Genomic DNA, 56,355 nt, shown 5'->3' on the forward strand with positions numbered 1-56,355 from the left:
CGCCGTTGACGGCGTCCGCAAAGGCCTGCGCCTTGACCACGAATTCGGAATACTCGATCTCGTTGAGCGCGCCGGTGCGGTTGGCCAGTTGCACGCCGACCTGGAACGCGCTGTAGCGCTGGCCGGGCACGGGCGGCTCCCACTGGCCGGTGTGCTCGTTCAGGCCTTCGATGGCCACGGGCTTGCTGCCCGCGCGGCGCGTGGAGGGCATGGCCGCAATCGCCGCGTCGCCCGAGGCAAGCCCGTCCAGCGACACCGGTGCGATCACGTCGATGAGCGGATCGAGCCCGCCACGCCGCTCGGCGGTTGGAACCGGAGTGGCGCCAGGCGCGGGCAGATCGGGATCGAACAGCGGTTCGTGGCGCTCATGGCCCGGCACCTGATGCGGATCGACGTGCAGCATCGGCTCCACGCCGCCGGCCGATGAAGAAGTCCGCTCGGCGTCGGGCGACAGGTCGAGGTCCATCGCATCGGGCTGCCGCGGCGCGTTGCGGCGCGAGGTCACTGTGTTGAAGGCAACGACGGCCGCGAGAACGAGACCGCCGAGGATGGCCAGGGCGAGAGTGAGATTGCTCATGCGTGCTGCTCGGCTTAAGCAGCTTCGACCATCGATGCGGCCGCTTCCATGTCGACCGCGACGATGCGCGAGACGCCCTGCTCCTGCATGGTGACGCCGATCAGCTGTTCGGCCATTTCCATGGCAATCTTGTTGTGACTGATGAAGAGGAACTGAGTTTCGCGGCTCATGGCGGTCACGAGTTTGGCATAGCGTTCGGTGTTCGCGTCATCCAGCGGCGCGTCCACTTCGTCGAGCAGGCAGAAAGGCGCCGGGTTGAGTTGGAAAATCGCGAACACCAGCGCGATGGCCGTGAGTGCTTTTTCCCCGCCCGAAAGCAAGTGAATGGTCTGGTTCTTCTTGCCCGGCGGCTGCGCCAGCACCTGCACGCCGGCATCCAGGATTTCATCGCCTGTCATCACCAGCCGCGCATTGCCGCCTCCGAAAAGCTCAGGGAACATGCGGCTGAAGTGCTCGTTGACGATCTTGAAGGTGCCGCCGAGCAGTTCGCGCGTTTCGCCGTCGATCTTGCGGATGGCGTCTTCGAGCGTGCCAATGGCTTCGTTCAGGTCGGCCGACTGCGCATCGAGAAAAGTCTTGCGCTCGCTCGCCACGGCAAGCTCGTCGAGCGCCGCCAGGTTCACCGCACCGAGTGCGACCACTTCGCGGTTCAAGCGGTCGATTTCGCCCTGCAGGCCCGCGAGGCGCACCTTGTCGGTTTCGATCGACAGCGCAACCGCTTCGAGGTCGGCACCGGCATCGTCGAGCAGCTGCTGGTACTGCTCGACGCCCAGCCGCGCAGCCTGTTCCTTGAGCTGGAATTCGGTGATGCGCTGTCGTAGCGGATCGAGTTCGCGCTCGAGCTGCAGCCGGCGTTCGTCGCTGGCGCGCAGCTTCATCGTGAGGTCGTCGTACTGGCTGCGCGCGGCACCCAGAGCGGCTTCGCGCTCGAGCTTCAGGGCCAACGCATCCTGCAGGCCGGCCTGGGCCGCCGCATCCGACAGGCGGCCGAGTTCGGCCCGAGCACGCTCGTCTTCGTCGGTGAGGGCGACCACCTGCTGCGATGCGGTCTCGATCGCGCGGTTCAGTTCGCCGCGGCGCGCTTCGAGCGTGCGCTGCGAGAAGGTGGCTTCCTGCGCCTGCCGTTCGAGGCTGCGGTGCTGCTCGCGGCTCGCGGTCAGTGCGCGGCCGGCTTCGATCACGCGTTCGTCGAGTTCCGCATGGCGCTCCTGGCTGTCGGCAAGCTGCATGTCAAGCTCTTCGAAGCGGCCTTCGGCGGCCATGCGCTTTTCCTGCAGCTCTTCCAACTGCGCGTCGACTTCGGCAAGGTCTGTGGCCAGTTGCTCGCTGCGCGCGCGGGTCTGTTCGGCCAGCTGCGTCATGCGCAGCGTTTCCACCTGCAGCTCGTGCGCGCGGGACTGCGTTTCTGCCGCTTCACGGCGCGCAGCGACAAGGCGCTGCGCGGCTTCGGCATAGGCGGCTTCTGCGCGGATCAAAGCGGTGCGCGCTTCTTCGCTGATGAGGGTCTGCGCGCGCAATTGGCGCTCCAGATTTTCCATTTCCTGCTGGCGCGCCAGCAGGCCGGCCTGTTCGGAATCGGGAGCGTAGAAGTTCACGCTGTGCGAGAACACGGCGTGGCCGCTCTGCACGTAAATGACTTCGCCCGGCTTCAGCGTGGCGCGCTGCGCAAGCGCCTCTTCGAAGTTCTGCGCCGTGTAGCAGCCATGGAGCCAGTCCGTCATCAGGGCCTGCAAGCCCGCGTCGTTCAGCCGCAGCAGGCTCGACAGGCGAGGCAGCGTGCCGCCGTCTTCCGATACGCCGGCAGCCGGCGGGCTGTAGAAGGCCAGCTTGGCAGGCGGCGCGTCGTTACCGAAGGCACGCACCATATCGAGCCGGCTGACTTCGAGCGCGCCCAGGCGCTCGCGCAGCGCCGCTTCAAGGGCGTTCTCCCAGCCTTGTTCGATGTGAATGCGGCTCCAGAGGCCCTGCATGCCTTCGAGCCCGTGTTTGGCCAGCCATGGGGCCAGCTTGCCATCGGTCTTGACCTTTTCCTGCAGGGCGCGCAGCGCTTCGAGCCGTGCCGAAAGCTCGGCATGGCGAGCGCTTTCGGTGTTGACGGCCTGCTGCTTCGTACGGCGGTCGTCGTCGAGCTGCGGCACCGATTCCTGCAGTTCATGCAGGCGGGCGTCGGCTTCGCTCGCAGCTTCTTGCGCGGCGGCATGCTCTTCCTGCATCGCCTGCAAGCGGGCTTCGTCGGGCGCGGCCAGCGCATTCTGGTCGGCACGCAGGCGTTCGCTGCGCTGCGTGAGCTGCCGGCTCTGGTCTTCGATGTTGCGCTGATCGGCGGCCAGCACCTGGATCTGCTGCTGGACCTGGCCGACGGCGGCGCGTTGCGTGTTGGCTTCGTTCTGGGCCCGCTGCACGGCTTCCTCGAGCTCGGGCATGCGCGCGTCGTGCTCTTCGAGCTGCGCGGCCAGCAGCACGGCCTGCTCCTCGGCGTCAACGCCTTGGCCGGCCAGGGTTTCGATTTCTGCCTCAGCCTCTTCGCGGCGACGGCCCCACTGGCCCATCTGCTCGCGCAGTTGGACGAGCCGTTGCTCCACGCGCTGGCGGCCTTCGACCACGAAGCGGATTTCGCCTTCGAGGCGTCCGACTTCGGCGCTGGCCTCGTAGAGCTTGCCCTGCGCCTGGTTGACCTGGTCGCCGGCCGCGTAGTGGGCCTGGCGCACGGTTTCGAGCTCGGCCTCGATGCGGCGCAGGTCGGCGGTGCGCGACTCGAGGTCGTTGATTGCCTTTTCGGACTCGGCCTTGATCTTGGCCTGGTCGGCATCGCTTTCGCTGCGTTTCAGGAACCACAGCTGATGCTGTTTCTTGGTGGCTTCGCCCTGCAGCGTGTTGTAGCGCGCGGCCACCTCCGCCTGCTTCTCGAGCTTTTCGAGATTGGCGTTCAGTTCACGAAGAATGTCTTCGACGCGCGTGAGGTTCTCGCGCGTGTCGCCCAGGCGGTTCTCGGTTTCACGCCGGCGCTCTTTGTACTTGGAGACGCCCGCCGCTTCTTCGAGGAACAGGCGCAGTTCCTCGGGCTTGGATTCGATGATCCGGCTGATCGTGCCCTGCCCGATGATGGCGTAGGCGCGCGGGCCGAGGCCGGTGCCCAGGAACACATCCTGCACGTCGCGGCGGCGCACCGGCTGGTTGTTGATGTAGTAGCTGCTGGTGCCGTCGCGCGTGAGCACGCGCCGCACCGCAATTTCGCCGAACTGGTTCCATTGGCCGCCGGCGCGATGGTCAGCGTTGTCGAACACCAGCTCCACGCTCGAACGGCTGGCCTGCTTGCGCGTGGTCGTGCCGTTGAAGATCACGTCCTGCATCGACTCGCCGCGCAGCTCCGACGCGCGCGACTCGCCCAGCACCCAGCGCACCGCATCCATGATGTTCGACTTGCCGCAACCATTGGGCCCGACGACGCCGACCAATTGGCCTGGCAGCAGGAAGTTGGTGGGTTCGGCGAACGACTTGAAGCCCGAAAGCTTGATGGAATTAAGACGCACGACTTGTCGGCCTGCCTTGGCGTAGCGCCAAGGTATTGATTTGTAAGGAAAATTGCACGGGCCCGCCGCTCGAAGCAGGCCGCCGCCCCAGCCGTGGATGATAACGTCAGGGCATGAGCGATTCTCTGGTTTCATCACCCTTCGCCGCGCGCCGCGGCTGCTTGCTGGCTGGCGCTGCCGCGCTGCTGGGCTTGGGCGGCTGCGCGGCGGTGCGTTCCACCGACCGCGCCGAGCCCTATGGCAATCAGGAATGGCTGCAATCCAGCGCCAACCGAATTGCCAACCTGTCCTTGCGCGACAACCTGCAATCGATCCGGCGCGTGCAGACCACGCTGTACCGGCGCAACCCGCGCGAATGGCGCAAATCTGCGGCCAGCGTCGAGGCCGCCACGCAGCGCGCGTGGGACGCGGTGCTTACAGGCCCCGCCCTGCCTGAGCTGCGCGGCGCCACCGGCATCGATGCCATCCGCATGGCTTTCGACACCGGGCCGCAGGGTTACCAAGGCGACCGGGTCGCGGCGCTGGTCGTCGGCTGGGCCACCATGCTCAAGCAGGCCAACGGGGACACCTGGGACCAGACCATGCTCGACGGCGTCAATGCCGAGAACAGCTACCGCGCGGCGCGCAACTTCGAAATATCGCTGTGGCTGATCTCGTCCAAGACCGGCCTCGACGGCCAGCCCCTGCTGCTGGCCACAGAGATCAGCGAGCGCGGCCGCAACCTCGTGGCCGACCGCGAGTTGTCCAAGGTGGTGGCTCGGCTCGACCTGCTGGCCGCCCAGGCTGATGAGAAATACCGGCGCGCCGCCCTTGATTTCGGGCAGAACTGGATCATGGGCGTGGTCATGCCGTTCTTGACGCTGGTCCCCAGATAGACCCAAAGTCCATCCAGGAAATATATTTCCGAAATTGTTCTTTGCGGTAATATCTTTCCGTGACCAAGCAGGAACTCATCACAGCCCTCGCCGCGCGGCGCGATGCCGCGGGCGTGACCCATGCGGAAATTGCCCAGCGCTCCGGCCTCACCGAGCGCTCGGTACGCAATGCGCTGAGCCTGAAGGGCAACCCGCAGCTGTCGTCGCTGCTGGCGCTCGTCGATGCCCTCGGACTTGAGCTGCAGCTGGCGCCCAAGGGCTTTGGCCAGAGTGCGAGCACCGATGCTGATTACCACCCGGTCGTCACCCGCGTGGGCCATGCCGTTGCTCAGGCGCCCTCCCCGCCGTATGTCACCAAGCGCCGCTCGCCGTGAACGTCAAGATCCTGGAGATATCGCTCGGCACACGGCGCTTTGGCAAGCTTTTTCAGTATGCCGACCTGTGCCGGTTCGTGGCGGAGCCGGACCTGGTCGCCGCACCTCCGGCAGAGGTGCTTTCGCTGTCGATGGTTGCAAGCGATGCCGCCACGCAGGCGGCGCTTTGGGCCGACGTGAAGAATCCGCTGTTCAACGCGCAAGGCGGCCAGCTGCCGCGCTTCTTCCAGAACCTTCTGCCCGAAGGCGTGCTGCGCAGCCATATCGCGCAATTGCGCGGCTGCCGCGAGAACGATCACTTCGAGCTCCTCGCGGCCTGCGGCGGCGACCTGCCCGGTGCGGTGAGCGCAAAGCCCGTTGCAGTTGACCGCCCGACGCTGCAGCGGCTCATCACGCAGGACCAGGACGCGCTCGAGATGTCGGTCGTCGAACTGCCCATGCCGCAAGGTATCTCGGTGTCGGGCGTGCAGCCCAAGCTTGGCCTGCGCCGCCAGGGCGGCCGCTACGTGGTGCGCACCCGGGCCGGTGCGAGCACGCGCGTGATCGCCAAGCTGCCCGTGGCCGGACGCCCCCACATGCCGCAGCTGGAAATGCTGTCGCTTCAATTGGCGGGCGCGGCCAGTGTCGAAGTCTGCCATGCCGAGCTGGCACCGCTCTCGGCCATTGCGGCCGAACACAGCTACGCATTGCCCGACGAGCCCGACTTTCTGGCCGTCACGCGTTTCGACCGGGAAGGTGCGCGCCGCATTCATTTCGAGGATTTTGCGCAGGTGCTCGCGGTCGACCCGATGCACAAGTACAGCGCCAGCTATCTCGACATGGCGCTTGCGATGCAGGCCTTCCCGTCGCTGGGCGAAGGTGCCGTGCTCGAACTAATGCGGCGCCTTGCGGTGAACGATCTGCTCGGCAACCCCGACGCACACTTGAAGAACTTTGGCGTGCTCTATCCAGATGGCATCGCGCCGCGGCTGGCGCCGGCCTACGACATCGTGGCGTATGCCGCGCTCCAGGGTGTCGACGGCCACGCGCTCCCTCTTCTGCCCGCAGCGCCCGCCGGTGCCGCCACCAAACGCACGGCCCTGTTCACGCCCGCCAACGTGCGCGCCTTCTGCTTCTCGGCGGGGCTGCACGAGCCGCTGGTCCGGCGCGTCATTGCCGACACGGCGCGTCTCGCGCGCAGCCAATGGCCGCCGATGATCGAGGCATCGACGCTGCCTGCCGCATGGAAAAAACGGCTGCAGCAGCGCTTGCAGGCACATCCCTTGCTGCAAGGCTTGGCAAGGCGCGGCAAATAGAAGAGAGAAAAAGCGCCCCCTAGAATGAATCAGCCCTTCACTCCTCAACCCCTTCGAAGCAGCAGCAACTCATGAGCTCCATCAATTTCATCGGCGGCGAAAAAGGCGGGGTCGGCAAGTCGGTCACCGCGCGCGTGCTGGCGCAGTACTTCATCGATCACAGCAAGCCTTTCATCGGCTTCGACACCGACCGTTCGCACAGCTCGTTCACGCGCTTCTACGAAGGCTTTGCGTCGCCCATCGTGGTCGACAGCTTCGAGGGACTCGACACCGTGGTGAACGGCTTCGAGACCAATCCGCAGCAAAGCGTGATCGTCGACCTTGCCGCCCAGACGCTGGCACCGTTGTCGCGCTGGATCAAGGAATCCGATCTGTTCGACGTGTTCGACGAACTCGGCGTGGCCGTCAATTTCTGGCATGTGTTGGACGACGGCAAGGACTCCACCGACCTGCTCGGCGCGCTGATCGACACCTTCGGCAATCGGCCCAACTACATCGTGGTGCAGAACTACGGCCGCGGCAGCGACTTCGGCATGCTGCTGGCGTCGCAGTCGCTCTCCAAAGCGACGGCGAACGGCGCCCGCGTGATCACACTGCCGCGCCTGCACGAGGCGAGCATGCGCAAGATCGACGCACAGAACACCAGTTTCTGGAAGGCCGTGAACGACCGCGAAGGGGCGCATGCGCTCGGCCTGCTGGAGCGCCAGCGCGTGAAGTCCTGGCTGGCGACCGCTTACGCGGCCTTTGACACCCTGCCTCTGTAGCCGGCGTGTTGGGGGCGCAGCGGCCCCCAAAGCTTCGCCGGCTTAGCGCGCCGGGCGACGGCGAAAAAGCAGCACCAGCAGCATCGTCGCAAGAACGGCGAAGGCAACGAACGACCAGTTCGCCAGCGTCAGGCCGAACAGCGACCAGTCGACCTTCGAGCAGTCGCCGCCGCCGCGAAAGATCATCGGCAGCGCCCGCTTGAGCGGGAAGGTCTCGATCATTCCGTACAGGTCGCGTCCGCACGAGACGACCTCGGGCGGATTCCACTGGAGCCAGCTTTGCGAGGCTGCCGTGTAGGCGCCGCCAATGGCAGCCAGCAGCGCCAGCCCACCGCCAGTGGCCTGCAGGCCACGGCTGCGGAACACGCCGGCCAGGCCGGTGAAGAGTGCCACCAGCACCAGTGCATAGCGCTGCACGATGCACATCGGGCAAGGCTCCAGGCCCACCACATGCTGCAGATAGAGCCCGAAGGCCAGCATCAGGACGCAGGCCAGGCAGATCAGCCCGTAGGCGCGGCGCGGCGCGCCGAAATACCAATCGATCAAGGGGAAACCCAATCTTCTTCGACGAACACCCTGGCCTTGCGCGGCGTGGCGACGACGGTGTCACCCTCTTGCAAACCCAGTTCCCGGAACTGTTGCGCAGGGAGTTGCGCCTCGATGATGGTTCCGGAGCCCGGATTATCTGGATTCGTTTCGGTGGGCTCAAGTTCCAGACGCGCGATCGGGCCGACCACGATGGCCCGCGACAAGGTAGCCACGATGCCGGTCGCCCCGGCGGTGTAGCGCTCCACGGTGAGGTCGTGCGGGCGCACATAGGCCATGGCCTTGGCGTCGCGCGCACCGCTGTGCTCCGGCGAGTCGAGGCGCATGCCGTCCAGTTGCACCGCGCCGTTGTCGGCCCGGCCATGGAACAGGTTCACGTCGCCCAAAAAGCCGTAGACGAACGGACTTGCGGGCTGATCCCACACTTCTTGCGGGGACCCGACCTGCTCGATGCGGCCCTTGTTGATGACCACCACGCGATCGGCCACTTCGAGTGCTTCCTCCTGGTCGTGCGTGACGAATATCGAGGTGACGTGCAGTTCGTCGTGCAGCCGGCGCAGCCAGCGGCGCAGCTCCTTGCGCACTTTGGCGTCGAGCGCGCCAAAGGGCTCGTCGAGCAGCAGCACCTTGGGCTCCACCGCCAGCGCACGCGCCAGCGCAATGCGCTGCCGCTGGCCGCCGGAGAGCTGCGACGGGTAGCGGTCGGCCAGCCAGTCGAGCTGTACCAGCTTGAGCAGGTCGGTCACCTTCTGCTTGATCTGCGCGTCGCTCGGGCGCTCCTTGCGCGGCTTGACGCGCAGCCCGAAGGCCACGTTTTCGAACACCGTCATGTGGCGGAACAGCGCGTAGTGCTGGAACACGAAGCCGACCTGGCGTTCGCGCACGTGCACGTCGGTGGTGTCTTCGCCCGCAAAAAGAATACTGCCGGTGTCGGCCGTTTCCAGCCCCGCGATGATGCGCAGCAGCGTGGTCTTGCCGCAGCCCGAGGGGCCGAGCAGCGCGACGAGCTCGCCCGACTCGACGTCGAGGTTCACGTTGTTCAACGCCCGGAAATCGCCGAACTGCTTGCTGATGTTGCGGATTTCGATGCTCATGGAATCTCTTCCTCTGCCTTCTTCTGATTACTCCCTCTCCCCTTGGGGAGAGGGTCGGGGTGAGGGTTCTCCCCTCACCGCGGGACTTTTCAAGCTTGCGTGGGACGTTCCGGCGGCAGCTCGGCGATGGCTTTCATTTCACGCTCATGGCGCCACTCGATGACCGACTTGATCACCAGCGTGACCAGGGCCAGGATGGCGAGCAGCGAGGCCACGGCAAACGCCGCAACCGACTGGTATTCGTTGTAGAGCACTTCCACGTGCAGCGGCATGGTGTTGGTCTGCCCGCGGATGTGGCCCGACACCACCGACACCGCGCCGAACTCGCCCATGGCGCGCGCGTTGCAAAGAATCACGCCGTACAAGAGGCCCCACTTGATGTTGGGCAGCGTCACGCGCCAGAAGGTCTGCCAGCCAGTTGCGCCCAGCACGATGGCGGCCTGCTCCTCGTCGGTGCCCTGCGCCTGCATCAGCGGAACCAGTTCGCGCGCGATGAACGGGAAGGTGACGAACACGGTCGCCAGCACGATGCCTGGCACGGCGAAAATGATCTTGATGTCGTGCGCGGCAAGCCACGGACCGAACCAGCCCTGCGCGCCGAACACCAGCACGTAGATCAGGCCCGCCACCACCGGCGACACCGCGAACGGGAGGTCGACCAGCGTGGTGAGGAAAGCCTTGCCGCGGAACTCGAACTTGGCAATGGCCCAGGCCGCGGCAACGCCGAACACGAGGTTCAGCGGCACCGCGATGGCGGCCGTGATCAGCGTGAGGCGAATCGCGCTCCAGGCGTCGGGCTCTTGCAATGCTTCAAGGTAGGCGCCCACGCCCTTGCGCAAGGCCTCGGTTGCCACGGCCGCAAGCGGCAGCACCAGGAACAGGAACATGAACACGAGAGCAACGCCGATCAGCAGCCAGCGAACCCACGCCGATTCGGTGGTGCCGGCCTGCGCGCGGCGGATGATTTTGGAAGGGGCACTCATGTCATGCTCCCGCGCGGCGGCGCTGCCAGGCTTGCAGGCCGTTAATGACGAGCAGGAGGATGAATGAAATCACCAGCATCACGAGCGCGACTGCGGTGGCGCCGGCGAAGTCGTATTGCTCCAGCTTGCCGATGATGATGAGCGGCGTGATCTCCGAAATCATCGGCATGTTGCCGGCAATGAAGATCACCGAGCCGTACTCGCCAATGGCCCGCGCGAAAGCCATCGCAAAGCCCGTGAGCAGCGCGGGCGCGATCGACGGGAAGATCACTTTCGTGAAGGTCTGAAGGCGCGTTGCACCGAGCGAGGTGGCGGCTTCTTCAAGCTCCTTTTCGGCGTCTTCGAGCACCGGCTGCACCGTGCGCACCACGAAGGGCAGCCCGATGAAGATCAGCGCAATCACGATACCGGCCGGCGTGAACGCCAGCTTGATGCCATGCGGCTCGAGCAGTTGTCCGATCCAGCCGTTGCCCGCGAGCAGCGCGGTCAGCGAGATGCCAGCCACGGCTGTGGGCAAGGCGAACGGCAGGTCCACCAATGCATCGACGATGCGCTTGCCCGGAAACTTGTAGCGCACCAGCACCCAGGCCACGAGCAGCCCGAATACGGCATTCACCAGCGCCGCGATCAGCGAGGCACCGAATGTGAGCCGGTACGAAGCCATCACGCGAGGCGAGGTCACGGCAACCCAGAATTGCTCCCAGCTCAGCGTGAAGGTCTTGAAGACCAGCGCCGACAGCGGGATCAGCACGATCAGGCAGAGATAGAAAATCGAAAAGCCGAGCGTGATGTGAAAGCCTGGCAGCACCCGCCTGGCGCCCCCCGCTCGATTATTCACACGTGAAAGCGGCGCTCCCGCTGACGGGAGCGCCGAAGAAACAGCGCCGCTCATTTACTTGCCGCCAGGCGTGTAGAGCTTGTCGAACTGGCCGCCGTCGTTGAAGTGCACCTTTTGTGCATCGCCGAGGCTGCCGAAGAGTTCCTGCACCGTAAAGAGCTGCAGCGGCCTGAAAGTGGCGGCATGCTTCTTGAGCACGGCCGGCGAGCGCGGGCGCAGCGCATGCTTGGCCGCAATTTCCTGCGCTTCTTCGGAGTAGAGCCAGTCGAGATAAGCCTTGGCCAACTCGCCGGTGCCCTTCTTCTTGGTCGTACGCTCGACCACGGCCACCGGGTTCTCGGCCACGATGCTGATCGACGGGTAGACCGAATCGACCTTGCCCGAGCCGAACTCGCGGTCGATCGACACCACTTCGGATTCGAAGGTGATCAGCGCATCGCCGATGTTGCGTTGCAGGAAGGCGGTGGTCGCGTCGCGGCCGCCGCGCGCCAGCACCGGCACGTTCTTGAACAGCTTGCCGACGAACTCGGCCGCTTGCGCGTCGGTGCCGCCCTTCTTCTTCACGTAGCCCCAGGCCGCAAGGTAGGCGTAGCGCCCGTTGCCGCCGGTCTTGGGGTTGACGATCACGACCTGCACGCCCGGCTTGACCAGGTCTTCCCAGTCCTTGATGCCCTTGGGGTTGCCGTTGCGCACCAGGAACAGCATGGTCGATGTGGTCGGCGATGCGTTCTCGGGGAACTGCTTGTTCCAGTCCTTCGCGACCACGCCGGTGTTGGCAAGAAAGTCGATGTCGGTCGAGGTGTTCATGGTCACCACGTCGGCATCGAGGCCGTCGGCTACGGCACGCGCCTGGGCGCTGGAGCCGCCATGCGACTGGTCGATCTTCACGTCCTTGCCGGTGGTCTTCTTGTAGTGGGCCACGAACGCCGCGTTGTAGTCCTTGTAGAACTCGCGCGCCACATCGTACGAGGCGTTCAGCAGCGTGCTGCCTTGGGCGAAGGCGCTGCTGCCTGCGAATGCGGAAGACGCCAACGCGAGCACGGCGACGAAGGTCTTGAGTCTGGAAGTCATGAGGTTGCCAAGGTTTCTGAAAATTCACCGCCCGCCGGCCAGGCGGCGGGCTCGTCGGTCAAGGATTGGAGCAAGGCCAGGCCGAGCGGCCAGTCCCCATGCCCCGAATCGATGTTGATATGCCCCGCATTCTGCATGCGGACAAACTCACTGCCCCAGGCGCGGGAATACGCGCCGGCCAGGCGGACCGGGCAATACGGGTCGTTGCTGCTCGCCACCACGATGCTGCGGTAGGGCAAGGCCGCATACGGCACGGGGGCGAAGTCGGACAGCACGGCGCGGCGCTCGGGGTCGGCCGGTGCCACCAGAAGCGCCCCGCGGATGCGCGCGGCAGCCTCTGCCGGCAGGTGTGCAGTGGCAATGCAGCCCAGGCTGTGGGCGGCAATTACCACCGGGCCGGGGCTCTCGAGCACCAGCTTGGCCAGCGTGGCCACCCAGGCCTCGCGCTTGGGCGAGGCCCAGTCGTCCTGCACCACCCGCGCCGCGCCCGGAATGCGCTCTTCCCACAGGCTCTGCCAATGGCCGGGCCCGGAGTCGCGCCAACCGGGCACGATGATCACGGAAGTCTGCATGGAGCCGCTGCCCTGCCCGCTTACTTGTTGGGCTGCGGCGTGATGCGCAGGTAAGGCTTCACGGCCTTGAAGCCCTTCGGAAAGCGCTCGGCGAGTTCGGCCGGATCCTGGATGCTCGGGATGATGACCACGTCGTCGCCGTCCTTCCAGTTCACCGGCGTGGCGACCTTGTGGCTGTCGGTGAGCTGCAGCGAATCGATCACGCGCAGGATCTCGTCGAAGTTGCGGCCGGTCGATGCCGGGTAGGTGATGGTCGCGCGGATCACTTTCTTCGGATCGATGATGAACACGCTGCGCACCGTGGCGGTTGCCGAAGCATTCGGGTGGATTAGGTCGTACAGGTCGGCCACCTTGCGATCGTGGTCCGCAATGATCGGGAAGTTCACGGTGGTGTTCTGCGTCTCGTTGATGTCGCCGATCCACTCTTTGTGCTTGGTGGCCGGATCGACGCTCAGCGCGATGGGCTTCACGCCGCGCTTGGCAAATTCGCCGGACAGCGCAGCGGTCTTGCCCAACTCGGTAGTGCACACTGGCGTGAAATCGGCCGGGTGCGAGAAGAAAACAACCCACGAATCGCCGGCCCACTGATAGAAGTCGAGAGACCCTTCGCTCGAATCCTGGGTGAAATTGGGGGCTGTGTCGCCGAGTCGCAGGGTCGCCATGGTCGGTCCTTGAAATAGATGGGACCTGGGATTGTGCGAAGGGCTGCTTCAATGCCAAACGAATATCTACTTGTTTGGTTATGGCGTTTTTCGCATAAGGGCGGCCGTCCCGCATTATTTGGCCGACGCTAGTACATGCCTGATTCACTCCCATGCAGGTGCTCAGCCAGGAAATCGATCAAACGCCGCACCGCCGGCACCAGGGCTCGCCGCGCCGGAAAAACCATGTGTGCAATGACCGGCGCTGGTCCCCAGTCGGGCAGCACCCTCGCGAGTCGGCCGGCTTCCACGTCCTGGCGGCACATGTAGCCGGGAAGCAGGGTTGCGCCTGCGCCCTCGAGCACGGCCAGCTGCAGCGTCGCCAGATCGTCCGCCACATAGCGCGGCGCATGCACGTGCACGTGGATCTCGCCGTTGGGACCTTCGAGCCGCCACTCGCTGCGCCCCTCGCTGTTGGCCGACATCGCGGCGGTCTGCAGCCGCACGAGGTCCGCAGGCGTGTTGACCGGCCCCTGGCGCGCGAGCAAGTCCGGCCTGATCACCAGTACCGCGCGGCTCGTCCCCAGAACCTTGGCCACAAGCGTTGTGCTGTCCTCGATGGCTGGACGCACGCGCAGGGCGATGTCGATTCCCTCTTCGATGAGGTCGACCGGCCTGTTCATGACCCGAAGGTCGACACGAACGGCGGGGTAACGCTCCATGAATTGGGGGAGCAGCCGGCCAAGCCCGCTGTGGGCGATGGAAATGGGGCAGCTCAGCCGGACCGTGCCGCTGGGCTCCGTCTGCACCTGTGCGACCGCTTCGGCCGCCGCCTGCGCCGCATCGCGCATGGCGGCCGAGTGGCGCAGGTAGATCTCCCCGGCGGGCGTGAGCGACAGGCGCCGCGTGCTGCGCTGCATCAGTTGCACGCCGAGCCGCTCCTCCAGATCCGCCACCCGCCGCGAGAGGCGTGATTTGGGAATGCCGAGCGCTCGGCTCGCAGCGGCAAAGCCGCCGCGCTCTGCCACTTCGGCGAAGAAAACCATGTCGTTGAGGTCTTGCATGGCGCTTATTGTCCTGCAAATGGAACGATGAAGCGATATTTTGCCTACTTATCAATCACTCGCATCAAAAATAGAATTCTCACATCGCCGGCCACTTTTGAGCGCCGACTCACCAAACGAAAGTGATTGACCATGAAGCTGCTCCATATCGACTCCAGCATCCTGAGTGCCCATTCGACCTCGCGCCTCCTCACGGCAGAGATCGTGGCGGCCTGGAAAGCCGCACATCCCGATACCGCCTTCGAGTATCTCGACCTCGCGACCGACGCCCCGTCGCACTTCGGCCCTGACGCCCTCGGCATCAAGACCGGCGTGCAGGCCGAGCCGACCGAAGCCCAGCAGCGCGAAAACGCCCTGTCAGAAAAGCTCGTGAGCCAGTTCCTCGCCTCCGACGTCATCGTGGTGGGTGCACCGCTGTACAACTTCTCGGTGCCGACCCAGCTCAAGGCCTGGATCGACCGCCTCGCCCAAGTCGGCCGTACCTTCAAGTACACCGAGAAGGGGCCCGTCGGCCTGGCCGGTGGCAAGACCGTGATCGTGGCCTCCACCCGCGGCGGCATCTACTCGACCACCGAAGGCGGACAGGCCGCGGAACACCAGGAGAGCTACCTGAAGGTGGTCTTCGGCTTCTTCGGCATCACCGACGTGCGCTTCGTGCGCGCAGAAGGCCTCGCCATGGGTGATGCACCCAAGGCCGCCGCGGTGGCCGGAGCGCGTGCCGAGATCCTGGTGGCAACGGCCGAAGCCGCCAACCAGAAGAACGTGGCCCAGGCTGCCTGAGCCCGGGTTGCGCGCAAAGGAAAGCCGCCCTCGAGGCGGCTTTTTCACGTCAGGTGGTGCCGATGGCAGGTTCCATCAGAGCGCCGAGTGGCGCTTGATCCACGCGACGTACTTGTCCATCCATCCCTGCAGGAACTTCTTCGTGCCTTCGTTGCCGATGTGGCCGCGATCGTCGAAAAAGCCCTCCTTGAATTGCAGGAAAATTTCGGGCGAGCCCATCGTCGGAACGTCGAGGTAAGCCAACACGTTGCGCAGATGCTGCTGCGCCATCGCAGTGCCGGTGGCGCCCACCGAAATGCCCACGACCGCCGCAGGCTTGCCCGCCCAAGCGCTTTGCCCATAGGGGCGCGACGCGTGGTCGATGGCGTTCTTCATCAGGCCGGGAATCGAGCGGTTGTATTCGGGCGTGACGAACAACAAACCCTGCGCCGCGGCGATCTCGGTCTTGAGCCGCTTCACCGAGGGTGCCTGGTTGCCGTCGTCGTCCTGGTTGTACAGCGGCAGATCGTCGATGCGCAGATGTTCGAACGTGAAGTCCGAAGGCGCAAGGTGTGCCAGCGCGACGGCCAGCTTCTGGTTGTATGAATCCTTGCGAAGGCTGCCAACGATCACGGCAATTCGGGTCTGGCTCATGAATGAAGCTCCTTGAGTGAATGAGTGAATGAGTGAAAGACGAGGTGGCGAAAACCATTATGCGAAGCACCCATGGCCTTTTCCAGAAAAGCTCTTCGCTTCGGGTCCGCCTTTTCGGCACGCGATGCAGGCTTGCGAAATCGCGGGCATCATCGCCCGGGTTCTTTCGACTGAGGAGCGAATCGCAATGAGATTTCTCGTGGTGGGTGCCGGCGCACTCGGTGGTTATTTTGGTGGCCGACTGCTCGAGGCGGGACGCGACGTGACCTTTCTGCTGCGCCCGCGGCGCGCGGCACAGATCGCGAAAAGCGGACTGGTGGTGCAAAGCCCCTTCGGCAACCTGCAACTGCCCTCGCCGCCGCACGTGATGGCCGAAGACATCGAGGCGCCGTTCGACGTAATCGTCGTCGGAAGCAAGGCCTACGACCTCGACTCGACCATGGATTCGTTCGCGCCGGCAGTCGGCCCGCAAACGGTCATTCTTCCCCTGCTGAACGGCATGAAGCACATCGATCGCCTGGTCGAGCGATTCGGCGACGAGCGCGTGCTGGGTGGCCTTTGCATGATCTCCGCCACGTTGGACGACGAAGGCCGCGTGCTGCACCTCAACGACATGCACGGCCTGAGTTTCGGCGAGCGCGCGGGTGGCCGATCTCCGCGGATCGATGCCATCGAAGCGCAGTTCGCCGGAGCCAAATTCGACGCGACCGCAAGCGATACCATCCTGCAGGACATGTGGGAGAAGTGGGTCTTCATTGCCTCCGCGGCGGGCCTCACGAGCTTGATGCGTGCGTCCATCGGCGACATCGTGGCGGCCGGCGGCGAGGACGTAGCGCTTTCGATCTTCGACGAATGCTGCGCCATTGCCGCGCACAACGGCTTCGTGCCGCGCCCGACGGCCATCGAGCGCGGCCGCAAGATGATGACCGCGCCGGGCTCGCCGATGACGGCTTCCATGTACAAGGACATCGTGCGCAGCGCCCCGGTCGAAGCCGATCACATCATCGGCGACCTTTTGAATCGCGCTGCGCGTGCTTCACCGACGCCTTCGGTGCTGCGCACGGCCTACGTCCACCTCAAGGCCTACGAAGCTCGGCGGGCTCGCGAGGCCGCCTGAGTTCGGTGCTCGCCAGTCCGGAACCGGCGTGGCCCCATGCGGTAGCCACGCTGCGCGCATCGCGCTTGGCGTAGGCAGCGTAGGCCGTGAGCCGCCCTACTCCGACTTGAGGATCGTCTCGCCCTTCAATGCACCCATGTCGCGGATGTTGAAGCGGTGTCGCTTCCACCCCTCCCACGTGCGGCGCATGTGGGTGATCGAGATGAAGTAGTAAAGAAACTTGAACATGCCGAGCGCGCGCCACATCGGCGTGCCACGGTAGATGTCGCCCGCGAGCAGCGACATCAAGCCTTCCTTCACGCGGAACGGGTTGCCCGGGTGCATGAACATGTCACGGATCGTGGGGTTGGTCACGCGGTAGATGAACCACGAATACTCTCGCGGTCCCTTGCGCATCATCGCTTCAAAGTCCTTGCGCGCAGGCGCCAGCTCGGTGGGCTTGTCGAGCGCTGTGGCCACCAGCTGGGCGCCGTCGAAGGCGCTGTGCATGGCAAGGTACACGCCCGACGAGAACATCGGGTCGATGAAGGTGAACGCGTCGCCCAGCATCAAGTAGCGGTCGCCCGTGGCGTGGGTACTCGAGTACGAGAAATTACCGGTGGCGTGCACCGCATCGTCGACCAGCGTGGCGTTCTTGAGCCGATCCACCAGCACCGGGCACAGCCCGATGGTGTCGTAGAAAAAGTCTTTGAGCGGCTTGTCGCGCGTCTTCAGGTAATAGGGCCAGCAGACTGCGCCCACGCTGGTGGTGCCGTCGGCCAGCGGAATGAACCAGAACCACCCGTGCGGGAACCAGCAGATGCTGATGTTGCCCTCCTTCTTGCCTTCAAGACGTTCGGCGTTGGTGAAGTGGCCGAACAGCGCGGTGCTGTTGTGATCGGGGTTCTTTTCCTTGCAGCGGAATTTGTTGGCCAGGAGTGTGTCGCGCCCGGTGGCATCCACCACGAAGCGGGCGCGCCAGCTGCGCTTGGCGCCGTCGTCCATTTCGGCCTGCACCGTGGCGCCGTCGGCATCGAAGCCCACGTCGCGCACCTTGCAGCCTTCGATCGTCTGCGCGCCGCGCGTGGCGGCGTTGCGGAACAACAGCTCGTCGAGTTCCGAGCGCCGCACCTGCCAGGCGGAGTCGAGCGACTTGTCCCACCCTTCGGCAAAGTCCACGTAGCTGCGGTGCTCATGCTCCGGCGAGACAAACTCGATGCCGAACTTGGGCATGCCGATCTTCTCGACCTGGTCGCGCACGCCCAGTTTGTCGAAAAGCTCGACGTTGGCCGGCAGCAGCGACTCGCCGATATGAAATCTCGGGTGGTGCGCCTTTTCGAGCAGCACCACCTTTCGGCCCTGCTGCGCCAGCAGCGCAGAGATCGTGGAGCCCGCGGGGCCGCCGCCGATCACGAGCACATCGCACGATTCGTCGGCGGACAGGGGTATGGAAGAAGCGGAGGAAGTGGCTTGAGGCAAGGACATGCGGGTGCAAGCAACATTGTTAACAACGGCCAAGCATAGCGCGGACGGCGCTGCCCGGGCCTTCGGCCCACCCTTTATGGCGCGTTGCCCTTCGGCGCGTTCTGCAGGCTGGCCTGCGTCACGCTCGCGCCCGCGGGCACGTCGTCGGTGATCCACACATTGCCGCCGATGACCGCGCCCTTGCCCAGCGTCACGCGGCCGAGGATGGTGGCGCCGGCATAGATCACCACGTCGTCCTCCACCACCGGATGCCTCGGCAGCCCCTTCTGCAAGTTGCCTTCGGCATCGGTCGGAAAGCGCTTGGCGCCCAGTGTCACGGCCTGGTACAGGCGCACGCGCTTGCCGATGACCGCGGTTTCGCCGATCACCACGCCCGTGCCGTGATCCATGAAGAAACCCGCATCGATCTGCGCGCCAGGATGGATGTCGATGCCGGTCTGGCCGTGCGCGAGCTCGGCCACGATGCGCGCCAGGAGCGGCAGGCCGAGTTCGTAGAGCCGGTGGGCAAAGCGGTGGTGAATCATCGCGAGCACGCCGGGGTAGCACAGCAGCACCTCGTCCACGCTGCGTGCGGCTGGATCGCCTTGGTAGGCTGCAAGCACGTCGCTGTCCAGCAGCCGGCGCAGACCCGGCAGTGCACTCGCGAACTGGCGGACCGCCTCGGTTGCCGCCTGGTCAATCTCGCTCTCGGGACGCGGCTGGTGGCGCGCATTGAAGTTGAGTTCCAGCCGCGCCTGCACCTGCAGCGACTCCAGGGCCGTATGCAGCGTATGGCCGACGTAGAAATCTTCACTCTCGTGGCGCAGCTCGGGCGGCCCGAGCCGCATGGGAAAGAGCGCGCCCTTGAGCAGCTCCACGATCTGCGCCAGGGCTTCGCGCGAAGGAAACTCGCGCGCGCCGGGCTCGCGCGAACGGCGCTGCGAATCGCGCCACTCGTTGCGCGCATCATGCAGCGCGCGGACGATGTCGCTCACTTCGAAGTTGACCATGGTGTTCTCTCCGGGGCGTTGTAGCCGACACTGTAGAAGCCCGCGGCACATGTGCCAAGAACGGAAAACCCGACTGCGAAACGAAAAAAACCCGGCGCCAACACGGCACCGGGTTGTTCGCGAGCTCCAGGGTCCGTCAGAGCTTCGCGATCGAAACCTCCGTTGACTTCACGAGCGCGACCACGTCGGAGCCCACCTTGAGCTGCAGTTCGTCGACCGAGCGCGTGGTGATGACCGAGGTCACGATACCCCAGGCGGTTTCGACATCGACTTCGGAGACGACGTCACCGCGGATGATTTCGCGGACTTTGCCCTTGAACTGGTTGCGGACGTTGATGGCTTGAATGGACATGATGTTCTCTTTCGGGTTGAAGGAAGGATGGTTCGAACGGAGTGAGCGGAAGTGGAAGCGGCGCCGATCACCCGGCTGCCGCGGCCAGCGCCTGATCGAGATCGGCAATCAGGTCGTCGATGTGCTCGATGCCGACCGACAGGCGCACGGTGTCTTCTGTGACGCCGGCTCGGGCCAATTCCTCGGGCGAGAGCTGCCTGTGCGTGGTGGAGGCCGGGTGCGTGGCCAGCGAGCGCACGTCGCCGATGTTCACGAGCCGCGTGAAGAGCTTCAGCGCATCGAGAAACTTCGCCCCGCCCTCACGGCCGCTCCCGATGCCGAAGGTCAGCACGCCGCTGGACTTGCCTCCGAAGTACTTCTTCGCAAGGGCATGGTCGGGATGGTCTTCGAGCGCCGCATAGTTGACCCAGTTCACGGCCTTGTGTGTCTTCAGGTGCTGCGCCACCGACAGCGCGTTGCTGCTGATGCGGTCCATGCGCAGCGCCAGCGTCTCGATGCCCTGCAGGATCAGGAAGGCGTTGAACGGCGAGATGGCCGCACCCGTGTTGCGCAGCGGCACCACGCGCGCGCGGCCGATGTAGGCGGCCGGGCCCAGCGCCTCGGTGTAGACGACGCCGTGGTAGCTCACGTCGGGCTCGTTCAGGCGCTTGAAACGCTGCTTGTGCTCGGCCCACGGAAACTTGCCCGAATCGACGATGGCGCCGCCAATGCTGGTGCCATGGCCGCCCAGATACTTGGTGAGCGAGTGCACCACGATGTCTGCGCCATGCTCGATGGGCCGGCTCAGGTAGGGCGAAGGCACGGTGTTGTCCACGATCAGCGGCACGCCATGGCGGTGCGCAATCTCGGCGATAGCCGCGATATCGGTCACGTTGCCAGCCGGGTTGCCCAGCGATTCGACGAACACCGCCTTGGTCTTTTCGTCGAAGAGCTTCTCGAAGCTCTTCGGATCCCGATGGTCCGCAAAGCGCGTGGTGATGCCGAACTGCGGCAGCGTGTGCGCAAACAGGTTGTAGGTGCCGCCATAGAGCGCGGTGCTGCTTACGATGTTGTCGCCCGCCTCCGCAATGGTCTGGATCGCATAGGTCACTGCCGCCTGGCCCGAGGCCAGCGCCAGCGCCGCGATGCCGCCTTCGAGCGCGGCCACGCGCTGCTCGAGCACGTCCTGCGTCGGGTTGTTGATGCGGGTGTAGATGTTGCCCGGCACCTTCAGGTCGAACAGGTCGGCGCCGTGCTGGGCGCTGTCGAACGCATAGGCCACCGTTTGATAGATGGGCGGCGCCACTGCGCGCGTGGTCGGTTCGGGCGCGTAGCCGGCATGCACCGACAGGGTTTCGAATTTCCAGTTTTGCGACATTCAACTGCCTCTCTGTTTTTGTGGATGAACGAGTTCAGATCGCCCAGCGCAGCGTGTGCGCGGACGGTTGCAGCCAGCTTGCGTCCGTCTCGGCGGCCTCTGCGTCCCCAGCCTTCTGCAGCACACGGTCGAGAATGCGTTTCTCGATCGCCGCAAAAGCCGGATCGCCCTGCGAGCGCGGCCTGGCAAGCGCGATGTTCTCGTCCAGCGCGATGCGGCCGTCCTCGATCAGGATCACCCGGTCCGCCAGCGCCACGGCCTCCTGCACGTCATGCGTCACCAGCAGCGCGGTGAAGCGGTGGCGCAGCCAAAGGTTTTCGATGAGCCGATGCATCTCGATGCGGGTCAGCGCGTCGAGCGCACCCAGCGGCTCGTCGAGCAGCAGCAGGCGAGGGTGATGCACCAATGCGCGGGCGAGCGACACCCGCTGGCGCTGCCCGCCCGACAGCCGCGCCGGCCATTCGTTCTCGCGGTCGGCCAGGCCCACCTGCGCCAGCACTTCCTTGCCGCGCGCCTTGGCGTCGCCGGGCAAACCGAGCGTCACGTTGTCGAGCACGCGGCGCCAGGGCAAGAGGCGCGCTTCCTGGAACATGATCCGGGTGTCGTCGTGCAGGCCGTCGATCGCCTTGCCGTCGGTGTAGAGGCCGCCGGAGGTGGCCTTCTCGAGTCCGGCGATGAGCCGCAGCAGCGTGCTCTTGCCGCAGCCGCTGCGCCCGACGATGGCAATGAACTGCCCCGGCTCGATGCCGAGCTGCGTGTTGCGCAGCACCTCGCGCTCGCCATAGCGCTTGTGCAGCCCGCGGGCTTCGAGGCGAACGCCGCCGGCAATCGCGGGTTGCTGGATGTCTTTCAGAACGGCACTCATGATGATTTAAGGCTCGGTTGGAAAAGCGCCACGTCGAGCGCGTTGATCTTTCTGGGCAACAGTTTTTCCGCGAAGAAGGCATCGGCGATGCGCTGTTGTTCGGCGAGTGCTTCGGCGAGAACCGGGCGTACCGCATAGCTGCGGCGCGCATTGGCCTGTTCGATCGTCGCGGCGTCCAGTCCCCACACGGGCGACAGCAACGCAGCCGCTTCCTTGGGGTTCTGCTTGACCCATCTGCCGGTTTTCTCGAGCTCGGCATACACCACGCGCAGCACGTCCGGCCGCGCTTTCGCGAACCGCGTGCCGGCAAGGTAGTAGCGCTGGTACGAGGCAATGCCCGTACCGTCGGCCAGCACGCGCACCTTCGCCTGGCGCTGCGCCGCGGCAAGGAACGGATCCCACACCACCCAGGCATCAATGGCACCGCGCTCGAAGGCAGCGCGGCCGTCGGCCGGTGTCAGGTAGGCAGGCTCGATGTCCTTGAAGGACAGGCCGGATTTCTCCAGTGCCGCGATCAGCAGGTAATGCGCGCCGGCCGCCTTGGCGAAACCGATCTTCTTTCCCTTCAGGTCGGCAACCGACTTGAGCGGTGAGTCCTCGCGCACGAGGATGGCCTGCGCGGCGGGAGATGGCGCCTCTTGCGCAACGAAGGTCAGGTCGGCCCCGGCAGCCTGAGCAAATACCGGCACGGTGTCGGCCACGTCGGCGCTGATGTCCAGGTTGTCGAGGTTCAGCGCCTCGAGCAGCGGCAGCCCACTCGTGAACTCATGCCAGCTCAGCGTGGTGTTAAGCGGGGCCAGTTGCTTCTCGAGCGTGCCTTGCACCTTGAGCACCGCGATCAGCGTCGAGGACTTCTGGTAGCCGAGCCGCACGGTGGCGGGCCGCGCCGTCGCGCCTTGTGCCAGCACCGCACCGGCACCCAATGCACCCAAGGCTCCGATGGCCGTGCGGCGAGTGATCAAAGAGGTAGTCATGCGCCCTGCCCTCACTTCGGCTTCTTCTGGTAGCCGGGATGCCAGCGCAGCCACCATTGCTCCAGCCCGCGCGCAAACAGGTCGGCCAGCTTGCCGAGCAGCGCATACAGCAGGATGCCCACCAGCACGATGTCGGTCTGCAAAAACTCGCGAGCGTTCATCGTGAGATAGCCGATGCCGGCCTGCGCCGAGATGGTTTCGGCCACGATCAAAATTACCCACATCAAGCCCAGCGAAAAGCGCAGGCCCACCAGGATGGACGACAGCGCGCCCGGCAGGATCACCTCGCGGTACAGCTGCCAGCGCGAGAGGCCATAGGTGCGGCCCATCTCGATCAGCTGCGGATCAACGTTGCGAATGCCGTGAAAGGTGTTGAGGTAGATCGGAAAGAACACCGACACCGAGATGAGAAACAGCTTGGCCGACTCGTCGATGCCAAACCACAGGATCACCAGCGGAATGAGCGCCAGCGCAGGAATGTTGCGCACCATCTGGATGGTCGAGTCGAGCAGCGTCTCGAAGAACTTCACCGACCCCGTCAAGAGGCCCAGCACCAGCCCCGTTCCGCCGCCAATGGCGAGGCCCGCGAGCGCACGGCCCGCGCTCACCTTGACGTGCGTCCAGAGCTCGCCCGAAACCGCCAGGCTCCAAGCCGCCTTGACCACGTCGACCGGCGCCGGCAGTACCCGCGTGGAGAGCCAGCCCAGCGATGAGGCGATCTGCCAGAAGACGATCAGCCCCACCGGCACGAGCCATGGCACCAGTCGGCCCGCCACGTTGGCGCCGAAGGCCTTGAGCGCCCGGCCGGCGTTTTCTTCTGAAGGCGCGACCGCCGGCAGTTCTTGCACTTGTTCCGTCATGGGAGTCCTCAGCTTTGGGAAGCAAGACGCGAAGGCGCGTCGAGATTGGCGACCACTTCGCCGAACGGTCCGCTGAGCGAGCCGCCTGCGAGCCGTGTCTGCGCCTTGCGCGAGAGGAGCGGAAACACCAGCTCGGCGAAGCGGTAGGCCTCTTCGAGATGCGGGTAGCCCGAGAGAATGAATTTGTCGAGGCCCAGCGCCGCGTATTCCTCGATGCGCGCCGCCACGGTCTTTGCATCGCCCACCAGTGCGGTGCCCGCGCCACCGCGGACAAGGCCCACGCCGGCCCACAGGTTGGGCGAAATTTCCAGGTCGGCGCGCGAGCGCTTGGCGCCGCCCGCGTGCAACGCGGCCATGCGGCGCTGTCCTTCCGAGTCCATGCGCGCAAAGGCGGCCTGGGCGCGGATCACGGTCTCGTCATCGACGCGGCTGATCAGCTCGTCGGCGGCCTTCCAGGCCGCATCTTCGGTCTCGCGAACGATCACGTGCAGCCGGATGCCGAACTCGACCTTGCGGCCCTTGCGCGCCGCGCGGTTGCGCACGTCGGCAATCTTCTTGGCTACCTCGGCGGGCGGTTCGCCCCAAGTGAGATAGGCATCGACCTGCTCGGCCGCGAGCTCGTGCGCGGCAGCCGACGAGCCGCCGAACCACACTGGTGGATAAGGGTTTTGCACCGGCGGGTAAAGCAGCTTGGCGCCCTTCACGCTCAGGTGGCGGCCTTCGTAATCGAAGGCCAGACCCTCATGGCTGCGCGCAAGAATCTCGCGCCAGATACGAATGAACTCGGCCGACTGCTCATAACGCGCCGCATGGTCCAGGTACACACCGTCGCCTTCGAGCTCGGCCTGGTCGCCGCCTGTTACCAGGTTCACCAGCAGTCGGCCGCCAGAGAGCCTGTCGAAGGTCGCGGCCATGCGCGCAGCGAGGCTGGGCTGGTGCAGGCCGGGCCGCACGGCGACCAGGAACTTGAGCTTCTTGGTCGCGCCGATCAGGCTCGACGCGATCACCCACGGGTCTTCGCACGAGCGGCCGGTGGGAATGAGCACGCCTTCGTAGCCGAGGTTGTCGGCCGCGCCTGCGATCTGCTGCAGGTAGGCCAGGTCGACGGGCCGCGCGCCCTCGCTCGTGCCGAGGTAGCGGCTGTCGCCGTGGGTGGGGAGAAACCAGAATATCTGCATGTCGTCTTTCGTCGGGTCGGGCCGGAGCCTCAGATAGCGAAGAAAAAGCCGCGCACGCGGGGCAGCGCAAAGCGCAGGCGGGGAAAGCCGGCACGCGTGCGCCGTTGCTGTCCGGAAATGCCCCAGGCGCGCGTGGTCGTGGCAACCACGCGTGCGGCGCGGTCTTGCAGCGGCTGCATCACGCGATACCCGCCGCGGCGGCCTCGAGCACGCTGATCTTTCGGGGGATCAGCTTCAGTTCGAAGAAGGTGTCGGCGATCTTTTGCTGCTCGGCGAGCACGGCCTTGCTGATGGGGCTGGTGCCGTAGGCCGCGCGCGCTACGGTCAGTTCGGCCACCGGTTGGGGCAGGCCCCACAGCGCGGCAAACTCGGCGGCCAACTCGTTCTTGTGGGCAGTGCCCCAGACGTCGACCTTGTTGATCTCCTCGATCGCAATGGCAAGCACGTCGGCGTTCTTAGCCACGTAGCCGAGCGACGAAAAGTAATAGCCGCGGTTGCCCACCACCCCGGTCGCATCGGCCAGGATGCGGGCCTCCAGCAACTTCTCGGCAGCGGCAAGGAACGGATCCCAGATCACCCATGCGTCGACAGAGCCCTTCTCGAAAGCGGCACGCGCATCGGCCGGCGGCAGGTAGACGAGGTTCAGATCGCTGTACGCGAGACCGTGCTTCTCGGCCAGCTTGACGATGAAGTAGTGGACGTTGGAGCCCTTGTTGAGGGCGATCTTTTTTCCCTTGAGGTCGGCCACGCTCCTGATGGCGGAGCCCTTGGGCACCAGCACGGCTTCCGACTGGGGCCGAGGAAGCGTGGTTGCCACGTAGGCGAGCGGCGCCCCCGCGGCCTGCGCAAAGATGGGCGGCGCTTCGCCCACGTCGCCGAAGTCGATCGAGCCGACGTTCAGCGCCTCGAGCTGCACCGGGCCGGCCGTGAACTCGGTCCACTTCACCGACACGCCGAGTGGCGCCAAGCGCTTCTCCAGAGTGCCGCGGCCCTTGAGGATGCTGAGGGCGCCCTTCTGGTGGCCGATACGCAGCTGGCGGCCCTGCGCCTGGGCCAGCGCCGCGAACGAAGGCAGCGCCAGCGCGGCGGCGGTGCCTTGCAGCAGGCGGCGGCGCGGAATGGAAATCGAAGTCATGAAGGCGTGTCCTTTCAGGCCGAGATGAAGCCGACGATGAGCGCAATGGCGGTCACCACGATCGTGCTGATGGCAAGGTCTCGCAGCGCGCGCCAGATGGAGCGAGGCGGCGTGTCGAGCGCGGAGTCTTCGGTGGCTACGGGGTTCATGTATGGATTCCTTTGGGCAAAGCTGTCCCCTTGCCGCGCACGGGCGACTTCAAAAGCGGGAACGGAAATGAGATTGGCTGAGCGTGGGTTCGACGAAGAACCGGTCAGACGCTACATCGCACGCGGGAAAATGGGACTGGCTCGAAGCCGTGTGTTGCGGGCAGCTTCAACCCTTCGGTCGCGAGCACCTCGACGGCCTCGTTGAGCCGCTCGGCCAGGTCAGCATGCACCTGGTAGGCGTTCTCGGGTGTCAGCGTGATCTGCGAATCGGTCGCGTAGACGCCCGGCAGGATGTGGCGCGCCGAGAGCGCATGCAGCACCGGCCGCAATGCATAGTCGAGCGCGAGCATGTGGTGCGGGCTGCCGCCCGTGGCCAGCGGCAGCACCGTCTTGCCCTTCAGCGCGTTCTGCGCCAGCAGGTCGAGAAAAACCTTCAGCACCCCGCTGTAAGCCGCCTTGTAGACCGGCGTCGCCACCACGACGACGCGCGCATGCGCCACCTGCGCAATGGCGCGCTCGATCGCCGGATGGTTCCAGTCGGCCAAGAGCAGCGCCTCTGGAGGCAGCTCGCGGATTGCGAGCCGCTCGATCTGCGCATTGCGGCCCGCCAGGCGCTCGGCCACGGCCTCGAGCAAGGCGGTGGAACGCGATGGTGCCGAAGGGCTGCCGGCAATCAAGAGAACGGACACAGATGGCTTTCGTTGTTGTTGGTGGTGATAACGCGAGAAGCTTCGACGCGAGCGGCGGCCTGCCCGCCCCGGCAAGGGCTGGACACAGCAACCTCGAAAGTGCGCGAAGCGTCGGCGCGCTACTTCGTGTAGATCTGGTCGAACGAGCCGCCGTCCGCGAAGTGCGCCTTGTCGGCCTTCGCCCAGCCACCGAAGGCCTGGTCGATGGTTACCAGCGTCAGCTTGGGAAACTGCTTGTCGTACTTGGCCTTGGCCTTTTCCGAGGTCGGGCGATAGAAGTTGCGACCCGCAATGTCCTGGCCTTCGTCCGAATACAGGTACTTGAGGTATTCCTCGGCCACGGCACGGGTGCCCTTCTTGTCGACCACCTTGTCGACCACCGCCACCGTGGGCTCGGCCAGGATGGAAATGGACGGCACCACGATCTCGAACTTCTCGGCGCCGAATTCCTTCAGCGCCAGGAAGGCTTCGTTCTCCCAGGCCAGCAGGACGTCGCCCACGCCGCGCTGCACGAAGGTGATGGTGGAGCCGCGCGCGCCGGTGTCCAGCACAGGCACGTTCTTGAACAGGCTGCCGATGTATTCCTTGGCCTTGGCGTCGCTGCCGTACTTTCGCTTGGCAAACTCCCAGGCGGCCAGGTAGTTCCAGCGGGCGCCACCCGAGGTCTTGGGGTTAGGCGTGATCACCTGCACGCCGGGCTTGACGAGGTCGTCCCAGTCCTTCAGGCCCTTGGGGTTGCCCTTCTTCACCAGGAACACGATGGTCGAGGTGTAGGGCGCAGAGTTCTGCGGCAGGCGCTTCTGCCAATCGGCCTTGACCACGCCGCCGTGCGTGACCAGCGCGTCGATGTCGCCGCCCAGCGCCAGCGTGGCCACGTCGGCATCGATGCCGTCGATGATCGACCGGGCCTGCTTGCCCGAACCGCCGTGCGACTGCTTGATGGTCACGTCCTGGCCTGTCTTGGCCTTCCAGTATTTCGCGAACGCCCGGTTGTAGTCGACGTAGAGCTCGCGCGTCGGGTCATACGACACATTGAGCAGCGTCACCGGGCCGGCGCCCTGCGCAAACGACGGCAATGCCGTCAGGGCCATGGCACCGGCCACGCCGGCCCCCAGGGAAAGCTTGATAAAGTCGCGGCGAAGGCTCATGGTGTCTGGCTCAAAAAGGCATATCGATGAAGCCACGTATTCTGAATACGACATATAGAAACTGGAACGACCGAGTTCTCAGTTCTAAATAGCAAAATCAACTAAGCAACCGCTTTCCCCACCAGAGGCATTAAAAATGGCACGCATGGTTCAGTGCATCAAGCTCGGCAAAGAGGCCGAAGGGCTCGACTTCCCGCCCTATCCCGGGGAACTGGGCAAGCGCCTGTGGGAAAACGTCAGCAAGGAAGCCTGGGCCGCCTGGCTCAAGCAGCAGACCATGCTGGTGAATGAGAACCGGCTGAATCTGGCCGACCTGCGCGCCCGCCAGTATTTGGCCCGCCAGATGGAAAAGCACTTCTTCGGCGAAGGCGCCGACGTCGCCCAGGGCTACGTTCCCCCTTCGAACTGAGCCCGCCTTGGCCGCCGAGCCCGTCGCCTGGCGCGCCGACGGCGTGCCGTACAGCGAGCGCTTCGACGACATCTACCACACCGAAACCGGAGCGCTGGCGCAGTCGCGCCATGTGTTTTTGGGCGGCTGCGGCCTGCCTGAAGCCTGGGCCGGACGTCCGCAATGGCGGATTCTCGAAACTGGATTCGGGCTCGGACTCAATTTTCTGACAACCTGGCAGGCTTGGCGTGCGGACGCCAACCGGCCGAGGCTGCTGCATTTCGTCTCCGTAGAAGCGCACCCGGTTGGTGCAGAAGACCTGTTGCGCGCTGCCGAGGCCTATCCAGAGCTGGCATCGCTGGCTGGGGAACTCGTGGCGCAGTGGCACGGGCTCCTGCTGGGCTTTCACCGGCTTGCCTTCGACGAGGGCCGGGTCTTGCTCACGCTGTGCATCGGCGATGTGCAGGCCATGCTGCGCGCGCAGCGCTTCGAAGCCGACAGCATCTTTCTCGATGGTTTCAGCCCGCAGCAGAACCCCGCGATGTGGTCGCCGGACACGCTTAAAGCCGTCTCGCGCTTTGCACGCCAGGGCACGGGCCTCGCCACCTGGACCTATGCGCGTCCGGTGCGCGACGTGCTCTCGCAGAACGGATTTCAGCTTGAAAGGCGCGAGGGCCTGCCGCCCAAGCGCGACTGCCTCGCCGGCGTGTTCGCGCCTGCCTGGACCGTGCGCCGCCGCGGCCCGGCGCCCGAGCACGTCGAGAAGCCGGGGAGCTGCGCAGTCATCGGTGCCGGCCTGGCCGGCGCCGCCGTGGCGGCGAGCCTGGCACGGCGCGGATGGCAGGTGACGATGCTCGATGCGGCCGATCGCCCGGCCGCCGGCGCTTCGGGCCTGCCGGTCGGCGTGATGGCGCCGCATGTCTCGCCCGACGACGCCCTGCTGTCGCGGCTCACGCGCGCCGGCATTCGCGCCACGTGGCTCGAACTGGAACGCCTGCTGGAACAAGGCCGTGACTGGCGCGCCAGCGGCGTGCTCGAGCGCCGGCCTCAGGGCGACACGCGGGTGCCCGCCGAATGGAGCGACAGCGGCCCCAATGAGTCGTGGCCCGCAAGCACGACGCAATTGGCGCAGACGGGGCTGCCTGCCGATACGCCCGCGCTCTGGCACGCACGTGCGGGCTGGGTGCGTCCTTCGCGTTTGATCGAGGCGTGGCTGCGCGAGCCGGGCGTCGAGTTTCGCGGCAATGCCACGGTCGCGCGGCTGTCCCACGGCGCAACTGGGTGGCAATTGTTCGATGATGCTGGCCGGTTGCTGGCCAAAGCCGACCGCGTCGTCGTTGCCGCGGGCTACCAATCTGGCCGCTTCGGTCCCGCGCTTCCGCTGCAGCCGGTGCGCGGGCAGGTTGCGTGGGGCCGCGTGGCGGACGAACTCGCGCTGCCCGCCACGCCGCTCAATGGCGACGGCCACCTGATCGCCCATGTACCCGAAGGCGAAGGCGCCCAGCTCTGGCTCGCCGGCGCCACCTTCGACCGGGACAGCACCGATCTCGAGCCGAACGATGCCGATGCAACCGCAAACCACGAGCGCCTGAAGCGGCTGCACCCCGCCGCAGCCGCTGTATTAGCTGGGAGCTTCGATCGCGGCGAGGTCAACGCCTGGGTCGGCGTGCGCTGCGCCTCTGGCGACCGCCGCCCGCTGGTCGGTCCGTTGAACAACGCCGGCCTCTGGGTATGCACCGCCCTGGGCTCGCGCGGGCTCAGCTTCGCGGCGCTATGCGCCGAGCTGCTGGCCGCGCAATGGCACGGCGAACCGCTGCCGCTGCCCGCCAACCTCGCGAAGGCGCTGGGGACGCAGCGCACAGAGGTTTAGGCGCACATTTCCCGTCATTCGGCGGCATCTGACCGCCCGCAGCAACCACGGCCTCCGCCAACACGTGAGAATGCTCCGCATGGCCATCCAATACGACATCACGCACACCACCGTCTACCGCTACAAGAATCCGGTGACCTTCGGGCTGCACCGCGTCATGTTCCGGCCGCGCGACAGCCATGACCTGCGGGTGCTGGCCACCGACCTGCAGGTGAGCCCGCAGTCGTTCACGCGGCTGATCCAGGACCCGCATTCGAACTCGGTCGCGCTGGTGCAGCCCATGGGCGAAGCCACGGAACTGCGCATCGTGTGCTCCTTCACCATCGAGCACGTGCCGGCGCAGCAAGACCAGCTCGCGCTCGACCCGGCGGCCGAGTTCCTGCCCTTTGCCTATACCGTGCAAGAGCGCCTCGACCTGGAGCACTACCTGCGGCCGCACCACGACGATGACGCGGGCGGAACCCTGATCCGCTGGGCCCACCAGTTCCTGCATACCGACCAGCCCAACAGCACGCGCGAAGTGCTCGCGCGCATGAACGCGCACATCGGCCAGAGCCTCGAATACAAGGCGCGCGACGAGGAAGGCACGCAGACGCCGCTCCAGACACTGGCGCTCGGCAGCGGGAGCTGCCGCGACTACGCGCTCCTGATGATGGAGGCTGCGCGGCGCCTGGGCATAGCCACGCGATTCGTCTCGGGCTATCTCTACGACGCCGCCCTCGACCGTGCGGCCCAGGCGCCCGGCGAATCGATGACCGGCGCCGGCACCACGCACGCCTGGCTGCAGGCTTATCTTCCGGGCATCGGCTGGCTCGCCTTCGATCCCACCAACAACCTCATGGGCAGTGGGCAGCTGATTCGCGTCGGCGTGACTCGCGATCCGGCGCAGGCCGCGCCGATCTCCGGCAGTTGGTACGGCGATGCCGAGGCCTATGACGGCCTCGAGGCCACCGTGGTGGTGACGCGCCGCAAGGAAGGCTGAAGCCCTCGCGCGGAGGTGTCGCGCACGCGATAGCAGCTACGGGAAAGCCCGGCCCGCCGCGCCGGGCAACGCCCCTACGCTGCCCCGCCGGTTCAGCGAAATAGCACGGTCGTTCTCTACGGTCGGGCGAGGCTCCGCTGTGCCGGGCTTCTTCCCAACACCAACAAAGCGGAGAGAGACACCTCATGCATTCAGCGCGCCTGACATTTCTTGCCCTTGCAGCCAGCCTTGCCGTCGCATCCTGCGGCGGGGGCGGCGGCGGTAACGGTTTTGCCTTCACGCCACTGCCTCCGGCTCCGGCTCCCGCGCCCCCGGCACCGCCCCCTCCGCCTCCTCCCCCACCCGAAGAAACCCGGCTGCAGGACAGCCGCAATTCCTTCGCGCCCGCCGATCCTGCGGCCACCACTTTTGCGGCGCTCGCGGCCGACGCAAGCGACAGCGTCGACAACGCCACCACCAGCCGCTGGGCCGGCATGCTCGGCGGCGCGCAATACCGCGTCGAGGTGCCCGCCAACTGGAACGGCAAGCTCGTGATGTACGCGCACGGCTATGCCGGCGACGTCAACCTGCTGAAGGTAAATAACCCGTCCATCCGCCGCTACCTGATCCAGAACGGCTACGCCTGGGCCGCATCGAGCTACAGCAAGAACTTCTACGACGTGCGCGCGGGCGTGGAAGACACCAACGCACTGGCCCTGCAGTTCAACGCCATCGCCAAGGCCAACGGGCGCGAGCTCGCCGCACCGTCTAAGGTCTACATCACCGGCCACTCGATGGGCGGCCACATCACGGCGGCGGCCATCGAGGACGAGGCCTACGCAACGGCCAACCACAAGATGAAGTACAACGGCGCGGTTCCGATGTGCGGCGTGGTCGGCGACACCGAGCTGTTCGACTACTTCTCGGGCGCGCAGATCGCCGCGCAGGCACTGGCGGGGCTGCCCAAGTACCCGACCGTCAATTGGTCGGACATCAAGGCGCAGGTCACCAGCACCCTGTACACCGCCTTTCCAGGAACGCCGACGGCCACCGGTTTGAAGTTCGCCTCGGTGGTGAAGAACCTCACCGGGGGTGAGCGCCCGATGTTCGACCTGGGCTTCACGCAAGGCGGCTCGTTCGCGGCGGTGTGGGGCGTGTTCGGCAGCGACGGCACGGTCAACGGCATCCTGAACAGGAGCACGCTCGACACCAACCGGTTCACCTACACCATCGACGGGGACCAGCCAGGGACCACCGCGCTGAACGCTTCCGTGCTCAAGCTGACGGCGGCCGTCGACGCCAACCGCCTGCGCACCGACGGCCTGCGCTGGATCCCCAAGGCCAATGGCGAATTCAAGATTCCGGTGGTCACGCTGCACACGCTGGGCGATCTCTACGTGCCCTTCAGCATGGAGCAGATCTACAACCAGCGCGCGGCCGCCAAGGGCAACAGCGGCTGGCTGGTGCAGCGCGCGGTTCGCGGCATCTCGCATTGCGATTTCACCATCGCCGAGCAGGTCGAGGCCTTCGATGCGATGGTCAAGTGGGAGCGTGACGGCGTGAAGCCGGCGGGCGACGATGTGATTACCGCGGCCACGGTGGCGGACCCGGCCTATGGCTGCACCTTCACGCGGCCGCTAGGCACGGTGGACGAAGGTGACACCAGCAAGGCGACGCGTCCGGGCGCAGCCGCCGCACGCCCCTGCCCGCCCTGATCGGCATGTGATCGGCATGTGACCGGCGGGCTAAGTCTCGCGCAGCAAGAGGCGGGGAAGCGACATTGACGCCCGTTCCAAACGGCGGCAATGTCGCACCATCGGCGTGGCACCGAACGCCTTGAAGGACGACGCATGAGACTCCTTGCACTCACCGCCGGCACGCTGGTGGCCGCAGCCTTGGCCTGGCATGCCGCGCCCTCCTTCGCCGAGCCGGCGCGCCGCGTGCCCCCGCCCAGGTTCGATGTGATGACGCCGCCGACCGCGATTTACGAAACCGCCGTGCTCGCCGGCGGCTGCTTCTGGGGCGTGCAAGGCATATTCCAGCGTGTCAAAGGCGTGAACATCGCCTTGTCGGGCTATGCCGGCGGCGACGCGAAGACCGCGCGCTATGAACAGGTGGGTTCCGGCCGCACCGGCCATGCCGAATCGGTGCGCATCGTCTACGACCCGAAGCAGATCAGCTACGGCAAGCTGCTACAGATCTTTTTTTCGGTGGCGCACGACCCGACCGAGCTGAACCGGCAAGGTCCGGACACGGGCCCCCAATACCGATCCACCGTGTTTGCCGAGAACATCGAGCAGGCTCGCGTGGCAAGGGACTACATCGCGCAGCTGAACCAGGCCAAGGTCTTCGGCAAGCCATTGGCGACAACCATCGAAATGTCGAAGCCCTTCTATGCGGCCGAGGCCTATCACCAGGACTTTCTTACTCGCAATCCGAAATATGGCTACATCGTGATCCACGACATGCCGAAGCTCGATAACCTCAAGAAGCTGTTTCCGGAGAGCTACCGGGCGACACCCGTTCTGGTGAACCCGGCAAAAAGCGGGTGAGTAAGAGCGGGTGAATTTCAGGCGCCTTTCGGCGCATCCGCCGTCGCATCGTAGTTGCCGCGGCGTGCCGCCTGGTTGCACTGCGCGCGATGCACGAGCGCTTTCTTCGCCGCTTCCACGTTGGCGCGGTCGCCCTTCCAGGCATCCAGTGCCGGCTGCTGGACGGCGCGCGAATATGAAAACGCCAGTGCCCAGGGCAGCCGCGACTTGAATCTCTGGTTCATTGCATTCAGCCGGGCGGAAGCGAGCTGCGCCGATTGGCCGCCCGAGAGAAAAGCGATTCCCGGCACTGCGGCAGGCACGGTGCGCAATAGGCACGCCACCGTGGCGTCCGCCACTTCTTCAACGCTCTCCTGCTGCGGACAGGCTTGCCCAGGCAGCACCATGTTCGGCTTCAGGAGCATGCCCTCGAGCAGCACGCCTTGCAGCCGAAGCTGGGCGAACACTGCGTGCAGCGTGTCTTCCGTGATCTCCGCGCAGCGTGCCAGCGAATGATCGCCCTCCATCAGCACCTCGGGTTCGACGACGGGAACGAGTCCCGCCTCTTGGCACAGCGCTGCGTAGCGTGCCAGCGCATGGGCATTCACCTCGATGCAAGCGCGAGTGGGCAAGCCAGCCCCCGGCGTTATGACGCCGCGCCATTTGGCAAAGCGCGCGCCCATTCCAGCGTATTCGGCCAGGCGCTCGCGCAGCCCGTCCAGGCCTTCGGTGACCGTTTCGCCCGGATGGCCCGCCAGCGGCTTGGCGCCGGTGTCGACCTTGATTCCGGGAATGATGCCCTCTGCGTCGAGCGCCGAGACGAACGACGTGCCCGTGCTGGTTCGCTGCCGGATGGTTTCGTCGAAGAGGATCGCGCCGCTGATGCATGCGCCCAGGCCCGGCGCGGTAACGATCAGTTCGCGCCAATCGCGCCGCGCGTCCTCGGTCAGCGGGATGCCAAGTTTGGCGAAGCGCTTGTGGCAGGTGGCGTTGCTCTCGTCCATGGCGAGCAAGCCCTTGTCCGCAGCGACCAGCGCCTGTGCGGTATCGATCAGTGCCTGTGCAGTCATGATGCTGTGACCCTCACTTGCAGCGATCGTACGCCCCTGCCCCGCCTCCGGCTAGATCACGTTCTTTTCTACCAGCGGCCGGTTTTCCAGGATCCGCGCGAACGAAAGCGGCGACAGGTCGAGTCCGCGGTACTCGCCATAGCGGATGAGCTCGGCCACGCCGCGCCCCGCCGCCGGGCACTGCTGCAGGCCGTGCCCCGAGAAGCCGTTGGCAAAAAACATGTTCTCGCAGCCCGGATGCAGCCCGAGGATCGCGTTGTGGTCGAACAGGTTCATCTCGTAATAGCCGGCCCACGCACCCGTCATGCGAATGGCTTCGAAGGCAGGCACGCGCTTGCCCAAGGCGGGCCAGATGAAATCGTCGAACACGCGGTAATCGACTTCGAGCGGGGCATCGTCGCGGTCCCGGTCCTGGGGCGGCGAAAAACCGCAGATGAAGCGGCGACCCTCGGGCCGAAACCAGATGCCCGACGTGTCGATGACCAACGGACAGCCCGGCAGGGTCTCGGGGCACGAGAAGCTGAACACCATGCGGCGCCGGCCGCGCACCGGCAGGTCGACACCGGCCCAGCCCGCCACCTTCGCCGCCCACGCACCGGCGGCATTGACTACCAAGTCGGCCTGCAGCACGTTGCCGATGTCGAGCTCGACGCCCGTTACCCGATTCCCGCTGCACTGCAGGCCGGTCGCCTTTGCCTGCACGTAGAGCGCGCCCTGCGAGATGGCCTTCTTGCGAAAGGCTTGCAACAGGCTGTAGCCGTCGTACCAGCCCTCGCCTGAAAGGCCCAGCGACGCCAGCGCGATTTCCTCGGTCGACATCCACGGAAAGCGCGCCTGCAGTTCGTCCGGCGCCATCAGCAGCACGTCGACGCCATGGGCCTTTTGCAGCGCGTGGTTCTCGCGCAGCACATCGACACCATCCGTGGGCGCCAGATAAAGGTACCCGGGCTCGACCAGGCCGATGTCGGGCACGTTGTCGCCCACGCGCAGAGTTTCGCCAAGGCCGCGGAAAAATTCGATGCCGTAGAGCGACATCTCGATGTTGATGGCCGTGGAGAACTGCTGCCGGATCGAACTGGCCGACAAGGTCGACGACGCCTGCGTGTACGAGAAGTCGCGCTCGACCACGGTGACCTCGAACGGTTCCTCCAGCGGATCCCGGTTCAGGAAATAAGCGATGGAGGAGCCGATGGCGCCGCCGCCGATGATCACCACACGACGCATGAAATGCCCTTCTTGCTGTTCGCCAACGAGCCCATTGTCCCAAGCGCCGCGAAAAATCGCGAGCCCCGCACGCAGAATAGCAACGATGAGAAAAGACATTCCCAACCTGGGTGCGCTGCAGGCTTTCGAAGCTTCGGCACGGCTGGGGAGTTTCACCCGCGCGGCGGCCGAATTGGCCCTTACCCAGAGCGCCGTCGGCCGGCAGGTGGCCTCGCTGGAGCAGCGGCTGGGGGTGCCGCTGTTTTCGCGCGTTCGCCGGCGCCTCACCCTCACCGATACGGGACGCGAATATGCGGCGCGCATCCGCCGCCACCTCGACCAGATCCGCCGCGACACGCTGGAAATCAGCGCCGGCCACGACATGGGTTTTGTGCTCGAAGTGGCCGTGGTGCCCACTTTCGCCACGCAGTGGCTCATTCCGCGCCTGCCCGATTTCAGCCGCAGGCATCCGAACATCACGGTCAACCTCTCGGCGCGGTCGCAGCCCTTCTCGTTCCAGGAGAACGCCTATGACGCCGCCATCTATTTCGGCGACCAGTTCTGGCCTAACACCCAGGGTGGGCTGATCTTTTCCGAGGGCGAAATGGTGCCGGTCTGCAGCCCTGCGTTCCGCGATGCCAACGGCCCGTGGGATGAATCGGCCTTCGAACGCTGCCGCCACGTGCACCTGGGCACGCGCGCGCACGCCTGGCGCGACTGGTATGCGCAGCAGGGCTGGGACTACACCGTGCACGCCTCGCGCGGACCGCGCTACGAGCTCTTCACCATGGTGACCGCCGCCGCGGCCGCCGGCATGGGCGTGGGCCTCGCGCCGCGCATCCTGATCGAACGCGAATTGCGCACCGGCGAACTCGTGATTCCGATCGACCGCCACCTGGACGTGCGCCAGGGCTACTACTTCGCCCATCCCGAAGGCCGGCCGGCTTCCGGGGCGCTGGAGCATTTCAAGCGCTGGGTGCTCGGGCTCACGCCCGGTTGACAGGACCGTCTTAGCGTTCGATTGCGGCCGCTGCTGGCCTGCAATTTGCTCCTTTGATCAAAAATGACAGAAAATTTTCTTTTTTGTCTTATATTTGTAAACCCATTTTCATCGGACACCCCTTTTCGGGTGCACGAACCCACGCATGAGCACCAACGTCGACAACACGGGCACCACCGTGGCACAGCGCATTGCGCAGGCTCTGCCGCGGCTGACGCGTTCGCACCGCCAGGTCGCCGACTTCGTGCTGGAGCACCCGCTGCAGGTTGCGACCCTGCCTATCGACGAGCTCGCGGCCGCCGTCGGCGTGTCCGTCGCCACGGCCAACCGCTTTGCCCGGGCGCTGGACTTCGACGGCTACGCCACCTTTCGCGCCGAACTTGTGCGCGGGTTCGAGTCGCTGGTGGCGCCAGTGGAGCGCCTGCGCGGCAATCTCGAGCATCCGACCACCGTGGCCGAGGTGTTCGCCACCGCGCTCGACGAAAGCCGCCGCAACATCGAAGCCACGCGCCAGTCGCTGGACTACGCCGCTTGCGAGGCCGCGGTGCAGCGCATCGGCAAGGCCCGCTCCATCTACATTGCCGGCTTTGGCGCCAGCGCGTGGCTGGCAGGGCTGCTGCAGCACGGCCTGGACGGCAGCTGCAACGACGTGCGGATGCTCTCCAGCGTCAGCGGCGTCACGCACGCGGCGCGCTCGCTGATGCACGCCGGGCCGCAGGACCTGTTCATCGGGCTGACTTTTCCGCGCTACCTGACAGACACGGTGGCGCTGGCCCAGATTGCCAAGGGTCAGGGCTGCGCGGTGCTGGCGCTGACCGACCGCCCGAGTTCGCCGCTGGCGCCGCTGGCCGACGTAGCGCTCTATTGCCAGACCGAAACCAACTATCGGCCGAACTGCGAGACCAGCGTGCTGGCATTGATCGAGGCGCTGACCAGCGCGGTGGCGCTGCGCGCGCCGCGCGCGGTCCAGTCCGCGAGCCGCATCCTGCAGGCCGTGCGGCCCTGGCTGCACGGCGCGCAAGGCCTGCCACGGGCCGATGTCGCCACACAACCCCTCGGCGCAGCCACCACGGCCAATGCCCGCAAGACAAGGAAGAAAGCTTCCCGATGAAGAAAGCCACGCCCGTCATTGCCATTCACGGCGGTGCCGGCACCATCAACGCCGCAACGACCAGCGCGGCCCAGGCGCAGGCCTATCACGATGCCTTGCGGAACGTGGTGCTCGCTGCACAGGCGCTGCTTATCAAGGGCGCATCCGCACTCGACGCCACCTGCCTCGCGGTCGAAATGCTCGAGGACTGCCCGCTCTTCAACGCGGGTCATGGCTCGGTCTTCACGCACGGCGAAACCCACGAGCTCGATGCCGCCGTGATGGACGGCGCCACCCTGGCCGCCGGCGCGATTGCCGGCGTGTGCCACATCCGCCGCCCGGTGCGCGCCGCGCGCGCCGTGCTCGAAGACGGCGCCCACGTGCTGCTCGCCGGCCCGGGCGCCGAAGCCTTTGCGCGCGAGCACGGGCTGGAGATGGTCGAGCCCTCGTATTTCTCCACCGAGGCGCGCCGCCAGCAGCTCTACCGCGTGCGGGGCACCGGCCGCGTGGTCACCGACCATGAAGGCGCGGCCATGACGCCGCCGCTCGACGAAGACAAGAAGCTCGGCACCGTCGGCGCCGTGGCGCTGGACATGCACGGCCACCTTGCCGCGGCCACCTCGACAGGCGGCATGACCAACAAGCGCGTCGGCCGCATCGGCGATTCCCCGCTGATCGGCGCCGGCACCTATGCCGACGACCGCACGGCCGCCGTCTCCTGCACCGGCAGCGGCGAAATGTTCATCCGCGTGGCAGCGGCCTACGACGTTTGCGCCCGCATGGCCTACGGCGGCGCCACGCTCGAAGCGGCCACGCATGCGGTCGTGCAGCAGTCGCTGCCCGCCATCGGCGGCACCGGCGGGCTGATTGCCGTCGATCGCCACGGCAACCTGAGCCTCGCCTTCAACAGCGAAGGCATGTACCGCGCTCACGCGCGCGGCGACGAATCGCCGGTCACGGCCATCTTCGCCTGACACCCCCTTCTCCTCGCACCCCATGTCCACCCCTCCCCTCGCCCTGCCGGACGGCCGCGTCCTCGCCGTTGACGATCTCACCGTGCGCTTCTCGACCTCCGAGCGCACCGTCGACGCCGTCAAGAATCTCTCGTTCCACGTCGACCATGGCGAAACGCTCGCGGTGGTGGGCGAATCGGGCTCGGGCAAGTCGGTCACCTCGCTCGCGCTGATGCGGCTGGTGGAGCATGGCGGCGGCCGCATCCTCGGCGGGCGCATGGCGTTTCGCCGCCGCAATGGCGAGGTGCTCGACCTCGCGCAGGCACGCGACACCACGATGCGCGGCATTCGCGGCGCGGACATCGCAATGATCTTCCAGGAGCCGATGACCTCGCTCAACCCGGTGTTCACCGCCGGCGACCAGATTGCCGAGGCCATTCGCATCCACCAGGGCAAGAACAATGCGGCCGCGCGCGCCGAGGCATTGCGCATGCTGGAGCTGGTGCGCATTCCCGAAGCGCGCAACGTGCTCGACCGCTTTCCGCACCAGCTCTCGGGCGGCATGCGCCAGCGCGTGATGATCGCGATGGCGCTCTCGTGCAAGCCGCAGTTGCTGATTGCCGACGAGCCCACCACGGCGCTCGACGTGACCATCCAGGCGCAGATCCTCCAGCTCATCCGCGAGCTGCAGAAGGAGATGCGCATGGGCGTGCTCTTCATCACGCACGACATGGGCGTGGTGGCCGAGATTGCCGACCGCGTGCTGGTGATGTATCGCGGCGACAAGGTGGAAGCCGGCACCTCCGACACCGTGTTTGCCGCGCCGCAGCACCCCTACACCAAGGCGCTGCTGTCGGCCGTGCCCAAGCTGGGCGCGATGCAGGGCACCGACCTTCCGGCCAAGTTCGAGCTGCTGCGCACCGAGGGCAGCCCGGACACCGTGCCGTGCACCAACACCACGCCGCAGACCACGGTTCGCTCAGACGCCGGCCCGATCCTGCGGGTGCGCGACCTGGTGACGCGCTTCGACGTGCGCAGCGGCCTCTTCGGCCGCGTGAAGCGCCGGGTGCACGCGGTCGAGAAGATCAGCTTCGATCTCTACCCCGGCGAGACGCTGGCGCTGGTGGGCGAATCGGGCTGCGGCAAGTCGACCACCGGCCGCTCGCTGCTGCGCCTCGTCGAGAGCCAGAGCGGCGCCATCGAGTTCGGCGGAAAGAACATCCGCGAGCTGCCCACGCGCGAGCTTCAGGCCTTGCGCCGCAACATCCAGTTCATCTTCCAGGACCCCTTCGCCTCGCTCGATCCGCGCGTGACGGTCGGCTTCTCGATCATGGAGCCGCTGCTCATCCACAACATCGCCAAGGGCGCCGAGGCACAGCAGCGCGTCGATTGGCTACTGCAGAAGGTCGGCCTTCCGCCAGAGGTGGCGCAGCGCTATCCGCACGAATTCTCCGGTGGCCAGCGACAGCGCATCGCGATTGCGCGTGCCCTCGCGCTCAACCCCAAGGTGGTGGTGGCGGACGAATCGGTTTCGGCGCTCGACGTGTCGATCCAGGCGCAGATCGTCAACCTCATGCTCGACTTGCAGCGCGAACTGGGCGTGGCTTTTCTTTTCATCTCGCACGACATGGCCGTGGTCGAGCGCATCAGCCACCGCGTGGCCGTGATGTACCTTGGGCAGATCGTCGAGATCGGCCCTCGCCGCGCGGTGTTCGAGGCACCGCAGCACGCCTACACCCGCAAGCTGATGGCGGCGGTGCCGGTGGCCGATCCGTCGCGCCGCCACAAGCCGCGCGCGCTGCTCGAAGGCGAGATTCCCAGCCCGATCCGCGCCGTGGGCGATGAACCCGACGTGCCGCCGCTGGTGCAGGTCGCGCCCGGTCACTTCGTGGCACGGCACGCCATTGGCGGCGCCTTCTGATCGATCGACCAATTTTTCAACCCGCAGGCCCTCCTGCATTTTTTCTCGAACCACCGGAGTTCTTTCCATGAAGCAATCTTCTTCCTCCCTGCGATGGGCTTCCGCACTGCTGGGCCTGGCCGCGTTGGCGGCATCGGGCACGGCCCTGGCCGCCAAAGACGTGGTGCTGTCGATCGGCTACCAGCCCGAGACGCTGGACCCGTACAACACCAACACCACCATCACCACCGCGGTGACCAAGACCTTCTATGAAGGCCTGTTCCAGTTCGACAAGGACCTGAAGGTGCAGAACGTGCTCGCGGAGAGCTACGACGTGTCGAAGGACGGCCTGGTCTACACCATCAAGCTGCGCACCGGCGTGAAGTTCCATGACGGCACCGACTTCAATGCAGAAGCCGTCAAGTTCACGCTCGACCGCGTGTTGAACCAGGACAACAGGCTGCTGCGCTACAACCAGTTCAACCGCGTGAGCAAGGTGGAGGCGCTGAACCCCACCACCGTGCGCATCACGCTGAAGGAGCCCTTCGGTCCATTCATCAACTCGCTGGCCCACGCCTCGGCCGCAATGATCTCGCCGACGGCGCTCAAGAAGTGGGGCAACAAGGACATCGCCTTCCACCCCGTGGGCACCGGCCCCTTCGAGTTCGTCGAGTGGAAGCAGACCGAAGCCGTCAAGGCCAAGAAGTTCGACGGCTACTGGAAGAAGGGCTATCCGAAGGTCGACAACGTCTCGTGGAAGCCGGTGCTCGAGAACAACACGCGCGCTGCGATGCTGCAGACGGGCGAAGCCGATTTCGCGTTTCCTATTCCCTACGAACAGGCCGAGCTGCTGAAGAAGAGCGAAAAGCTCGAAGTGGTGGCCACGCCGTCGATCATCACGCGCTTCCTGGCCTTCAACATGCTGCAGAAGCCCTATGACAACCCGAAGGTGCGCGAAGCCATCGGCTACGCCATCAACAAGGAAGCACTGGCCAAGGTCGCCTTTGGCGGATACGCCTTCCCCGCGCAAGGCATCGTGCCGCAGGGCGTGAAGTACGCCGAGAAGATGGCGCCCATTCCCTACGACCTGAAGAAGGCCAAGGAACTGATGAAGGAAGCCGGCTATCCGGACGGCTTCGAGTCGGTGCTGTGGAGCGCCTACAACAACACGACCAGCCAGAAGACCATCCAGTTCGTGCAGCAGCAGCTCGCGCAGATCGGCATCAAGCTGCAGGTGCAGGCGCTCGAAGTGGGCCAGCGCACCGAGCAGGTGGATGCTTGGCCCGATCCGAAGACGGCCAAGGTCCGCATGTACTACACGGGCTGGTCGTCGTCGACCGGTGAAGCCGACTGGGGCCTGCGCCCGCTGTTCGCCTCGGAAGCCTGGGCGCCCAAGCTGAACAACATGTCGTTCTACAAGAGCGAGGTGGTGGACAACGCGCTGGCCAAGGCGCTGGTTACCGTGGACGACAAGGAAAAGGCCGCGCTCTACAAGACTGCGCAGGAAGAAATCCGCAAGGACCTGCCGCGCGTGCCGATGGTCACGGAGCAGAACCTGTCGGCGCATGCCAAGCGCCTGTCGGGTGTGTTCGTGATGCCGGACGGCAACATCAACATCGACGCCATCGCTGTCGACTGACCCCCCCCGAAGCGGCTCACTTCGTGTAGCCGCCTCCCCCTCAAGGGGGCGACACCTGCGGCCCGGCTAAGCCGGTTCCGCGGTGTCTCCCGATTGGCCCCGAGGCCCCGACGAGGGCTGACTGTCTGTATGCCATGCTGAATTACTTTCTCAAACGACTGTTGGGCCTAATCCCGACGCTGCTCATCGTGGCGGTGCTCGTGTTCCTGTTCGTCCACATGCTGCCCGGGGACCCGGCGCGCCTTGCCGCCGGCCAGGAGGCCGACGAGCAGACGGTGGCCATGGTTCGCCACGAGCTGGGCCTGGACAAGCCGCTGCCGCAGCAGTTCGCAAGTTTCTTCACCCACATGCTGCAGGGCGACTTCGGCACCTCGATCCGCACGCGGCGGCCGGTGTCGACGGAGATTGCCGAGCGCTTTTTACCGACGGTGATGCTGACCGTCACCAGCATGGTGTGGGCGGTGATTTTCGGCATGGGCATCGGCATTGTCTCGGCCGTGTTCCGCAACCAATGGCCCGACCGGATCGGCATGACCCTGGCCGTGTCGGGCATCTCCTTTCCGGCATTTGCCCTGGGCATGCTGCTGATGCAGATCTTTTCCGTCCAGCTCGGCTGGCTGCCCACCGTAGGCGCCGCCACCTGGAAGCACTACATCCTGCCCTCGATCACGCTGGGCGCCGCCGTTGCCGCCGTGATGGCGCGGTTCACGCGCGCATCGTTCGTCGAAGTGATCCAGGAAGACTTCGTGCGCACGGCGCGTGCCAAGGGCGTGCGGGAGCGCACCGTCATCATCAAGCACTGCCTGCGCAACGCGCTGATCCCCGTCGTCACGATGATGGGCCTGCAGTTCGGCTTTCTGCTGGGCGGCTCGATTCTGGTCGAGGCGGTCTTCAACTGGCCCGGCCTCGGCCGCCTCTTGGTCGATGCGGTGCAGATGCGCGACTACCCCGTCATCCAGACGCTGGTGCTGCTGTTCTCGCTCGAATTCATCCTGATCAACCTGGTGGTCGATGTGCTGTACGGCTACATCAATCCCACCATCCGCTACAAGTGAGCAAGCAGCCATGACGCAAGCTTCCGGGCTGTCTGCCGCAGCCGAATCCATCGTTCCTCTTTCTCCCGTGGCCGCGGTGCAGGCCGGGGGCAAAGTCCGCACGCCCTGGGGTGAGTGCTGGCGACGCTTCAAGAAGCAGCCCGTGGGCATCGTGGCCGCGCTGTTCGTGCTGCTGCTGGTTTTCGTCGCGGTGTTCGCACCGTGGATCGTGCCCTTCGACGCGGAGAACTTCTTCGACTACGACATGCTGAACAGCGGGCCGACGGCCACGCATTGGTTCGGTGTCGACCCGCTGGGCCGGGACATCTTCAGCCGCATCCTGATGGGTGCGCGCATTTCGCTGATCGCCGGCTTTCTTTCGGTGCTGGTGGGCGGCTTCATTGGCACCAGCTTTGGCCTGCTCGCGGGCTACTACGAAGGCTGGTGGGACCGCATCGTGATGCGCGTGTCGGACGTGCTCTTTGCCTTTCCGGGCATCTTGCTGGCGCTGGGCGTGGTCGCCATCCTGGGCAGCAGCATGACCAACGTGGTAGTGGCGGTGTCGGTGTTCAGCGTGCCGGCCTTCGCGCGCCTGGTGCGCGGCAACACGCTGGTGCTCAAGCAGCAGACCTACATCGAAGCCGAGCGCAGCATCGGCGCGTCGGACTGGACCATCATCGTGCGGCACATCCTGCCGGGCACCATCTCCTCGATCGTGGTGTATTTCTCGATGCGCGTGGGCACCTCGATCATCACGGCCGCGAGCCTCTCGTTCCTCGGCATGGGTGCGCAGGCTCCCACGCCCGAGTGGGGCGCCATGCTCAGCGAAGCCCGGGCCGACATGGTTACTTCGCCCCACGTGGCGCTGTTCCCGAGCCTGGCCATCTTCTTCACGGTGCTGGCCTTCAACCTGCTGGGCGATGCGTTGCGCGACGCGCTCGACCCGAAGATCGACCGCGAGTAGCCTGCACTTCTTTCTTCATTCATGGCATCGAATCCCCCCCGCATCGGGAACCTGCTCCAGGGTCCGCGCAACGCGATCACCGACGTCGAAGGCGTGACTGTGGGGCACCGCACGCTCGATGACGGCCCCGTGCAAACCGGCGTGACGGTGATCCGGCCCCATGCTGGCGACCCGTTCCGCGACAAGGTGCCTGCGGCCGCGATGGTGCTCAACGGCTTCGGCAAGAGCGTGGGCCTGGTGCAAATGGCCGAGCTCGGCGTGCTGGAGACGCCGATCGCCCTGACCAACACCTTTTCGGTGGGCACCGTGGCGACGGCGCAAATCCGCCACTGCATCGCCGCCAACCCCGAGAGCGGCCGGTCGCTGCCCACGGTCAATCCGCTGGTGTTCGAGTGCAACGACGGTTTTCTCAACGACATCCAGCGCCTGACGGTGGGCGAGGCCGACTACCTGCGTGCGCTAGAGAGCGCGGGCAGCGACTTTGCCCAGGGCTCCGTGGGGGCCGGGCGCGGCATGTCGTGCTTCCAGCTCAAGGGCGGCATCGGCAGCGCCTCGCGCCGGGTGTCCGCGCAGGATGGCGTGCACACGGTCGGCACGCTGGTGCTGGCCAACTACGGCCGTCCTTCGCAACTGGCGCTGGCCGGCCAGGCGGTCGGTGAGCAACTGGTGGCCAGGCTGGCCGCGGAAGGCAGCCGGACGTCGAGGGAGCCGGAAAAGGGGTCGATCATCATCGTGGTGGCCACCGACGCGCCGCTCGATGCGCGCCAGCTGCGCCGGCTGGCCCTGCGCGCCGGCGCCGGCCTGGCGCGCACTGGCTCGGTCTTCGGGCATGGCAGCGGCGACATCGTGCTGGCCTTTTCGACCGCCTATACCGTGCCCGATCTCGCCGAACGCTCGATGCCGGCCATCGCGATGGTGCACGAGAGCCTGCTCGACGGGCTGTTCGAAGCCGCGGCCGACAGCACCGAGCAGGCCATTGTTCACGCGCTGTGGCACGCCGCGGCCGTGACCGGGCGCGACGGCAACCACCGGGCGACGCTGGCCGAGCTGCTGCCCTCCTTCGTTCCTTCTTCTCTCGCACCGACACACGCCCTATGAAAGTCCTGATCTCCACCGACATCGAAGGCGTTGCCGGCGTTTACCACTCGGAGCAGGTGCGCTCCGGCAACCCAGAGTTCGAGCGCGCCCGCCTGCTGATGGCAGAGGAGGCCAATGCGGCCATTGCGGGCGCCTTCGACGCCGGCGCCACGCAGGTGCTGGTCAACGACTCGCACGGCGGCTTTCGCAACATGCCGCCCGACGTGCTCGATCCTCGCGCTCGCGCGGTGCAGGGCAAGCCGCGCTACCTGAGCATGGTGGCCGGCGTCGACGAAGGCGTGGACGCGGTCTGCATGGTCGGCTATCACTCGCGCGCGCAGGGACGCGGCATCCTGGCGCACACGATCAACAGCTTTGCCTTTGCAGGCATCTGGCTCGGCGACCAGGAGCTGGGCGAGGCCGGGCTCTATGGCGCACTGGCCGGCGAATACGGCGCGCCGGTGGTCATGGCCAGCGGAGACGACGTGTTCATCGCCGAGAACCGGCCGCTTTTTCCGCATGCGGTGTTTGTCGAGACGAAGCGCGCCACGGGGTTCAACAGCGGCGTGTCTCTGTCGCCCGAGCAGTCGCGCGAAGCGATCCGGGCCGGCGTGGCGGAAGCGCTGGCCGGGCGCGCCAACGCAAGTCCGCTGGTCTTCAAGGGCCCGCAAGTGGTCACGCTTCGCACCCAGTCGCCGGCCATGGCCGATCTGTTCTGCCAGTGGCCGGCCTTCGAGCGCGTCGACGGCGTGACCTTGCGCTTCACTGCGGACACGGTGGAAGCGGCGGTGCGCATGCTGAACTGCTGTTCAGCCATGTCGTCGATGCTGCGCTGAAAGTATTACTCCCTCTCCCTCCGGAAGGGGGCTGGGGTGAGGGCTGGCAGCGGTAAACCTTGAGCAACTGCCCTCTCCCCAGGGAGAGAGTGGACAAACGCGGAACGCCCGCGGGCGTTATCCTTGGTCTTGTGAGAGCACGCTCGCCTTATCCAGAATAAGCATTCAACCGCCCGGAAACCCGCATGGGCGCTGGAGAATAAGCTTATCCGCATAAAGCGCGAACCAAAAAATAGTTTGCTTCCATAAGGCCTGCTTTCAGAATCTCGGCTCTTGCTGGGGCGCCCCGTTGACCGTGCGGCACCGCACTTCTCCAAGAATCACACGATGTACCAATACACAGACTTCGATCGCCAGTTCGTCCATCAACGAGCCGCTCAATTCAGGGACCAGCTCGAGCGCTGGCAAAAAGGCAAGCTCGCAGAAGACGAGTTTCGCCCCTTGCGGCTGCAAAACGGCTGGTACGTGCAGCGCTACGCGCCGATGCTGCGCGTGGCTGTGCCCTACGGCGAGCTGTCGAGCCGCCAGCTGCGCGTGCTGGCCAAGATCGCTCGCGAGTACGACGAGCCCGAAGCCGAGGTGTATCGCAAGGCCATCGAGACGCAGGGCCTGCTCGGCAGCCACAAGCTGCCCACGCACTACGCCCACTTCTCGACGCGCCAGAACGTGCAGTACAACTGGATTCCGCTTTCAAAGTCGGCCGACGTGATGGACCTCTTGGCTTCGGTCGACATGCACGGCATCCAGACCAGCGGCAATTGCATCCGCAACATCACGAGCGACGAGCGCGCCGGCATCGCGGTCGACGAGATTGCCGATCCGCGCCCGTATGCCGAAATCATGCGCCAGTGGAGCACGCTGCACCCTGAGTTCGCCTTTTTGCCGCGCAAGTTCAAGATCGCTATCACCGGCGCCACCGAAGACCGCGCAGCCACCGGTTGGCACGATGTGGGCCTGCACGTGGTGAAGAACGAGGCCGGCGAAATCGGCTTTCGCGTGCAAGTGGGCGGGGGCATGGGCCGCACGCCCATCATCGGCACCGTGCTGCGCGAATTCTTGCCGTGGCAGCAGATCATGAATTACCTCGAAGCGGTGATTCGGGTCTACAACCGCTACGGGCGCCGCGACAACATCTACAAGGCGCGCATCAAAATCTTGGTGAAGGCCGAAGGCCAGCGCTACATCGACGACGTTGAGGCCGAGTACAAGCAAATCATCGAGCACGACGGCGCCCCGCACACCATCACACAGGAAGAGTTCGACCGCGTGGCCGCCTCCTTCGTGCCGCCAACGCTCGCCACCCGCGTGCTGCAAAGCGCCGAGAAAACCGACGCCGAACTGCGCGCGCATGCCGCCGACGACGTCATGTTCGCGCGCTGGCTGGCCCGCAACGTGGCCGCGCACAAGAATCCCGCGCTGCGCGCCGTGACGCTCTCGTTCAAGCGCCTGAAGCAGGCGCCCGGCGATGCCTCGGCCGACCAGCTCGACACGCTGGCCCAACTGGCCGACCGCTTCTCGGCCGGCGAAGCTCGCGTCACGCACGACCAGAACATCGTGCTGCCCTGGGTGCATGCCGAAGACCTGCACGCGCTGTGGCTCGCGGCCCGCGCGGCCGGCTTTGCCAGCGCCAACGTGCACCTGCTGACCGACATGATCGCCTGCCCCGGGGGCGATTTCTGCTCGCTGGCGAACGCACGTTCCATTCCGATTGCCGAAGCGATCACCGAGCGCTACCAGGACCTGGACGAGCTCGACGACCTGGGCGAGATCGATCTGCACATCAGCGGCTGCATCAACTCCTGCGGCCACCACCACAGCGGCCATATCGGCATCCTGGGCGTCGACAAGGACGGCAAGGAGTGGTACCAGGTCACCCTCGGCGGCTCCGACGGTTCCGCGCTCAGCGGCACACCGCAAGCCGGCAAGGCGGTCGGCCCCTCGTTCTCGGCGGCCGAAGTGCCGGGCGTGATCGAGGCGGTGCTCACCACCTACCGCGACACCCGCGAAGGCGGCGAAACCTTCATCGACACCCTGCGCCGCGTCGGCCACGACCCGTTCAAGGCCGCCGCCAACGGTGCGCGCTTCAAGGTGGAGGAAGCAGCATGAGCCGCAAATTGAACATCCTCGCCGCAGAAGAACACGTGGACGACGGCGATCCGAAGGTGCTGCAGCTGCCGAACGATGCCGATCCGCTCGCCATCGAGGTGTGCCTGGAAGACATCGAGCGCATCGACCTGAACTTTCCGAAGTTCACCGATGGCCGCGCCTACAGCCAGGCGTTCTTGCTGCGCCGTCGCCTCGGCTTCAAGGGCGACATCCGCGCCACCGGCGACGTGCTGATCGACCAGCTGGTGCAGATGGAACGCACCGGCTTCTCCAGCGCCGTGCTCAAGGAAGGCGTGGACGCTACCGACGCACAGCGCCAGTTCGACCGCTTCTCCGCCTTCTACCAAGGCGATGCGGTGAAGACCGCGCCGCACTTTGCCGCCGGCGCCTGAGCCCGCTTGGAACCTTAGACATGAGCATCGCCACGGACATCGACTTCGCACGCATCAACACCGAACTCGGCCGCAACGCAGAGGGTCTGGTGGATTGGGCGATCGGCCTCGGCCAGCCTTCGATCATCACCACCAACTTTCGTCCTTTCGAGGCCGTGATCCTGCACATGGTCACGCGCATCAAGCGGGATGTTCCCGTGGTCTGGATGGACAACGGCTACAACACCGAAGCCACCTACCGCTTTGCCGACGAGGTGACGAAGCAGCTGGGCTTGGACCTGCACATCTACCTGCCGCGCCGCTCGCGTGCGCATCGTGAAGCGGTGGAAGGCCCGACCCCGGCGCTCGACGATCCGCGCCATGCCGCCTTCACGGAAGAGGTGAAGCTGGAGCCCTTTGCCCGCGCGCTGCGCGAAACGGCACCGAAGGTCTGGTTCACCGCGCTGCGCGCCACCGACACGGCCGTGCGCGCGCAGATGGACCCGGTCAGCGTCAACCCGGACGGCCTGATCAAGGTTGCGCCGCTCCTGCACTGGTCGTCGAAAGATCTGTACGCCTACTGCGAGGCGCATGGCCTGCCCAACAACTTCGACTACGTGGACCCGACCAAGGGCGAAGACAACCGCGAGTGCGGATTGCATCTTGAGCATTGAACGCCAACGCCGCACTGAATCTTCGTATTCCGCACCCCATCCGATGAACGCCCGTACCGAAACCGAACTGCTGGTGCCGCCCATGCACTCTCCCGCGCACCTGTCCAACACCCACCTCGACGCGCTCGAGGAAGAAACCATTTTCATCCTGCGCGAAGTGGCCGCCGCCTTCGAGCGCCCCACCCTGCTGTTCTCGGGCGGCAAGGATTCGCTGGTGCTCTTGAAGTGCGCCGAAAAGGCGTTTGGCGCGGGCCGCATTCCGTATCCGCTGCTGATGATCGACACGGGCCACAACTTCCCCGAAGTGACGGCCTACCGCGACCAGCGCGCCACGGAACTGGGTGCCGAACTTATCGTGCGCAGCGTCGAGGATTCGATGGCGCGCGGCACCGTGCGCCTCGCGCATCCTGGCGAGTCGCGCAACGCGCACCAGTCGGTCACGCTGCTCGAAGCGATTGAAGAATTCCGCTTCGACGCGCTGATTGGCGGCGCCCGCCGCGACGAAGAAAAGGCGCGTGCCAAGGAACGCATCTTTTCGCACCGCGACAGCTTCGGCCAATGGCAGCCCAAGGACCAGCGCCCCGAGCTGTGGACGCTGTTCAACACGCGCCTGGCTCCGGGCGAACACTTCCGCGTGTTCCCGATCTCGAACTGGACCGAACTCGATGTTTGGCAATACATCGAGCGCGAGCACGTCGGCCTGCCGTCGATCTACTACACGCACAAGCGCGAAGTGGTCGAGCGACGCGGCCTACTGGTCCCGGTGACCGAACTCACCCCGGCGCGCGACGGCGAAACGGTGCAGGTGCGCGACGTGCGCTTTCGCACCGTGGGCGACATCACGACCACCTGCCCGGTCGAAAGCCTGGCGGCCGATGCCGGCGACGTGGTGCTGGAGACGCTGTCGGTGGACGTGAGCGAACGCGGCGCGACACGGATGGATGACATGACCTCCGAAGCGTCGATGGAAAAACGAAAGAAAGACGGTTACTTCTGATGAGCGCGACGACCACTGCAACCCCTGCCAACACCGCCCTCCACGGTGACACCGGCACCGCCCTGCGCTTCATCACCTGCGGCTCGGTGGACGACGGCAAGAGCACGCTGATCGGCCGCCTCCTGGTCGACAGCAAGACCGTGCTGCAAGACCAGCTCGCCGGCGTGCAGCGCGGCGGCGAAACCGATCTGGCGCTGTTGACCGACGGTCTCTCGGCCGAGCGCGAACAGGGCATCACGATCGACGTGGCCTACCGCTACTTCTCGACCGCCAAGCGCAAGTTCATCATCGGCGACGCGCCGGGCCATGAGCAGTACACCCGCAACATGGTCACCGCCGCCTCGGCCGCCGATGCCGCCGTGGTGCTGGTCGATGCCACCAAGCTGGCCTGGGCCGCCGAAGTGGAAGACGGTACCGTCGTCAAGCGCGAGCTGCTGCCGCAGACGCGCCGCCACACGCTGTTGGCCCATCTGTTGCGCGTGCAGTCGATCGTGTTCGCGATCAACAAGCTCGACGCCATCGACGATGCCGCCCTGGCCTTCGAGCGCATCTCGACCGCGCTGAACGCGTTCGCCGAAGCGGCGGGCGTCGAAGTGGCCGGCATCGTGCCCATCTCCGCCCTCAAGGGCTGGAACGTGGCCACGCGCCATGCCGACTGGGTTGGCTATGAAGGCCCGAGCCTGCTCGAGCTGCTCGAAGAGCTGCCGGTCACCGCTCAGGACGAGGCCGTGCCCTTCGCCTTTCCGGTGCAGTGGGTCGAAAAGTTCTCGTCCTCTGCCGACACCTCGCAGGGCCGCCGCGTGTTCTGGGGTCGCGTCGCTTCCGGCCATGTGGAACCCGGCCAGCGCGTGACCGTGCTGCCGAGCAACCAGACCGCCACGGTCGCGCAGGTGCTGAGCCACACGCGCCAGCCGAAGGCGGTGCATGCGGGCCACAGCGCCGGCATCGTGCTCGACCGCGAACTCGACGTGTCGCGGGGCGATTGGCTGCTGGCGCCCGGCGCCTTCGAGCCGGTGCGCGAAATCACCGCCACCGTGGCCTGGCTCGACGACGAGCCGCTGGTCGCGGGCCGCGTGTATTGGGCGCTGCAGGGCCACCGCTGGGTCAAGGCCAAGGTGGCGCGCATCGTCGATCGCGTGAACATCACGACGCTCGAATCGGAGCCCGCAACGCAGCTGGAAGCCAATTCCATCGGCGACGTGGTGCTCGCACTGCAGCAGCCGCTGGCCGTGCTGCCCTTCACGCAATCGCGTGCATTGGGCTCCCTGGTGCTGGTCGATACGGCCTCGCACAAGACCGCTGCTGCCGTGCTCGTGCAGCCTGCCGCCGCAAAGGCCTAAAATCTGGGGTTTTCCCGACCTCACACTGACACGTTAGAAGACCAAATGACCCACGTCGTCTCTGAAGCCTGCATCCGTTGCAAATACACCGACTGCGTGGACGTATGCCCCGTGGATTGCTTCCGCGAAGGCCCCAACATGCTGGTGATCGACCCGGACGAATGCATCGACTGCGCGGTCTGCATCCCCGAGTGCCCGGTCAATGCAATCTACGCCGAGGAAGACCTTCCGGCCAACCAGATCGCCTTCATCAAGCTGAACGCGGAACTCGCGCTGGCCGACGGCTGGAAGAGCATCACCAAGCGCAAGCCGGCCCTCCCCGACGCCGAAGAGTGGAAAGACAAGACCGACAAGATCGGGGAGCTGGTGCGCTGAGCACCTCGGCAGTCCCCATTGAAACCGACGCCCTGATCGTCGGTGCTGGCCCTGTCGGCTTGTTCCAGGCCTTTCAGCTGGGCCTTCTCGAGATCTCCTGCCACATCGTCGATGCCCTGCCCGCCGCGGGTGGCCAGTGCGTGGCGCTCTACGGCGACAAGCCGATCTACGACATTCCCGGCACACCGGTGACCAGCGGACGCGGCCTTGCGCAATCGCTGCTGGAGCAGGTGGCGCCCTTCAAGCCGCAGTTTCATTTCGGCGAGCAGGTGGCCACCCTGGCCCGCCAGGCTGACGAGCGTTTGCTGCTAACGACTTCGGCAGGCACGGCCTTCCTGGCCAAGACCGTGTTCATCGCGGCCGGCGTCGGCGCCTTCGTGCCCAAGCGCATTGCAATCGAAGGCATTGCGCAATTCGAAGGCACTTCGCTTTTCTATCACCCCGAATCGCTGGACCGCTTTGCCGGGCAGACGGTGGTGGTGAATGGGGGCGACGATGTCGCACTCGAAACCGCTGTGGCGCTCACGACCATCGCGAAGCAGGTCACGCTCGTTCACCGCCGCGATGGCTTCCAGGCCGATGAGGCGAATGTCGCCGCAATGCGCGCCCTCGTGGCCACGGGAAAGCTGGCCTTCAAGGTCGGCCAGCCCGCCGCTTTCGACGGCAAGCAACTGCAGATCACCACGCCCGACGCAACGACCATCGACCTGCCACTCGATGCGCTGGTCGCTTGCCTCGGCATTTCCCCGCGCCTAGGCCCCATTGCCGACTGGGGCCTTGAGCTCGAGCGCAAGCAGGTGCCGGTGGACACCGAGAAGTACGAAACCCGCGAGCGCGGCGTTTTCGCGGTGGGAGACATCAACACCTACCCGGGCAAGAAAAAGCTCATCGTCTGCGGCTTCCACGAGGCCACGCTGGCGGCCTGGGGCGCCACAGCCATCGTGTTCCCGGGCAAGGCGGTGCCACTGCAGTACACGACCACCAGCACGCGGCTGCACGAGCTGCTGGGCGTGGCTACTTCGCGCTAGGCAACAGCGTCCGGTACTCAGCCGGCCCAGTGGACCTTGTGCAGCGTGCCGGAGTCGCCCTCCCAATCGCGCGCATCGGGCTCGGTCCAGCGCATACCCTTCACGCTCGCAATCTCCATCGAGGTGCTCTGGAAGGCCCCCTGCGCCGCCGTGCCCTGCACCGTTGCGGCCTGGCCCGCGCCGTCCTTGTAGCGGGTGAGCGTGCCTTTGGTCACACCGCCCACCGAGAAAGACGTCACGTCGCCGCCTTGAATGTCGATCGGCACGCTCTTCGCGGGCAGCCACTTCGTGATCGCTGGCCCGAGCACGGCGCCGAACATGCCGCCCTTCTTGCCTGAAAACACCGCCTCGAGCGCACTGCGCTGCGCATCGCTGGCGCTGCTGTCCAGGTACAAGCGGGCGGTGCCGTTGCCGGCAAAGAAATTGCCGGGCCACCAGGCCGAGACCGCGGCACGGCAGCCACCCACGTCCTGGCCATCGATCGCACCCTTTTCGATGTCGATCAGCAACGCGCCGCCGCACCAACCCTCGTCCGGAACGGTATCCGGGCCGAGCCAGCATGGGCACAGCGCCTTGCAACTGCACATCTCGAGCATCGTCGCATCCATCTGCCAAGTCATCGTCGTCTCCTTCGGCCGCCTGAAACAGCCAACGCCCACGCAACCCAGCCTCACATAAAAGTATAGGCAACGGCGAGTCGAATTTCCAGGCCGCGGGCCTGGCCTCAGCCCAGCACCAGGACCCCCAGGCCCGCCGCGATCATCAACGCGCCGACGACGCGCGCGGCTTGGCGCCCGAAGGGGAGCGCCTTCTCCACCAGCACAGCGGCGGACAGCAGCGCGATCCACAGCAGGTTCATCACACCCGCGACGAAGAGCAGCGCCATCAGCAGCCAGCAGCAGCCGACACAGAAAGCGCCGTGCCGCAGGCCCATCCTCACCGCACCGGTCCACCCGTCGCGCCACTCGGTGAGCAGAAAGCCGAGGGGCAGCCGGCACTTCGACAGGCAGACGTTCTTGATGGGAAGAAATTGGTAGACGCCCGCCGCGATCAACAGCAGCGCGTTCAACGAGGCGCTGGAACTGCGCATCGTGGGTCCGAGCAGTTCGGTCGTGTGCAGCGCCCACTGCGCGGTGGTTGCAACCACGCTGAAGCCGCCCCACACCAGCAGGTAGCCGAGCAGGAAAGCAGCCGTCGCTGCGATCGGCGAAAGCCCCGCAGGCCGCGAGCGGCTTACGTTCAGGTAGGCGAACAGCATTGGCGCCGCACTCGGCACCATCATGCCGACCATCATCACCATCCACATGGCCAAGCCGAGCGCGAACTCCCGCGCGCCCCACTCTCCCATCGGCATCAGCCACATCGCGCGCGCGCTGTGCAGTGGGCTCTCCATCGCTGCCGTCGCTTCGGCCATGATCGCCAGATACAGCCACGCGAGAGCAACGAGCAGCACCAGGCACGCCCCCACCAGCCGGCGATCGCGCCGTGCGCGAGCGAGCTGTGCGTCGGCTAAGGCATTCAACACTGCCGCTCCCGCTGAGTACAGGGAGCAATATTTTAGGCCTGCGCACAGGAGCAGCCTAGTTCCCAGGCTCGCGTGGCGGCTTCAGGCCAGCGGCGGCTAGCGGTTCAATTCGCCGCCAAATTCTGCTGTGCGCCGCAACTTTTCGAGCCGCCCGCGGCATGGGAGCCTAAAATACTGGTTCGCTAGGGGTGCTTGGGCGGCTTGCCGTCCCTGCTGAGAAAGTCCCTTTGAACCTGATTGCACCTCCTTTGTTTACTTAGGAGGTCCGAGGTAATCCTCGCGCAGGGAAGCTGGTCCGGCGGCCTGTCGCGTTGTCTCGCGCGATGGCTCCGCCGCCGGAGCCTCGCCCACCTGCCAAACCTTTTGCACTGGAGCAACTGGATGGCACATGACGACAAACCTTCTTCCGCCAACGAGGCCCTGACGCCGCTGCCCGCGTCGCAGCGCGTGTTCGGCTGGCACGACCACGCATCGCTCTGGTTCAGCCTGGGCGTGGGGCTGCTGGTGATGCAGATCGGCGCCTACCTGGTGCCGGCGGTGGGCACGCGCGACGCGGCCATCGCCATCGTGCTGGGCTCGCTGCTCGGCGCGGGCCTGCTGGCCTGGACTGCGCGGCTGGGCTGCGAAAGCGGCCTGGCAAGCGCCGGGCTGATGCACGCCACCTACGGCAGCGCCTTTGCGCGGCTGCCGGTGCTGCTCAACATCGTGCAGCTGGTGGGCTGGACCACCTTCGAGCTCGTCATCATGCGCGAGGGCACGCAGGCCATCGGCCAGCAGGCGTTCGATTTGACGCTCACCGGACCACTGGGCGACGCCCTCACCACGCTGCTCTGGGGCGCGGTGCTGCTGGCGCTGCTCGCGGGTTCCATGGTCAAGCTGGTGCGGCGTTTCGTCAGCCGCTTCGGCCTGCCGCTGGTGGTGCTGTCGCTGCTGTGGCTCACCTGGCAGTTCGCGACGCGGCTCGAGGCCAAGGGGCTGGACGCCTTCTGGGCGCGGCCGGGAGCCGGCGGCATGGGCATGTTCAGCGCGCTCGACCTGGTGATTGCGATGCCGGTCTCGTGGCTGCCGCTGGTGGCCGACTATGCGCGCCACGGCAAGCGCGGCGCGGGTGGGCAGCGCGGCCTGGGCAGCGCCTTCACCGGCACCTGGATTGGCTACGCGTTGGCGAACGTCTGGTGCTATGCACTCGGCGTGATGGTGGTAAGCGTGGCGGAGCCCGGCACCGGATTGGTCACGGCCCTGCTTCTTGCGCAAGGCGGCCTGGTGGCGCTCGGCCTGATCCTCATCGACGAACTCGACAACGCGTATGGCGACGTGTACTCGGGCGCGGTGTCCACCCACAGCCTGCTGCCGCGCTGGAGCGTACGCCGCTGGGGCCTGCTGCTCGCGGCGCTGTGCACTGCGCTGGCGCTGGTGCTGTCGATGCACACGCTCGAGCCGTTCTTGCTGATGCTGAGTTCGGTGTTCGTGCCACTCTACGGCGTGATCCTGGGGCGGCTGGGCGCGGGC

The 56,355-nt window shown here is 65.8% G+C and carries 56 protein-coding genes (2 of these 56 only partly in view); 28 read left to right on the forward strand and 28 right to left on the reverse strand.

Annotated features, from left to right (window positions below; all coding sequences use genetic code 11):
• Both J2X92_RS23280 and smc read right to left on the reverse strand, forming a co-directional pair.
• Positions 1-577 carry the 5' portion of a cell division protein ZipA C-terminal FtsZ-binding domain-containing protein gene (locus J2X92_RS23280; protein ID WP_307579176.1) on the reverse strand. Its footprint begins 527 nt before the window's first position, so the window shows 577 of its 1,104 coding nt (coding positions 1-577); its start codon is at positions 575-577; its stop codon lies off the left edge, out of view.
• 14 nt (positions 578-591) lie between these two features.
• Positions 592-4,107, reverse strand: a complete 3,516-nt coding sequence (gene smc, locus J2X92_RS23285) for a chromosome segregation protein SMC (RefSeq protein ID WP_307579178.1) — start codon at positions 4,105-4,107, stop codon at positions 592-594.
• 113 nt (positions 4,108-4,220) lie between these two features.
• On the opposite strand from smc, the gene J2X92_RS23290 reads away from it, so the two are divergent.
• The 4 genes from J2X92_RS23290 to J2X92_RS23305 all read left to right on the forward strand — a co-directional run bounded on the left by J2X92_RS23290 (position 4,221) and on the right by J2X92_RS23305 (position 7,415).
• Entirely contained in the window at positions 4,221-4,982 is a 762-nt protein-coding gene (locus J2X92_RS23290) for a hypothetical protein (protein ID WP_307579180.1), read from the forward strand.
• Positions 4,983-5,041: 59 nt separating this feature from the next.
• Complete coding sequence (locus J2X92_RS23295) at positions 5,042-5,356, forward strand: helix-turn-helix domain-containing protein (RefSeq protein ID WP_307579182.1); 315 nt, start codon at positions 5,042-5,044, stop codon at positions 5,354-5,356.
• Positions 5,353-6,651, forward strand: a complete 1,299-nt coding sequence (locus J2X92_RS23300) for a type II toxin-antitoxin system HipA family toxin (protein ID WP_307579184.1) — start codon at positions 5,353-5,355, stop codon at positions 6,649-6,651. The genes J2X92_RS23295 and J2X92_RS23300 overlap by 4 nt, the downstream gene beginning before the upstream one ends.
• Positions 6,652-6,722: 71 nt before the next feature.
• Entirely contained in the window at positions 6,723-7,415 is a 693-nt protein-coding gene (locus J2X92_RS23305; protein ID WP_093019354.1) for a mobilization protein, read from the forward strand.
• Positions 7,416-7,457: 42 nt separating this feature from the next.
• On the opposite strand, the gene J2X92_RS23310 is transcribed toward J2X92_RS23305, so the two are convergent.
• The 8 genes from J2X92_RS23310 to J2X92_RS23345 form a co-directional block, all read right to left on the reverse strand.
• Positions 7,458-7,961: a disulfide bond formation protein B gene (locus J2X92_RS23310; protein WP_307579187.1), complete on the reverse strand. Its 504-nt coding sequence runs from the start codon at positions 7,959-7,961 to the stop codon at positions 7,458-7,460.
• Positions 7,958-9,055 (reverse strand): sulfate/molybdate ABC transporter ATP-binding protein, encoded by a 1,098-nt coding sequence (locus J2X92_RS23315; protein WP_093019350.1) that lies wholly within the window; start codon positions 9,053-9,055, stop codon positions 7,958-7,960. Before J2X92_RS23315 ends, J2X92_RS23310 begins: the two co-directional genes overlap by 4 nt.
• Before the next feature lie 89 nt (positions 9,056-9,144).
• The gene (gene cysW / locus J2X92_RS23320; protein ID WP_307579190.1) at positions 9,145-10,038 is read right to left on the reverse strand and encodes a sulfate ABC transporter permease subunit CysW; all 894 of its coding nucleotides are present in this window, start codon (positions 10,036-10,038) and stop codon (positions 9,145-9,147) included.
• A gap of 1 nt (position 10,039) precedes the next feature.
• On the reverse strand, positions 10,040-10,930 hold the full coding sequence (gene cysT, locus J2X92_RS23325; RefSeq protein WP_307579192.1) for a sulfate ABC transporter permease subunit CysT: 891 nt from the start codon (positions 10,928-10,930) through the stop codon (positions 10,040-10,042).
• Positions 10,931-11,947, reverse strand: coding sequence for a sulfate ABC transporter substrate-binding protein (locus J2X92_RS23330; protein ID WP_307579194.1), 1,017 nt, complete (start codon positions 11,945-11,947; stop codon positions 10,931-10,933).
• Positions 11,944-12,519, reverse strand: coding sequence for an RBBP9/YdeN family alpha/beta hydrolase (locus tag J2X92_RS23335; protein ID WP_307579196.1), 576 nt, complete (start codon positions 12,517-12,519; stop codon positions 11,944-11,946). Before J2X92_RS23335 ends, J2X92_RS23330 begins: the two co-directional genes overlap by 4 nt.
• A gap of 20 nt (positions 12,520-12,539) precedes the next feature.
• Positions 12,540-13,181, reverse strand: a complete 642-nt coding sequence (locus tag J2X92_RS23340; protein ID WP_307579198.1) for a peroxiredoxin — start codon at positions 13,179-13,181, stop codon at positions 12,540-12,542.
• A gap of 128 nt (positions 13,182-13,309) precedes the next feature.
• Positions 13,310-14,224: a LysR family transcriptional regulator gene (locus J2X92_RS23345; protein WP_307579200.1), complete on the reverse strand. Its 915-nt coding sequence runs from the start codon at positions 14,222-14,224 to the stop codon at positions 13,310-13,312.
• Positions 14,225-14,356: 132 nt separating this feature from the next.
• Between J2X92_RS23345 and J2X92_RS23350 the strand changes: the two genes are divergently transcribed.
• Positions 14,357-15,004: an FMN-dependent NADH-azoreductase gene (locus J2X92_RS23350; RefSeq protein WP_307579202.1), complete on the forward strand. Its 648-nt coding sequence runs from the start codon at positions 14,357-14,359 to the stop codon at positions 15,002-15,004.
• Positions 15,005-15,079: 75 nt separating this feature from the next.
• Here J2X92_RS23350 and J2X92_RS23355 read toward each other — a convergent pair whose 3' ends face one another.
• Positions 15,080-15,637: an NADPH-dependent FMN reductase gene (locus J2X92_RS23355; protein ID WP_307579205.1), complete on the reverse strand. Its 558-nt coding sequence runs from the start codon at positions 15,635-15,637 to the stop codon at positions 15,080-15,082.
• 187 nt (positions 15,638-15,824) lie between these two features.
• Here J2X92_RS23355 and panE point away from each other — a divergent pair, with 187 nt between their 5' ends.
• Positions 15,825-16,754, forward strand: a complete 930-nt coding sequence (gene panE / locus J2X92_RS23360; protein ID WP_307579207.1) for a 2-dehydropantoate 2-reductase — start codon at positions 15,825-15,827, stop codon at positions 16,752-16,754.
• Positions 16,755-16,850: 96 nt separating this feature from the next.
• Here the strand turns inward: panE and J2X92_RS23365 are convergent, their stop codons facing one another.
• The 13 genes from J2X92_RS23365 to J2X92_RS23425 form a co-directional block, all read right to left on the reverse strand.
• Positions 16,851-18,218, reverse strand: a complete 1,368-nt coding sequence (locus tag J2X92_RS23365; protein WP_307579209.1) for an NAD(P)/FAD-dependent oxidoreductase — start codon at positions 18,216-18,218, stop codon at positions 16,851-16,853.
• A 74-nt stretch (positions 18,219-18,292) separates the two neighbouring features.
• Positions 18,293-19,207 carry a serine O-acetyltransferase EpsC gene (gene epsC, locus J2X92_RS23370; RefSeq protein WP_307579211.1) on the reverse strand — a complete coding sequence of 305 codons (915 nt, stop codon included), beginning with the start codon at positions 19,205-19,207 and terminating at the stop codon, positions 18,293-18,295.
• A 136-nt stretch (positions 19,208-19,343) separates the two neighbouring features.
• A complete protein-coding gene (locus J2X92_RS23375; RefSeq protein WP_007829250.1) occupies positions 19,344-19,559 on the reverse strand; it encodes a TOBE domain-containing protein in 216 nt (71 codons plus the stop codon).
• Between the two features lie 67 nt (positions 19,560-19,626).
• A complete protein-coding gene (locus tag J2X92_RS23380) occupies positions 19,627-20,916 on the reverse strand; it encodes an O-acetylhomoserine aminocarboxypropyltransferase/cysteine synthase family protein (RefSeq protein ID WP_307579213.1) in 1,290 nt (429 codons plus the stop codon).
• 34 nt (positions 20,917-20,950) lie between these two features.
• On the reverse strand, positions 20,951-21,781 hold the full coding sequence (locus J2X92_RS23385; RefSeq protein WP_307579214.1) for an ATP-binding cassette domain-containing protein: 831 nt from the start codon (positions 21,779-21,781) through the stop codon (positions 20,951-20,953).
• On the reverse strand, positions 21,778-22,755 hold the full coding sequence (locus J2X92_RS23390; protein ID WP_307579216.1) for an aliphatic sulfonate ABC transporter substrate-binding protein: 978 nt from the start codon (positions 22,753-22,755) through the stop codon (positions 21,778-21,780). The genes J2X92_RS23385 and J2X92_RS23390 overlap by 4 nt, the downstream gene beginning before the upstream one ends.
• An 11-nt stretch (positions 22,756-22,766) precedes the next feature.
• The gene (gene ssuC, locus J2X92_RS23395; RefSeq protein ID WP_307579218.1) at positions 22,767-23,615 is read right to left on the reverse strand and encodes an aliphatic sulfonate ABC transporter permease SsuC; all 849 of its coding nucleotides are present in this window, start codon (positions 23,613-23,615) and stop codon (positions 22,767-22,769) included.
• An 8-nt stretch (positions 23,616-23,623) separates the two neighbouring features.
• Entirely contained in the window at positions 23,624-24,793 is a 1,170-nt protein-coding gene (gene ssuD / locus J2X92_RS23400) for an FMNH2-dependent alkanesulfonate monooxygenase (RefSeq protein WP_307579220.1), read from the reverse strand.
• Between the two features lie 29 nt (positions 24,794-24,822).
• Complete coding sequence (locus J2X92_RS23405; RefSeq protein ID WP_307579222.1) at positions 24,823-24,972, reverse strand: hypothetical protein; 150 nt, start codon at positions 24,970-24,972, stop codon at positions 24,823-24,825.
• Positions 24,972-25,928: a sulfonate ABC transporter substrate-binding protein gene (locus tag J2X92_RS23410; RefSeq protein ID WP_307579224.1), complete on the reverse strand. Its 957-nt coding sequence runs from the start codon at positions 25,926-25,928 to the stop codon at positions 24,972-24,974. The genes J2X92_RS23405 and J2X92_RS23410 overlap by 1 nt, the downstream gene beginning before the upstream one ends.
• Before the next feature lie 14 nt (positions 25,929-25,942).
• Positions 25,943-26,077: a hypothetical protein gene (locus J2X92_RS23415; RefSeq protein ID WP_268810396.1), complete on the reverse strand. Its 135-nt coding sequence runs from the start codon at positions 26,075-26,077 to the stop codon at positions 25,943-25,945.
• 104 nt (positions 26,078-26,181) lie between these two features.
• Complete coding sequence (gene ssuE, locus J2X92_RS23420; protein ID WP_307579227.1) at positions 26,182-26,766, reverse strand: NADPH-dependent FMN reductase; 585 nt, start codon at positions 26,764-26,766, stop codon at positions 26,182-26,184.
• Positions 26,767-26,885: 119 nt separating this feature from the next.
• Positions 26,886-27,914 (reverse strand): sulfate ABC transporter substrate-binding protein, encoded by a 1,029-nt coding sequence (locus J2X92_RS23425; RefSeq protein ID WP_307579229.1) that lies wholly within the window; start codon positions 27,912-27,914, stop codon positions 26,886-26,888.
• Between the two features lie 136 nt (positions 27,915-28,050).
• Here J2X92_RS23425 and J2X92_RS23430 point away from each other — a divergent pair, with 136 nt between their 5' ends.
• The 5 genes from J2X92_RS23430 (at position 28,051) to msrA (ending at position 33,685) form a co-directional block, all read left to right on the forward strand.
• Positions 28,051-28,323, forward strand: a complete 273-nt coding sequence (locus J2X92_RS23430) for an oxidative damage protection protein (RefSeq protein WP_012748083.1) — start codon at positions 28,051-28,053, stop codon at positions 28,321-28,323.
• A gap of 7 nt (positions 28,324-28,330) precedes the next feature.
• The gene (mnmC, locus tag J2X92_RS23435) at positions 28,331-30,172 is read left to right on the forward strand and encodes an FAD-dependent 5-carboxymethylaminomethyl-2-thiouridine(34) oxidoreductase MnmC (protein ID WP_307579233.1); all 1,842 of its coding nucleotides are present in this window, start codon (positions 28,331-28,333) and stop codon (positions 30,170-30,172) included.
• Positions 30,173-30,251: 79 nt separating this feature from the next.
• Entirely contained in the window at positions 30,252-31,154 is a 903-nt protein-coding gene (locus J2X92_RS23440) for a transglutaminase family protein (RefSeq protein ID WP_373424874.1), read from the forward strand.
• A gap of 185 nt (positions 31,155-31,339) precedes the next feature.
• Positions 31,340-32,848, forward strand: a complete 1,509-nt coding sequence (locus J2X92_RS23445; RefSeq protein ID WP_307579236.1) for an alpha/beta hydrolase family protein — start codon at positions 31,340-31,342, stop codon at positions 32,846-32,848.
• 135 nt (positions 32,849-32,983) lie between these two features.
• Positions 32,984-33,685: a peptide-methionine (S)-S-oxide reductase MsrA gene (gene msrA / locus J2X92_RS23450; protein WP_307579238.1), complete on the forward strand. Its 702-nt coding sequence runs from the start codon at positions 32,984-32,986 to the stop codon at positions 33,683-33,685.
• A 17-nt stretch (positions 33,686-33,702) separates the two neighbouring features.
• Here msrA and J2X92_RS23455 read toward each other — a convergent pair whose 3' ends face one another.
• Complete coding sequence (locus J2X92_RS23455; RefSeq protein ID WP_307579240.1) at positions 33,703-34,734, reverse strand: class I fructose-bisphosphate aldolase; 1,032 nt, start codon at positions 34,732-34,734, stop codon at positions 33,703-33,705.
• 51 nt (positions 34,735-34,785) lie between these two features.
• Positions 34,786-35,958 carry an NAD(P)/FAD-dependent oxidoreductase gene (locus J2X92_RS23460; RefSeq protein WP_307579242.1) on the reverse strand — a complete coding sequence of 391 codons (1,173 nt, stop codon included), beginning with the start codon at positions 35,956-35,958 and terminating at the stop codon, positions 34,786-34,788.
• 85 nt (positions 35,959-36,043) lie between these two features.
• On the opposite strand from J2X92_RS23460, the gene J2X92_RS23465 reads away from it, so the two are divergent.
• The 16 genes from J2X92_RS23465 to J2X92_RS23540 all read left to right on the forward strand — a co-directional run bounded on the left by J2X92_RS23465 (position 36,044) and on the right by J2X92_RS23540 (position 53,321).
• Positions 36,044-36,937 (forward strand): LysR substrate-binding domain-containing protein, encoded by an 894-nt coding sequence (locus J2X92_RS23465; RefSeq protein ID WP_307579244.1) that lies wholly within the window; start codon positions 36,044-36,046, stop codon positions 36,935-36,937.
• Positions 36,938-37,082: 145 nt separating this feature from the next.
• The gene (locus J2X92_RS23470; RefSeq protein WP_307579246.1) at positions 37,083-38,048 is read left to right on the forward strand and encodes a MurR/RpiR family transcriptional regulator; all 966 of its coding nucleotides are present in this window, start codon (positions 37,083-37,085) and stop codon (positions 38,046-38,048) included.
• Positions 38,045-39,001, forward strand: coding sequence for an isoaspartyl peptidase/L-asparaginase family protein (locus J2X92_RS23475; protein ID WP_307579248.1), 957 nt, complete (start codon positions 38,045-38,047; stop codon positions 38,999-39,001). Before J2X92_RS23470 ends, J2X92_RS23475 begins: the two co-directional genes overlap by 4 nt.
• Positions 39,002-39,023: 22 nt before the next feature.
• A complete protein-coding gene (locus J2X92_RS23480) occupies positions 39,024-40,901 on the forward strand; it encodes a dipeptide ABC transporter ATP-binding protein (protein ID WP_307579250.1) in 1,878 nt (625 codons plus the stop codon).
• Positions 40,902-40,968: 67 nt separating this feature from the next.
• Positions 40,969-42,519 carry a glutathione ABC transporter substrate-binding protein GsiB gene (gene gsiB / locus J2X92_RS23485; RefSeq protein ID WP_307579252.1) on the forward strand — a complete coding sequence of 517 codons (1,551 nt, stop codon included), beginning with the start codon at positions 40,969-40,971 and terminating at the stop codon, positions 42,517-42,519.
• Positions 42,520-42,653: 134 nt separating this feature from the next.
• Positions 42,654-43,574, forward strand: coding sequence for a glutathione ABC transporter permease GsiC (gene gsiC / locus J2X92_RS23490; protein WP_307579254.1), 921 nt, complete (start codon positions 42,654-42,656; stop codon positions 43,572-43,574).
• A gap of 10 nt (positions 43,575-43,584) precedes the next feature.
• On the forward strand, positions 43,585-44,517 hold the full coding sequence (gene gsiD / locus J2X92_RS23495) for a glutathione ABC transporter permease GsiD (protein WP_307579256.1): 933 nt from the start codon (positions 43,585-43,587) through the stop codon (positions 44,515-44,517).
• Between the two features lie 21 nt (positions 44,518-44,538).
• Positions 44,539-45,615, forward strand: a complete 1,077-nt coding sequence (locus tag J2X92_RS23500) for a P1 family peptidase (protein ID WP_307579258.1) — start codon at positions 44,539-44,541, stop codon at positions 45,613-45,615.
• Positions 45,612-46,430: a M55 family metallopeptidase gene (locus J2X92_RS23505; RefSeq protein ID WP_307579260.1), complete on the forward strand. Its 819-nt coding sequence runs from the start codon at positions 45,612-45,614 to the stop codon at positions 46,428-46,430. Before J2X92_RS23500 ends, J2X92_RS23505 begins: the two co-directional genes overlap by 4 nt.
• 327 nt (positions 46,431-46,757) lie before the next feature.
• Complete coding sequence (locus J2X92_RS23510; RefSeq protein ID WP_307579262.1) at positions 46,758-48,536, forward strand: nitrite/sulfite reductase; 1,779 nt, start codon at positions 46,758-46,760, stop codon at positions 48,534-48,536.
• Positions 48,533-48,928 carry a DUF934 domain-containing protein gene (locus J2X92_RS23515; protein ID WP_307579264.1) on the forward strand — a complete coding sequence of 132 codons (396 nt, stop codon included), beginning with the start codon at positions 48,533-48,535 and terminating at the stop codon, positions 48,926-48,928. Before J2X92_RS23510 ends, J2X92_RS23515 begins: the two co-directional genes overlap by 4 nt.
• 20 nt (positions 48,929-48,948) lie before the next feature.
• On the forward strand, positions 48,949-49,581 hold the full coding sequence (locus tag J2X92_RS23520; protein WP_307579265.1) for a phosphoadenosine phosphosulfate reductase domain-containing protein: 633 nt from the start codon (positions 48,949-48,951) through the stop codon (positions 49,579-49,581).
• 43 nt (positions 49,582-49,624) lie between these two features.
• Positions 49,625-50,578 carry a sulfate adenylyltransferase subunit CysD gene (gene cysD, locus J2X92_RS23525; protein WP_307579267.1) on the forward strand — a complete coding sequence of 318 codons (954 nt, stop codon included), beginning with the start codon at positions 49,625-49,627 and terminating at the stop codon, positions 50,576-50,578.
• Entirely contained in the window at positions 50,578-51,918 is a 1,341-nt protein-coding gene (locus J2X92_RS23530) for a sulfate adenylyltransferase subunit 1 (protein WP_307579269.1), read from the forward strand. Before cysD ends, J2X92_RS23530 begins: the two co-directional genes overlap by 1 nt.
• Before the next feature lie 45 nt (positions 51,919-51,963).
• Entirely contained in the window at positions 51,964-52,293 is a 330-nt protein-coding gene (gene fdxA, locus J2X92_RS23535) for a ferredoxin FdxA (protein ID WP_055806301.1), read from the forward strand.
• Positions 52,251-53,321, forward strand: a complete 1,071-nt coding sequence (locus J2X92_RS23540; protein WP_307579271.1) for an NAD(P)/FAD-dependent oxidoreductase — start codon at positions 52,251-52,253, stop codon at positions 53,319-53,321. The genes fdxA and J2X92_RS23540 overlap by 43 nt, the downstream gene beginning before the upstream one ends.
• A 17-nt stretch (positions 53,322-53,338) precedes the next feature.
• Here J2X92_RS23540 and J2X92_RS23545 read toward each other — a convergent pair whose 3' ends face one another.
• Positions 53,339-53,941, reverse strand: coding sequence for a DUF1326 domain-containing protein (locus tag J2X92_RS23545; RefSeq protein ID WP_307579273.1), 603 nt, complete (start codon positions 53,939-53,941; stop codon positions 53,339-53,341).
• A gap of 104 nt (positions 53,942-54,045) precedes the next feature.
• Complete coding sequence (locus J2X92_RS23550) at positions 54,046-54,846, reverse strand: DUF2182 domain-containing protein (RefSeq protein ID WP_307579275.1); 801 nt, start codon at positions 54,844-54,846, stop codon at positions 54,046-54,048.
• Positions 54,847-55,227: 381 nt separating this feature from the next.
• On the opposite strand from J2X92_RS23550, the gene J2X92_RS23555 reads away from it, so the two are divergent.
• Positions 55,228-56,355, forward strand: partial view of a purine-cytosine permease family protein gene (locus tag J2X92_RS23555; RefSeq protein ID WP_307579277.1) — the 5' portion only. It continues 222 nt past the right edge of the window; only the first 1,128 of its 1,350 coding nucleotides appear in the window; its start codon is at positions 55,228-55,230; the stop codon falls past the right edge of the window.

Origin of the sequence: Variovorax paradoxus, assembly GCF_030811855.1 — a bacterium.
GTDB classification, from domain to species: domain Bacteria; phylum Pseudomonadota; class Gammaproteobacteria; order Burkholderiales; family Burkholderiaceae_C; genus Variovorax; species Variovorax paradoxus_L.

Coding starts and splice junctions, on each gene's coding strand:
- J2X92_RS23290 (WP_307579180.1), top strand. CDS start 4,221: ATGAGCGATTCTCTGGTTTCATCACCCTTCGCCGCGCGCCGCGGCTGC.
- J2X92_RS23305 (WP_093019354.1), top strand. CDS start 6,723: ATGAGCTCCATCAATTTCATCGGCGGCGAAAAAGGCGGGGTCGGCAAG.
- J2X92_RS23315 (WP_093019350.1), bottom strand. CDS start 9,055: ATGAGCATCGAAATCCGCAACATCAGCAAGCAGTTCGGCGATTTCCGG.
- cysW (WP_307579190.1), bottom strand. CDS start 10,038: ATGAGTGCCCCTTCCAAAATCATCCGCCGCGCGCAGGCCGGCACCACC.
- cysT (WP_307579192.1), bottom strand. CDS start 10,930: ATGAGCGGCGCTGTTTCTTCGGCGCTCCCGTCAGCGGGAGCGCCGCTT.
- J2X92_RS23330 (WP_307579194.1), bottom strand. CDS start 11,947: ATGACTTCCAGACTCAAGACCTTCGTCGCCGTGCTCGCGTTGGCGTCT.
- J2X92_RS23335 (WP_307579196.1), bottom strand. CDS start 12,519: ATGCAGACTTCCGTGATCATCGTGCCCGGTTGGCGCGACTCCGGGCCC.
- J2X92_RS23340 (WP_307579198.1), bottom strand. CDS start 13,181: ATGGCGACCCTGCGACTCGGCGACACAGCCCCCAATTTCACCCAGGAT.
- J2X92_RS23345 (WP_307579200.1), bottom strand. CDS start 14,224: ATGCAAGACCTCAACGACATGGTTTTCTTCGCCGAAGTGGCAGAGCGC.
- J2X92_RS23350 (WP_307579202.1), top strand. CDS start 14,357: ATGAAGCTGCTCCATATCGACTCCAGCATCCTGAGTGCCCATTCGACC.
- J2X92_RS23355 (WP_307579205.1), bottom strand. CDS start 15,637: ATGAGCCAGACCCGAATTGCCGTGATCGTTGGCAGCCTTCGCAAGGAT.
- panE (WP_307579207.1), top strand. CDS start 15,825: ATGAGATTTCTCGTGGTGGGTGCCGGCGCACTCGGTGGTTATTTTGGT.
- J2X92_RS23365 (WP_307579209.1), bottom strand. CDS start 18,218: ATGTCCTTGCCTCAAGCCACTTCCTCCGCTTCTTCCATACCCCTGTCC.
- epsC (WP_307579211.1), bottom strand. CDS start 19,207: ATGGTCAACTTCGAAGTGAGCGACATCGTCCGCGCGCTGCATGATGCG.
- J2X92_RS23375 (WP_007829250.1), bottom strand. CDS start 19,559: ATGTCCATTCAAGCCATCAACGTCCGCAACCAGTTCAAGGGCAAAGTC.
- J2X92_RS23380 (WP_307579213.1), bottom strand. CDS start 20,916: ATGTCGCAAAACTGGAAATTCGAAACCCTGTCGGTGCATGCCGGCTAC.
- J2X92_RS23385 (WP_307579214.1), bottom strand. CDS start 21,781: ATGAGTGCCGTTCTGAAAGACATCCAGCAACCCGCGATTGCCGGCGGC.
- J2X92_RS23390 (WP_307579216.1), bottom strand. CDS start 22,755: ATGACTACCTCTTTGATCACTCGCCGCACGGCCATCGGAGCCTTGGGT.
- ssuC (WP_307579218.1), bottom strand. CDS start 23,615: ATGACGGAACAAGTGCAAGAACTGCCGGCGGTCGCGCCTTCAGAAGAA.
- ssuD (WP_307579220.1), bottom strand. CDS start 24,793: ATGCAGATATTCTGGTTTCTCCCCACCCACGGCGACAGCCGCTACCTC.
- J2X92_RS23405 (WP_307579222.1), bottom strand. CDS start 24,972: ATGCAGCCGCTGCAAGACCGCGCCGCACGCGTGGTTGCCACGACCACG.
- J2X92_RS23410 (WP_307579224.1), bottom strand. CDS start 25,928: ATGACTTCGATTTCCATTCCGCGCCGCCGCCTGCTGCAAGGCACCGCC.
- J2X92_RS23415 (WP_268810396.1), bottom strand. CDS start 26,077: ATGAACCCCGTAGCCACCGAAGACTCCGCGCTCGACACGCCGCCTCGC.
- J2X92_RS23425 (WP_307579229.1), bottom strand. CDS start 27,914: ATGAGCCTTCGCCGCGACTTTATCAAGCTTTCCCTGGGGGCCGGCGTG.
- J2X92_RS23430 (WP_012748083.1), top strand. CDS start 28,051: ATGGCACGCATGGTTCAGTGCATCAAGCTCGGCAAAGAGGCCGAAGGG.
- J2X92_RS23440 (WP_373424874.1), top strand. CDS start 30,252: ATGGCCATCCAATACGACATCACGCACACCACCGTCTACCGCTACAAG.
- J2X92_RS23445 (WP_307579236.1), top strand. CDS start 31,340: ATGCATTCAGCGCGCCTGACATTTCTTGCCCTTGCAGCCAGCCTTGCC.
- msrA (WP_307579238.1), top strand. CDS start 32,984: ATGAGACTCCTTGCACTCACCGCCGGCACGCTGGTGGCCGCAGCCTTG.
- J2X92_RS23455 (WP_307579240.1), bottom strand. CDS start 34,734: ATGACTGCACAGGCACTGATCGATACCGCACAGGCGCTGGTCGCTGCG.
- J2X92_RS23460 (WP_307579242.1), bottom strand. CDS start 35,958: ATGCGTCGTGTGGTGATCATCGGCGGCGGCGCCATCGGCTCCTCCATC.
- J2X92_RS23465 (WP_307579244.1), top strand. CDS start 36,044: ATGAGAAAAGACATTCCCAACCTGGGTGCGCTGCAGGCTTTCGAAGCT.
- J2X92_RS23470 (WP_307579246.1), top strand. CDS start 37,083: ATGAGCACCAACGTCGACAACACGGGCACCACCGTGGCACAGCGCATT.
- J2X92_RS23475 (WP_307579248.1), top strand. CDS start 38,045: ATGAAGAAAGCCACGCCCGTCATTGCCATTCACGGCGGTGCCGGCACC.
- J2X92_RS23480 (WP_307579250.1), top strand. CDS start 39,024: ATGTCCACCCCTCCCCTCGCCCTGCCGGACGGCCGCGTCCTCGCCGTT.
- gsiB (WP_307579252.1), top strand. CDS start 40,969: ATGAAGCAATCTTCTTCCTCCCTGCGATGGGCTTCCGCACTGCTGGGC.
- gsiC (WP_307579254.1), top strand. CDS start 42,654: ATGCTGAATTACTTTCTCAAACGACTGTTGGGCCTAATCCCGACGCTG.
- gsiD (WP_307579256.1), top strand. CDS start 43,585: ATGACGCAAGCTTCCGGGCTGTCTGCCGCAGCCGAATCCATCGTTCCT.
- J2X92_RS23500 (WP_307579258.1), top strand. CDS start 44,539: ATGGCATCGAATCCCCCCCGCATCGGGAACCTGCTCCAGGGTCCGCGC.
- J2X92_RS23505 (WP_307579260.1), top strand. CDS start 45,612: ATGAAAGTCCTGATCTCCACCGACATCGAAGGCGTTGCCGGCGTTTAC.
- J2X92_RS23510 (WP_307579262.1), top strand. CDS start 46,758: ATGTACCAATACACAGACTTCGATCGCCAGTTCGTCCATCAACGAGCC.
- J2X92_RS23515 (WP_307579264.1), top strand. CDS start 48,533: ATGAGCCGCAAATTGAACATCCTCGCCGCAGAAGAACACGTGGACGAC.
- J2X92_RS23520 (WP_307579265.1), top strand. CDS start 48,949: ATGAGCATCGCCACGGACATCGACTTCGCACGCATCAACACCGAACTC.
- cysD (WP_307579267.1), top strand. CDS start 49,625: ATGAACGCCCGTACCGAAACCGAACTGCTGGTGCCGCCCATGCACTCT.
- J2X92_RS23530 (WP_307579269.1), top strand. CDS start 50,578: ATGAGCGCGACGACCACTGCAACCCCTGCCAACACCGCCCTCCACGGT.
- fdxA (WP_055806301.1), top strand. CDS start 51,964: ATGACCCACGTCGTCTCTGAAGCCTGCATCCGTTGCAAATACACCGAC.
- J2X92_RS23545 (WP_307579273.1), bottom strand. CDS start 53,941: ATGACTTGGCAGATGGATGCGACGATGCTCGAGATGTGCAGTTGCAAG.